Source organism: Devosia nitrariae (assembly GCF_030160115.1).
Classification (GTDB): Bacteria; Pseudomonadota; Alphaproteobacteria; order Rhizobiales; family Devosiaceae; genus Devosia; species Devosia nitrariae.
In genome coordinates this window covers 169,755-222,806 of record NZ_BSNS01000004.1, presented here as the reverse complement: position 1 = coordinate 222,806, position 53,052 = coordinate 169,755, and the positions used below count along the sequence as shown (strand labels likewise).

The following is a 53,052-nucleotide window of genomic DNA, read 5'->3' as shown; positions in this document are numbered from 1 at the left end:
GCCTGTCCCATCCGCCTTACGGGCGAGAGGCAGGACGTGCGGGCTCGTGATATCCGTCAGCTCACCGAGACGCGGCTCTCAACGAACCCGGTCGCCAGCAAACCCGGCTTTGCTTAGCCGGCACAACCGCGGGAGCACAATCGATTGACGAGGAGGAGTCCTTCATCAGGCTGACTACGACATGCTCGCTGCAGGCTCGCTTGAATTGACCTGCTCCTCAGGGCGTGTCACGGTGCTCGTCGACGGTTTTGAGCTAAACAGGCGCCTCTCACGCTCGGCATCGATACGTGCAAGCTGACGCAATCTGAGTTCGTGGTAGCGCGAAGGCCGCAATTCAAGGCCATCAAGGGGCGAAACGTCGAGGTACTTGCGCGGCCCGGCCGGGGCGCGGGGAGCGACCGCAGCCGTAACGGCATGCCACCTTCTGCCGAGCCAGTGGTAAATTCTAAAGGCGGTGAGCAGTGGATCATTTCTGAACGCGGTCATTTTGTGTGCCAGGGACAGTGCGGCTCCTCCCTCCCGCCACAAATTGAACCCACCCGCCCAATTATGGGTTGTCGCCAAGGCATAGCGACCTGCAGCTTTTGGAAGATCGGGATTGGCCGCCAGGCACCGCCTGACGGTCTCCACGACCGCCCGGCTCATGCGCAACTGGCTGCTGGACATGTTGCCGACGTAACGACGATATCCGACCAGGAACTGCGGTACGGCCGCGATGCGGTAGCGGGCCGCAAGCCTCAGTTCGAAATCGAGATCCTCGCTCCCGCCGATCCCAGCGTCGGCATAGGAAGGATCGAAGCCGCCCACCGCAAGGGCCGCCGACCGGCGCACCAGAAGGCTCGAGCCGTTGCCGACAAATTTAGCAAACAGCAGCTGGGCCAGGATATAACCGCTGCGGTAGCGGCTCGGCCCTGGTCGTTGGGTAAAGTCGTCAGTGTCGATCGATCTGAAGAGAGTGTAGCAAGCTGCCCAGGACGGGTCGTCCGCTGCTTCGAGCGTGGCGACCTGCAGCGCGATCTTGGTCGGGTGCCAGAGGTCGTCCGCATCGAGAAACGCAACATAATCACCCCTCGACCGCTCGATGCCGATGTTGCGCGCGCGGGCCACGCCGCCATTGGCAACGTTGATCACTTTTACGCGCGCATCGGCCTCGGCGAACCTCAAGGCAATATCGCGCGTCGTATCCGTCGACCCATCGTCAATGACGATTATTTCAATGGGCGAATAGGTTTGCGCGGCAGCTGAGCGCAAAGTCCGTTCCAGAAAGCGTTCAGCGTTGTAAGCGGGAATAACAACCGAGATAAGTTTCTCGCGGCTTTTCACTTCTTGATCTACTCCAACTTGAACGGAACACTCACTTAACGTAAAGTTCTAAACTTTTACTGCTGCAAGCTGCATGCAACGATATGCATTCTGATCTAAAGCAAAGAAAACCTGCATATAAACCAATATAAGGTATTCCGCCTCGCCAGCAAGCAAAGACACTAATATAAGACGACAAGCGTTTCCGGAAGGAGGAAACCTTGAGTAAAAATGCAAAAAGGGTGCTGGTAGCCGGTGGGTGTGGCTTCATCGGCTCCCACTTGGTCGATCGGGTACTGAAACGGTCCGACGTCGAGACGTGCGTGGTGGCGGACAACCTCTGGACCGGCCTCGACGAGAATCTGGCCCATGTCCGGGACCCGAGGCTCCATATCGTGCACTGCGATGCAGAGGCCTTCAGGAGTGATATCGGCTTTGACGAGATCTACCATCTAGCCTCGCCTGCCTCGCCGCCCTGGTATATGGGCGACCCGCGCCGGACGATCTCCGCCAATGTGATCGGCGCCCTCCGACTGCTGGAGTCGCTGAAACCAGGTGGTCGCATTGCCTATACGTCGACTTCGGAAGTCTATGGGGATCCACTGGTCTCACCGCAGCCCGAGAGCTATCGCGGGTCCGTCGATTGCACAGGTCCGCGATCGTCCTACGACGAGGGCAAACGCTGCACGGAGGCATTGCTGTTCGAGATGCGTCGGGCTCATGGTCTCGACATCCGCGTCGTGCGTCTTTTCAACGTTTATGGACCGCGTACGCGTCCTGATGACGGGCGCGCCGTTTCTAACTTTATCACCCAAGGCCTGGCTGGAAGGCCGATCACCATCTTCGGCGATGGTCTGCAGTCGCGAAGCTGGGGCTACATCGATGACATCGTCGACGGACTCGAACGCTACTTCTGGCTCGATCAGATCGATTATCCCGGCCCCCTCAATATCGGCAACGACCGCGAGATATCCGTGCTCGAGGTTGCCGAGTATGTCGCGCGCCTGACCGGCGTCGGCAAGGTGGTGCATATGCCACCCGTGCCGCAAGATCCGACGAATCGGCGCCCCGACCTGACCTTGGCAAGAAGCCTTATGCCGGGCTGGGAATGCAGGGTGCCTTACGAGCAGGGCGTCGAGATGACTCTGGAGTGGTTTCGAGCGCGCCTGACCGCCGGTACCGCGGTGGCGCAGTAGGGAGGGTAAAACCAGAAGTGTGCCTAGACGGCTCGATCGAGGCTCCGCTCATCCACGTCGATGAACGTCAGCTACGCGGTTGCAAGCAGACGGGGTCTCACGTTCGAGGAAGTGATCCTCGGACATGAGACTACCCGGAGCTCAGCAGTCGGCCAATCTTCGCTGTGACGCGCCGCGGCAAGCTGGCCACCGATTTGGCTCTGTTGACGGTTCTATGCAAGATAGGGTGGCGGTAGGGGCGCAACGCACGGTGCAGGCTTTTGAAAACCGCTGGGTCAACCTTTGGCTGTTTCGACAGATAGTCTTCGAACCAGTTGAGGAAATAGCGACGTACCTCGTCGTAGCGGCCGGTTGCCGTCACTTCAGCGACACACGAGTCGTCGTGCTGGCGATAATCGAGCCAGACGCGGTCAGAAAAGAAGACCGGGGCGGCAAGATAGAGCTTGGCCAGAAAACCCTGGTCCTCATACATCTGGCGCGGGCCCGTGAAGTGCTCTTCGAACCCACCTAGCGAAGCAACGAGGTCAGCACGCAGCATGATGTCGGATGGACATGGTGCAGCTGCGGTGCCCAATGGATAAAGTGCGAGCGACGCCTCGGGCGCCGGCACTACCACGTTCCACACATGGCCGGTCCGGATGATGACATCTTGGCCGGCATTCCACGACAGCCAGTACCGCACCGCGCCGCACAGCATGCCGACTTCAGTATGGGCATCCATGATAGCCACCTGCTCGCTCAGCTTGTTGGCGCTCCAGACGTCATCGGCGTCGATGAAGGCGATGTATTCGCCGCGGGCCGCATCAAGGCCACGATTTCGCGACGCACTCATGCCGTGATTGGCATGGTTCGGGTGATCCAGATAGCGCACACGATCGGGGTATCGTGCGGCATAGCCTTTGGCGATGGCCGTACTGCCGTCAGTGGATCCGTCATCGACCAGGATGAGCTCAAAGGAGTCGAAGTCCTGGGTCAGCACGCTTTCGACTGCTTCTTCGATGAAGCGTTCGCCATTGAGAAAGATCGTGATGACCGAGACGCGCGGTTCGTCATAGCGGGCGCCGGGCTTGGGATGGGGAGACGATCGGGTCATGCATCGATCCATTGCTTGTGCAGGACGCGGGCGAGCTGCGCGCCCGACCAATCCTTAACCTGAATGCGAGGTAGGTCGAAGAAATCGACGCGAGCGGTATTGACCGCGGCCGCCCGCGTCGAGCAGGCCCAATGGGCACCGCAATCCATGACGATGCTCTTGGTCGCGTCGTCGCGGTCGCCATAGGGGTAGGCGAACCCTGCGATCTTGGTGCCGGCAATCTGCTCGCAGGTCTGTAAGCTGGCACTGACCTCAAGACGTTTCACATCGTCCGGCAGGGCGGGAAGGGACGGGTGGGTCATCGTGTGAGCGCCAATGTTTATGGTGCCATCGCTGGTCAGCCGCACGAGGTCGTCGACGGACATCGCGCAATCGTCAGGGTTCGCCGGGGCACCGCCAAGAGCAGACCTGAGGGAAGTCATCGCCGCCATACGTGTGTCGTTATCGAGCAGGCGCAGCTGCCGCCAGATCGAAAGATAGAGGCGCTGTCGCTCACTTGCCGACGGCTCGCTGCCGCGCCAGGTGTCAGTATGTCCGGCATCCCTGTCGACGGGGGGTAGCACGACCTGAACGCGATCTGCACCGATCGAGACCTCGCAGTCGGCGGCTGCGGTTCGCGCCAATATGAGCTCGGCCAGTTCATCCCACCAGAATGCCCTGGTTGAGCCGATGCTGCCCGTCGTGATGAACACAGTCGCGGAGATGCCCAGCGACGCCAGGATCGGGGCTGCGACAGTTAGATTGTCACGATAACCGTCATCGAAGGTGACTGCCACAGCATTGGTGGGGAGCGTGCCGGCCGCGATGCGGTCGACGAACTCGCCCATGGCAAGCGGTGTCCGGGTTTGGCGAAGCATACGCATTTGATCAGAAAACCGTTCGGGCGCCACGGCGATCTCCCACGGGTCGTGCGTCGGGCGTGCCACGCGATGGTACATCAGTATTGCTGGACCTGTCTGCCTCGGTCGCAACCGACGAGCAATGCGAGCAAGGAGGCCAAGCACCTGGATTCACTCCTGCTTCTGAGCGCGCACGGTGACGATGACGGGATAGGCCGGATCGTCGATATTGAGCTTGCCGCGGTCGACTTCCTCGAGAGCCAGGCCCTGCAGGAAAGTGGTCGCGGCGTAGACGTTGCCGTGGCTTTCAACCTGGATGTTCTCGGGACCGAAAACTTCTCCGAAGAGGCGCATCGCGGCGACGGGAGTGATCGCCCAATACCACGTGCTGCCCCATTCGCCGCGGTCGATCTGGCTAATGCCCGGCACCGTCAAGAGGACCACGCCGCCCGGTTTCAGTGCCCTATGCATTTCAGCGACCGCCGCACGCATGTCATAGATCAGGTGAAGGGTCTGTGTCAGCACTAGGCAGTCAAACGCAGCCTGTGGCAGCGTGTCGGGGACCGACAGGTCACCCACGATTGTCGCGTGCGGATTATCGGCGTTGACATGCAGCACATCGGACTGCAGCACCCCCGAGCCGCCGAATTGGCGCGTGTAGCTATCGTCCCCGATTTCGAGCGTGCGTCCCCTGATGTCGGCGCGCTGGCGGGTGAGGAACGTCTCGATATAGTGGCGGTCAATGGGCGTGCCCCGATCAAAGCCGAACTGGCCACTTACCGGTTGGGTACGCCCGAAGTCGCCGAAGTTGAAGCGACCGAAAGGAACGACGCCTCTAAGGCGTCTAAGGAATTGGATTGCAGAAGACGGCAACCGCTTTCGGGCGAAATTGCGAGCACTGGATAACATGGAAACAGCTACCTCGATGGGTGCCAGTCTGAGCGCTGCGGCAGCAGCTTTGGGGTAGCGAAGGGGGCCGCTCGTGCCCGTCTCAAGACCCAACACAAAAGCCTGACGGGCGAAATATCGCTTCCAACGCCGCCGCCCTTGAATGAGTGCCTCTCTCTCGCCCGAGGCGGGACGGATATGCGGTTTCTGACGATCGAGGACCAGGAGAACGGCCGCCAGCATTCCACGATGATCGTGAGACATGTTAGCGTCGTGTCGGCGGTACTCCGCAATTGTATCGGAATGGGAGGCGATCTTCTCGTTCCGGGCAATCTTGAGATAGAGATCATAGTCCTCGCAGCGACGAAGCCTGGCGTCGAACCCTCCATGCCGAATGAGCGCTTCGCGTCGGTACATCACGGCCGCGTGCATGCCGATAGTGTTGCCGCCAAGCAAGTCGAGGTAGGGGTGTTCACCGGCCTCGATATACAGGGCCGGGCTCAGAAACTGGCCATTGTTCGCGATGTTGCGATAGGAACCGTAAGCAAATCCACAGCCCGGCGTCTGCTGGTGGCAGGCGAGCCCGGTTGCGAGTGCCGCAGGTAGCAAACGATCGTCCGCATCCAGGAATACGATCATCTCGGCAGTTGTCGCAGCCAGCCCAGTGTTCCGGGATGCCGCAAGCCCCTGGTTCTGCTGCCGAATATAACGGATGTCGGGATAGGCCTGGAGAACATGCTCTGGGTCGTCGCTGGAACCATCATCGATGACCAGGATCTCGTCAGCAGGACGCGACTGGTCCAATACACTTTGGATTGCATCACCCAGGTAGTGAGCCTGATTGTAAGTATTGACTACAACCGCGACGCTGGTTCGAACCTCTCTCACCTGCTCCGCGCTGGGCTGCATGGCGGCCGACACCTCAGTTGCGACGGTCGTCGACGGCACGGTCGAGATGCTTGCGAGAGTTTGCGAGCGCGCTCAGAGCAGGTAAAAAATACTTGCCATTGCGGGCGAAACCACCAGCGGGCAACGATACTCCGAACTCGGTCCGTGGCACTGTTTGGGCTTCTCTATGGTGTTGTCGAGCGAACTGCACTATCCTTTCCGTGTCATACCGCAAGCGTACGCAAAGATCATCAATGTCGTTTCTGCGTCGTGCCATTTCTGCATTCTTGGTTGACGCGTCCAGCCCGCTGTTTCCCCTCGCCAAGCGGTATGCCTGGAGCATTCCGGTCGTGACGCTATTCGGCTTTCTTGCCAGCGGCCTCGAGGGTTTGGGCATCGGGCTGCTTGTGCCGCTCCTATCCGTCGGCCTGCCCGGATCGGGGCCGGCAGAAACATCGGGTGGGCTGGGCTTCCTCATGCGGTTGCCATTGCTGCTCGATGAGAACATGCGCTTGCCGGCAATTGCCGCCGCGATCTTGTCCCTGGCATTGCTCAAGGCCGGCGTGCAGGGGGCAAGCGCGGTATTCATCGCCTGGCTTGACGGTAAGTTGAGCCATGAAATTCGCGCCGCGCTCGCTCATCGGCTTCTGACCGTCGGTTATCCGTTCTATCACGAAAATAACCCCGCACGTCTGCTGGCTATCCTGGGGACGGATTCCTGGCGCGCGTCCGACACCATTCGATTGTTTTTCGGGATGATCGCAGCGATAGGCGCGGTCACCGTTTTTTCCATTCTGTTGCTCCTGGTGAGCTGGCAGCTGTTTCTCGTAGTCGCGATCGGCTCCACGATCATCCGCGTCCTGCATGGCTCTACGAGCGGGCGACTAAAGAAAGGAAGCTGGCGGTTTGTAGGAGCAAACCAGGTTCTTGAAAATAGGATGATACGCGTCAGCAACGAAGTCGTCCGGTCCGTCAGGATTTTTGGTCAGGAGGGCCGGGAGCAGCGACTGTTCGATGAGGCCTCCGAAGAAGTTCGACGGTCATCGGTCGTGGTCGCTCGACTGTCGGCGATATTTTCATCGTTACTGGAAGTCTCTTTGGCGTTTCTGTTCCTTGCAGCGCTGCTCGCTGCCATCGCACTCGAGATGAGCGTGCCGCTGCTGATCGCGTTCCTGGCATTGCTCTACCGAATGCAGCCGCATGCAAGTGCCATCGGGCGAGCGCGACTGGAGATCGCGTCTTTGTGGGCGTCGGTCGAGGAAGTCGAGTGGCTGCTCGATCCGGCAGGCAAACCCGAGGCCCCCAAGGGTGCCTTGGGCTTTGGCAAACTGGAAAAAGGTATTCGTTTTTCCGGTGTGAGCTTCCGGTTCGCCAACCGCGAATCTGCGGCACCGGCCATCAATGATGCCGACTTCGAAATCCGTCCCAATGTCGCAACTGCACTCCTGGGTCGATCCGGGGCGGGTAAATCGACGATCGTCAACCTGTTGTGCAGGCTGATCGAACCCACGCAAGGGCGCATTCTGGTCGATGGTGTAGATTTATCCCAAATCGATCCCGTTCAATGGCGGGCCGGCCTTGCCATCGCGGGACAGGACATTGGACTGGTTGACGGCACTGTGGCGGAGAATATCGCCTATGGTGCGCCCGATGCCACGATGGCCGATATCGTGGAGGCCGCGCGCCGGGCCGATGCCCACGACTTCATCAGCGCCCTTCCTCAAAGCTATGAGTGCCTGGTCGGCAATCGGGGGCTCGGACTTTCCGGCGGCCAGCGGCAGCGGATCGGCATTGCACGGGCGCTCGTTCGTCGCCCACGGCTGCTGATCCTTGATGAGGCAACCAATGCGGTAGATGCGGTGTCCGAAGCGGCGATCATGTCGCTTCTCGACGAGCCAATGACCATCATCCTGATCAGTCACCGCGAGTCTCTCCTTGCGCTGTGTGAAGATGCCATCGTCCTCGAGCAGGGGCGCGTCGTGGAGTGGGGACCTTTACGCACTCTCAGGGACAAGCCGGCCGTTCGCGGAGCGCTCGAGAAGCAGGTCTTGGAACCAGCCACTTAGAGCTGGAGGAGAGAGGCAGAAGCGTCGGCTATTCCCATTGTCGACCAATTCTGATTCAACGATGTCGGTTGTCGTTAATTGTACGAAGCCGCTGTCCGGAGATTTGTCTTGTGAAAGCCGAAACATGGCATGAGGCGAGACAAGACAATATACTTGTCTCGATCGTTATTCCTGCTCACAACGCCGACCGATTCCTGGAGCGGACGTTACGCGCGGCCGTCGCTCAGACCCATGCGGCTTTAGAGATTATCATTGTGGACGACGGCTCGACGGACTCTACGCGCGAGATCGCCTTGCGGGCCGCTGAAGCCGATGCGCGCATAAAAGTTGTCAGCACCGCCAATGGCGGCGTCGCCCGGGCTCGCAACACCGGCATCGAGCACTCGAGCGCAGACTATGTCGCATTTCTAGACGCGGATGACCTTTGGCATCCGACCAAGATCGCGCTGCAGCTGGCCATGCTCGAGGCCGCCGATCCGTCGTGGGCGGCATGCTACTCCCTCTTTCGCCAGATCGATGCCGATGACTTTATCATCAGGCTTGGGTCGAGCCGCTACCGCGGCGGCTATATTTTTTCACGGCACTTGTTTGCCAAGTTCGTCGGCAACGGCTCCAACCTTCTGGTGCGCAAAGAGGCGGCACTTGCCGTTGGCGGCTTCGATCCGTCCTATGCCGATGCCGGCATAGGCGGGTCTGAGGACTTGGATTTCGAGTTGAAGCTCGCTGCTCGATACCACATAGCCGCTGTGCCACAGTTTTTGGTCGGGTACCGCTGTTATCCGGGCAACATGTCCAGCAACCAGGTTCGCATGAGCCGCGCGATCGTCGAAACGGTCAGGCGATGCCTTTCGGCCAACCCGGGCCTGCCGGAAACCGCCGTGCGCTATGCCTGGGCTGCGACCCACGATCAGGCCGGCGGGCTCAGTTTGTGGCACGAAGGGCACGTGGGGCTGTTGCTGAGGCACAAGATGACGGCGATCGCAAACGATCCCGTGCTGGCGGTATTCGGCGCTTTGGGCTTGCTGAGGAGAATTTTGCGCCCCATCAAGGCTGCATTGGTTCGCGAAGCCCCGGCGCATACGCGCCCTTATCTGGAAATCTCACCCCTGGAGGGCCTCGCACAACGACCTTCCCGTTACCATGAACTCAGGCTGCGTCAGCTCGCCAGGATCGACGCTGAACGCGAGGAAGCAATGTTCCACCGCGAAACTCCTGGAGATGGCGTTTCAGAGCCCGCCAAGCGGTTCTTGCTGAGCGAACCGTAGCAGCTTAAGGTCATCCATCCTCGTGGGAAAGCCTGGGGAGCTCCGCGAGGCACTGCACCTCGCAAGGATTTGGGGGATAGTCATCACGGCGTCGGCAAAGTGGCTCCGGTAGAATTACAACCCGCTGAGCAACTGCAGGTAGGCGAGAGGCACTGTAATTTGTTGCGCGCTGGACGCTCCCAAGCAACTAGGAAGCGGAAGGCCGCTGAGCATTGGCTGCAGGCCCCAATTTAAGCTGGAGATAATTCGCCCACCGCTAAAAATAGCGGCGGTTGGCGCTGCCGCAGCCGAACTGCGGTAAGGCGTCCGGTGGCAAATGCTCCGGTGTCGATATTAATTCGACCATCGGTTTCAGTGGCCTTATCGACAGGCGTATGGCCATGCACAATGAGTCCATTGGCCGCGCTTTGGGTTCGTGCTTCAGGACGCATCCAGAGCAGGTCGTGGTCGTTCTGGCTCTCAAGCGGGATTCCGGGACGTAGGCCTGCATGAACGAAAGTTACTCCTGGTAAGCTCAAGAGCACGGGAAGCCGCTGCATGAAATCTATGTGGTTGGTGGGTATGTGGTGCCGAAGGATCGTGATCCTGTCGCGCGGAGTCGCTGCGAGGTAACTTGAGATATTCACTCCATAAGACATCAAAGTCTCAATGCCACCGAGCGCCAGCCAGGTATCGTCAGACCGAGGATCAGCTAGATGATCGAGCATCATGACTTCATGATTGCCAGCGATACAGATCATCTTGAAGGACTCGGGCAGTGGCGTCATTAGCCGGTCGAGTACGCCTGAAGCGTTGGCGCCGCGATCCACATAGTCGCCCACTAAAACGACAAGCTTTTCTCCGGCAACTGAACGGCCATCAGTGACAATGGCGCTTAGCATGCGCTCTAGTAGAGCAAGGCAGCCGTGGACATCACCTATTGCGTAGACCGCCTCAGGCCAACTGGCAAGCATAATACGGCTGCGCCTGGGCGAAGGGCGATGAGCAGAATGGCGACGGAACAGTCTCTCGAAACCCAAAGCCGTTCATCCTTCCTTGCATCGTCAAGAGCATCATGTGCGCACGGCCCCTGCCAAATGCCGTAACGCTAATCTGCGAAGGAACGATAGCAATTCAACCCTTCGCGACGCGATTGAGCGGATCGCCTGCCGAACTGACTTTGGGGACCGCGCCTTCCAGGATTATCGGATTCCACCGTCTGGTTACTGTATGCCAGTCACTGTCTCTCTTACGTTAAGATGTGTTTTCGATGGCTTTCCACCGGCTTCCTCGATCCGACAGCCGCGCCTCGCGCTTGGCATCGATCGCGTAAGCTGGCGCAATCTGAGTTCGTGGTAGCACGAAGGACGTTGCCCGCCACCTAGGGGCGAGATCTCGAGATATCGCTCGGTTCCGCCGGGGCGCCACGAAACGAGCGCTTTCCCAATGCTCGGCGAGAAGTCTGCCAGGCTGGCATGCGTCCGCTGGACAAGCCATGCAAATTTGAACAGTTCCTCGGTACGCTCCGAGTGCCTGCGGGTAAAGGGGACATCAGCCTGACCGGCTTAGTTCCGTTGGTTCATATTCTGCTGGTAGGTGACCACATACCTCTGTTGGCTGACCACCTTCGGCTTGAACGGAACGTCGAAATGCTCCAGGTGCTCGCGACTGCGCAGTGCAAGTGCGACACCAACATTTGGGCAACATTCGAAAAGGGATGCCGGCTTTTAGCGAGAACGTTGCGTCAACAAGAACCAGAACCTACGCTCTGACTCCGTGTGAGCGCGTAAGGCTCCTTCAGGTCGAGTATACGGTATTGGACCCGTCGTGCCGCACTTGCCCCAGTGGCGCGTCGGCAGGCCTCAGCAGGGTAAGCACCTCTGCCCGCAAGGTTTCCCTCTCGATCGTCATCTGCTGCCGGGCCAAGGCGAAATTGTGCTCGGCGGCGTCCTGTGACCATGTGAGCGCCGACAGGGGCTCGCTCATCAGTTGATATATGTACCCCTCATAGGCCGGGCAGGGGTCCTCGACGACCGGAATCGTGCCGCAGAGGGCGCCTTCGAAGAAGCGGTAGGTCCAGCCGACGCCTTGCCCCTTGTAATCGCCGCTTGGGCACAGGACGAACTTCGAGTTCAACATCAGTTCGTAGTAGGCCGTGTTCCAGGATTTGAGCGGAAAATGGCGCCCCTGGTCGGAGGTGCGAATGATGACCTGGGTCTTGCCGATCCGTTCCTCCCTCGGTAGTTGCAGTCTATCTGTCCATTTGGCCAGGTACTTTTCGAGACGGTTCGGCTCGCGCAACGTCACTCCCTCGAGCTGAGAGAGCGAAAGCCATTTATTGATGGCGGCACGCCGTGTCGGAGTGCTGAGACCATCAAAGGATGCATCGAACCTGCGGGTCGCCGGCCATCGTTCACGGCAATGGGCTACGATCGCGTGGGGCATGACGAGGTGCCGCTCAATGCTTCCGATGCGGGTCACCGGCCCCAGGTGGTCAAGATGGAGCCCGGTCACGCGACTGGCTCCTTGCTTGCCCACCTTATAGTCGAAGCCGAACACCTCGCCGAGCCTGACGACAGCTTCAGTGTCCTGACTATCGACGCATATTTTGAAACCGGCCTCGCCGATGGCCTGAGCCAATCTTAACGTTTGCAGGAGCTGCATCGGTAAGCCGATGACGACATCGATATCGTTCGTATCTGGAACGCTCATTCGAGGTCCCCCGTTTGCCATGATGAAGAGTGCCACCAATATTGTTGAACTGCTAGATGCGTACGACAAATCGACCGCAGAATTATACGTCGGGCTGAAACAACAATTGCAGGTCCGCCGTCACCGTATCTTCGTCAGTACGCTTCAGGCCAGCCTACCGATGGCCAGGAGCAAGATCTCCACGACCCTCAACGCACGCAGTCCGCACTCGCGCATGAAGCTCAATCGCTCTCGTGATAGTAGGGGTGCTGACCGCCGTAATAGGGAGACGCGCCATCGGCGTCGTATAGCTTGAGCTTCTTTATATCGACCTTGTTGAGTACTACGCCGACGCACTTGTCCGCAATCAAATGCTCGAATCGCAGCGTGCTGCGGACCAGGCGGCGCGGTGTCTTACCCCATTCAACGACCAGTACGAAGGCGTCCATCTTGTCCGCGATGGCGCGCGCATCGACCACCGGGCCAAGGGGCGGCAGGTCAATGACGACGTAGTCGAAGCTGTTTCCTGCGGCCGCCAGGAGATCGGCCATGGTGTGCGACGCCAGCAGTTCGGCCGAGTACGGCACGCTGCGCTTGGCCGACGTTGGCAGAAACATCATGTCGGAGTCGTGATCCCGGTAGATCGCACGGGCAACCGGGGCCGTCCCGAGCAGCACTTCCGCCAGCCCGCAGTCAGCGTCGGGCGCCAAAGCGCGTGAGCACGCACCGCTGCGAAGGTCGCCATCAATCAACAGCGTACGCGCACCCTGCTTGGCCAGATATTCGGCCAGGTTCATAGAGACGGTTGACTTGCCCTCACCTGACATCACCGAAACCAGGCCAATCACCCTGGGCGCTTTGTGCTCGACCATCAGATCCACCGCCAGCTTTGCACTGCGCATCGTTTCGGCGAACAGCGAAGAAGGCCGGTCGACGACATGAGTGGTGATCGACTGGGTCTTCACGAGCGATTTGCCGTTTCCATGGCCGCTCCTGACCGCGAGGTTCTGCCTGCCGCGCAAAGTATTCTGCAGCACGGGCACGAAGCCCAGGAACTCCACGCCCAGCTCATCGCGAACCTGGTCGGCCGTGCGAAAGAAGCGGTCGCGGAATTCGCGCAAGGCGCCCAACCCGCCGCCCAGGATCATTCCTAACCCAGCCGAGATTGCCAAGGATATCGGCAGACGAGGGGAACTCGGCTTTTTGGGGGTTTCCGCGCGCGAGATGATGCGTGCCGCGGTCACGGGGAACGACTGCTGTTGGACCGCCACCTGATACCGCTCCAGGAAAGTCTGGTAGAGGCTGTTGTAGGTTTCCGCCTCGCGCTCCAGTTCCCGCAACTGAACAAGGTCGTCGTTTGCAGTCGTGCTAATGCCAGTTGCCTCGGCAACCTGTTGCTCGAGGTTCGTCTGCCTGGTCCTGGCCATCTCGAGCGTGCTGCGATAGCTCTCCGCAATGCGGCTGAGTTCCCCGAACATCTGCCGGCGATATTCCTGCATCTCGCCGCGCAGCCGGACGGCTGTCGCGTGGTCGGCACCGAGCCTCGCCGAGATGTCTGCTTCCTGTCTTGACGCTTCGAGGTAGCGTTCGCGCATTCCGCTGATGACAGGCATGCTCAGGGCATCGGACACCACCGCGTCCATTTCGCCCGACTCGATGATGGCCTGGATGCTGCGTAGCTGGGCATCGGCGCTGGCTGTCTCGGCCCGGGCCTCGACGAGCTGCCTGGCAATCTGCGACAACTCCTGTTCGCTCAGCAACTCGCCGCCGGTCGTAATCAGACCCTTCTCGGCACGATAATTCTGAACCGCAAGGTCGGACTCGAGCGCCTGCTGTCGAAGTTCGGCGATGCGATCCTGCATCCAGGAGCTGGCGCGTCTCGTCGCCTCGTATTTGGCGTCGAGCTGGTCTCCAAGATAAGCTTCGGCGTATGCGTTTACGATCTCGGCCGCGAACTGGGGACGGGGTGACGCATAGCTGATCTCCAGCACGTATGTGCGTCCGACCCGAACAACGAACAGATTGGAGGCAAGATGTTCCGCGGCTTCGGATCGGTGATCCGCTTCGCCTTCGCCCTGGATCGCCGCTTCCGCCATGAAAAGTGACGTGAGGGAGACGATGAAGTTACGCAGGTCCGACAGGAGCGAGCCACTTCCCATCCAGAGGCGCGGATCTGTCGTTAGATCGAGATCATCGACCACGGCCAGTGCGAGCTCCTCGGACTTGAGCAATTCGACCTGGCTGAGGATCGATGCTTCGTCGTCTGTCACGCCGCCAACCGCGGAGAGCTCCTCGATGATCCGGCTGTCCGCGGAGTCGATAAGCACTCTGGACGACGCGGTGTAGATGGGCACGGAGGTCAGGAAGTGGATCACACCCAGCACCAGCACCGCCAGCACTGCCGATACCGTCACCCATAGCTGGCGGCGCGCGGCCGCCAGAAGAGCATCAAGATCGAGGGGTTTGTCGCCGATCTCGTCTGGCGGTGAAAATGAAGCTCCATATGTGGCCCGGAAAGTCTTCTGCACGGAACTTCCTCACAACAACAGCGCAAAGGCGCCGGTGCAACGGACCGATCACGTTCTGGCCGGCATAAAATAGGTCATGTTCGCAGTCGACAGAACATCGGCAACGAGCTGCACGCGCCCTCCCCGAGAGTGCTTAACCAAATATTACCGGCGTCAGTAAAGCCAATCAAGCGAATGCGTGCACAGCCGTTCAGCGAGGTTAATTCATAGTCCTTCGAAGGCGTCGCGCGATTGCACGACGTTCGCCGGCACGTTGGAGCTGGTGTTCGAAATGCCGTTGATGAGGCTGAGGAACTTCGAAATCTCCGTGGATTGGGAATTGCCTACGTAGATAATGTCCTTGTCCTCCATCAAGAATTGCTGCACCGCAAAAAATGTAGCGGGATTCTGAAGATCAGCGCGGAATATTACCGGGACTTTGCCCGGCGCGTGGGAGGCGGTTATTCCAAGTTGCTGCAGTGTATGGCCATCGACTTCGCGATAGAGGAAAACATCTTTTGGATCAGCGCGGCTGTCAAGTAACCCGCCCACCTTTGCCAAAGCTTCGCCGAACGTCAGGTTGGAGTCGTCGAAGTCCACCCGACCGCTGGCACCGGTAGCGCCAAAGGCCAGATATGTGCGTCGCTCGCGAGCGACGTGGATTGTGTCACCGGGCCTCACGAAGATGTTTTCGCTGGGGTCCTCGACCAGGGTCTGGAAGAGGGCAGTCGCCGTCACGCCGCTGCGTTCGATCGTGACGTAAGTCTCTGCGTCGGGAGCAGTGAGACCGCCGGCGCGTGAAATCACGTCCAGGACGCGCTCCCCACGAGGGCTGAGATCCAATTCAGAAGGGGACCTCACTGCCCCGAGGATGGACAGGCGGTTGGACCGGCTCAATGCAGTGGTGATGATGACCTGTGGTTCGATCGCCCGAGTGGCGAGACGGTCTTCGATATCCGCCTGCACTTCCGAGATCGGGCGACCCGCCACTCGTATCTCACCCGCATAAGGGATGTCGATGTTCCCGTTGGCGTCAATCGTCTGCTCCGGCAAGGTGACATAGTTCCCCGCGCTCGCGGCTCCGTCCTGCGGCAGGAACAAGCCTCCGGCCTGGGACTCGAAAATTGCCACCTGCACGACATCGCCAACGCCCAGATTTGCTGAAACGGGCCTCCCCGGACCGCCCGTACCAAATCCGTCGCGCAGAGACGTGCGCACCGAAGCGTTGAAGTAGGGCAGGATCGATTTGGAGATCTCCAACAGGACATAGTTGGAAGCGCCGGTTTGCGTATCGGGTGCCCTGTAGCTTGCCACGGCGTTGTACTCTATGGCTCGCGGGTCCGGCCCCGAGTTCGACAACCCCACACATCCGGCGAGCAGGCCGGTAAGCACAACGGCGAATATCCCACGCATGACCAAGCGTCCCCCAAGGTCGGTACAAGCCCCTTACAATATCCAAGTAACGTAGCTACCGCACCACGAATCTTTCAAAGACGATTAATGTATTCCGGATTGATGCGCGGTGTGGCAGTTTAGGCACGCTGCCGGCAAGAGATTAGTGCGCGATGACATATCGTCCGACAAGCGGAAGGTCTGCTGCGGCCGCTGGCCTTATGACTGTTTACTTCCTCATTTCATGGGCCAGTGGCGCTGACGCGCAGGAGCGTACCGGAGTTTTATTTAGATCGGATGTGCCCGCCGAACAGCTCAGTCTTCCTTTGACCCCACCACGTCCGAGCAATGCGCAATTTGAGCCAAATCCTGCACTGTCCCGGCCGGAACTGCAAGTGTTTACCAGAACCTATCCATTCGCGCCGGAACACGCCTGTGCTGTTGCAATCAGCGTCGTTGAACCCGACGAGTATGTCTCTACTGCACAGGGGGCCGTGCAGACCTGCTATTGGATTGCTACAGTGCCCAATACCAATGTCGCCAGGTGCGCAGCTGCCGAGGCGTCTGCACGGCTCGAACCGGAGTGCCCGCCGCCGTTATATGGGTCGCCGGGAAGCCTATTTTTCATCGCGCGCGGAGACGCTGCCACCACGCAATCCTTGCGGATCAAGCTGAACTCCGGGGTTGACAGGCTGCGCGCCGACCTGCCGTTTCTACTGGAAGTGGTCACCTGGCTTCACCAGGAGCGCTCATGGTCCGTTCCGAGCGAACTCGCGCGCGCAGTCGCCGAAGGTAAGGACGTAGCCTTGGAGCATGCTGGCGTTCGCTATGAGCTTTGGCGCGAGGTCGGGGACGTGCCTCGGTACAATCTGACGCTCACCTTCGCCGTCTGGCAGGTGACGAATTTCGACTAGAGCGAATGCAGCCTGTTGTGAAACCGATCAATTCTGGTTCACAAAGGGCCTGGGCTCATCATAGCATCAGGAACGGGTATGGGTCGGAGGTACAATGCCTAACCGCAAGAAGATTGTGCCGGTGGTATTGGCTGGCGGGCAGGGGACCCGGCTCTGGCCTTTGTCCAGGTCGGTCAGGCCGAAACAGTTCCTGAACCTCAACGGGGACGTGAGCCTGTTCCAGCAAGCGCTCCTGCGAGTGTTGGACGACCGCTATGCGGCGCCGATCGTCATCACCAACAGCGAATATCGGTTTCTTGTTGCCGAACAGGCCCAGGAAATGGGCATCGCGCTTGCTGCCATCATGCTCGAGCCAGTGGTACGCAACACGGCCCCGGCGATTGCCGCGGCGAGCGTTCTGGCCGAAAGCAAGTTCGGTGGCGATCCGATCCTTCATATCCTCGCGTCCGACCACGCGATTGACGTCGATGACGAATACTGGCACTCGATCGATACGGCCCGGACGGCGGCCGAAGGGGGTATGCTGGTTACGTTCGGCGTCGTCCCGACTGTCCCCGAGACCGGCTATGGGTACATAGAGGCCGGTGAGCCCACCGAGGCAGGTGCTCTACAGGTGGTACAATTCATCGAAAAACCGGATGCTGTTCGCGCGCAAGACATGCTCGAGCGGGGCGGATATTTTTGGAATTCGGGGATGTTCGTCTTCTCGGCGAGGACTTTCCTTGATGAGGCAGAGGCTCTGGCCCCCGATGTCGTCGAGCATGCCGGCACGGCCGTTGTCAAGGGCGTCCCCGACCTCGACTTTTTCCGTCTCGAGGAAGAGAGCTTCGCCCAGGCTCCGAACATTTCGATCGACTATGCCGTTCTCGAAAAGTCCGACAAGGTTGCCGTCGTCGCGGTCGGCTATCGCTGGTCGGACCTGGGGAGTTGGGATGCCGTTTGGAAGATCGCGGACAAGGACGAGGCAGGAAATGTCGCGCACCAGAACGTATCGCTGACCAATACGCAGCGCTCTTTGGTCCTAAGCGACCACGCCCATGTGGTCGTGGACGGGCTCGAGGACGTGGCGGTCATTGTGAGTGAAGATGCCGTCTATGTCGGCAGGCTCTCCAACGCCCAGCAAGTGGGCAGCATCGTCAAGCGGCTACGCGCCAACCCAGCTACCGCAGCCCTGACCGAAACCCACCAGACCGCCTATCGACCATGGGGTGGCTACTCCTCGGTGTTGATGGGGGGGCGTTTCCAGGTAAAACGGCTGTTCGTCAAGCCCGGCAAGAAGCTCTCCCTGCAAAAGCACCATCACCGAGCCGAACACTGGGTCGTTGTCTCGGGCACGGCGGAAGTTACGGTGGATGGTGAAATGAAAACGCTAACCGAGAACCAATCGATATACCTTCCTCTGGGATGCGTTCACCGCCTGGCCAATCCCGGTAAAATACTGCTGGAGCTCATAGAAGTGCAAACCGGCTCGTACCTCGGCGAAGATGACATCGTACGCATAGACGACGATTTCGGCAGGGCGTAACCGTGCCTGACTTTGTCGGGCTGGTCGCTTCATCGCATTAGGCCCGTTTCGACGACACACGGCGAACAGCAGACCTGTTCCCGCGGTAGAGAGAAACGATAATGCCGAGAAACAGGTATACCGATTCAGCCTGATGCAGCGGATTGAGAAGTGAGAGTGCAGCTATAGGCAACAGGGCAGCCATGGCGCCTGTTCCCAAACCGAGAAAAAGCACCATCCAGAACACCAGGCCGCCAAAGCCCGCGATGATCATGAGGTCGAGCGGAACGGCGAAGACGGAGTTGACGCCCTCTCCAAGACCGCGGATGACAAGCCAGGTACGCGAAAAGTGGCTTTCTACGAAACCCAGGCCATACCCCAACGGATTCTGCAATATCAGCTCCAGCGAAGCCTGCAGGGCCAATCCGCGTTCCTCTTCGAGCCTCACGGCAATCATGTCCCCGGTGAAGTCCGCCGAGAAAACCGTCATGTAGGCTATAGCGCCGATCGCGGCAGGGATCAGTTTGAGGATGAGGGGAGTTTTCGCGTGGATAAGGTAGATTAGCCCGCAGGCAACAAAGGCTGTCTTGGATCCTGAGAGCAGCATGACCATGCCGTTGAGAGCGAAGAACGGAATGAACCTTCGATCCCCCCGCTGCGTCAGCAAGATTGTGTAGGAGTAGAGAAGAAAATAGAGCGCCAACCAGTTTCGCTCGATGAACGTACCATGCAGCGCTCCCTGGCCGAAACTGTTCGCACGGTAGATGACGGGTAGTGCCAAGGTCTGCACCAGGTACTCGAAGGCGAGCAACCCGAATAGGAAGATGTATCCCAGTGGCAGTGGCCGGTCGCGAAAGGACCAGCCGAGCCACCGGCCAACCAGGTAGAAGCCTGGGTAAATGAAGGCGAACTTCAGGATCTGTTCCTGGTACTTGATCCGATCGAAATCCTGGAGAAAGGTCATGACCAGGGCGAAGTAGATGAACACCAGGTAACCGATGATCTCGGCTGGCGTCAGGATGCGCAGGTCGCCTCTGACTGCAAAGATGGCCAAAGCCGCGAGCAGCCAGAGGTGAATGGGCTGAGCGATCGAGACCTGTATGACTTGAAAGGGCAGCAGCAGCAGTGCCGACAACAACAGCACGTAAGGCAGATCAAGCTGCTGCACGATCCTGATTGGCGCGACCTGGACGATGCCGGAACTGAGCACGCGCATTCGCACGCTCATGGGCATCCCCCGCTCGACTGACCGATGCGCGCGCCAGGCACAGGCCTGTCCACCGCGGCGGCTCGATCGAGGAGCACCGCCTGCCCCGAGGGCCCCGACATGGGCTGAGCGTAGAGGCTCAAAGCATGGTCGGTGGAATAGGCAAAAGGCCCTCCGGGGACCTCGACCCAGGTGTAACCCGTGTCAGGGATGTCCGAGCTTGTCACGGTGACATAACACCCCATTGGAGGAGCTGAACCAATCCGCGCTACCGCGCCGCCTTCCATGACAGCGCTCGTTCGAACCGCGAGATAAACCCACCAACGACCCTCGCGCGGCAGACTGTCGAACTTGAGTTGAGCATTCCATCCCGCTGAGGAGCGATCAAGGGCAATGGCCGCACCGTCCGACGCCATGGGATCGGCAACGATATCGCTGTTCGGGCCCGAGTAGCGATTGAAGCGAAGGTCCTGGATGTCCTTCCATTGGATACCTTCCGCCACAAATCCCGGTATTCCGGAAGGGTGGCGCTCAATCGCGAGCAGGCGCCGCAGGGAGTCCAAGTCGTGTCCTTGCATATATTGCCTGATGCCTGCCGCATCAATCGTTTGCCAGAAGCGCTGCACCCTGTCATCGAGGGTGGCAGCCAGGCGTTGACCGAGGGTGGCATCCGTCAGGTATTCATGCCGACGCATCAGCATCACGTAGTCGACCGGAACCCGCGCCTCTCGTACACGTGCAAGAATGGTGGGGTCGTCCGCCAGGGCCTCCGCCTCGTCGAACAACGCATCGGCAAGGACGATGAAGTCGGCATCGAACATCGCCATCTCGACAGTCGTCTTCTCCGCCAGCACGTCTCCGGATCCATCCAGCCGCTCATGCATAAGCGCGATGTATTCGACGATCGGTCCAGCAGCACTCCCGTAGTAATGTCGGCTGAAATCCTCGATGAGGGCCTGGGGGTCCCGTTGCGGATCCCAAAGCAGGCGCGAGATCATCCAGGCCCGCAGCGCGGCAAATTCGGCCCCGGCTGTGTTGAAGCTGCCTTCACCCATGTAGCCATCGACGGCGTCGAGCTCATCCAGCCATTGGATGGATCGGCCGATCGGCAGCAGATTGGGCGTCGGCTGGATAAAGCCGCCGAAATTGGTGATGTGGTCCCACACCAGCACATGTTCGGCGATCGCGTTCCAGCCGGCCAGGTCGCGCCCAAGCTCTGCGTTTGCGGGCTCGTTCAAGCCTTGCGAATAGTCGACATGGATCGTCATCGGATAGACCAGGATGTAATCCGGAACGGTCATGCCCTCCGGCGGGGTGAAGCTCCAGTGGTAGGCGTTGAACGCGAGGCGCGCATCAGGCAGGACCGCTCGTACCTGGTCGGCCACGTCGATCATCATGTCCAGCCGAGGCGCCGAGGCATGACCGCCGTGTCGGTCCGCGAAGGCTCGGCTGTCGGGGTCCATGTCCCATCCCCAGTCCATGTCATGGATGGCGAACCAAACAGAGCGGTAGTCTGGGAGTGCGCGCAGCCGCTCGATGACCGCGCGCGCCATTTCCGCGCGCATGGCGTTATCCATCATTGCCAGCTGTCCGCCCTGATACCACTCGGGGTGCTCAGCCCGGTAAGTGTTCGGCGGCAGCAGCTGATAGAAGTTGGCAATAAGATCCTTCGCCGCCCAACTGGCGTTCCAGCTGTCGATCTCGGGCGGCGTGGGCCGATAGGAAGGGCCGTGGCTTTCGCCATTGAGCAGGTTGCGCTGGCGCCAGGCCTTGTCCTCGCCTTCAATGCTCAGCACCTCGCGGAAGGCAAAGCGCGGCACTTGGCGCTCGTCCTGTGCCGGCAGGGCGATGTCGGTTGTGGCGGGCCAGTAGGTCACGTCGGGAGCCAGCCATCGGACACCCAGCCGACGGTCGAGGAACCAGTTGACGCCGTACATGGTGCCGCGCGGATTGGCGCCGGCGATCAGTATGTGCGGGCCCAAGGAGCGGATGAGGAACCCGTCCTCGCCAAGGCTTCCGAAGTCCTCGCTGGAAAAGGCGCGCGCCGCCAGGGCGTTGTCGCGACCGATAACGAGCAGCGGTTCCTCCGCCACGGCTTCGTCAGTCGAAAGGTGCGCCGCGGGCTCGGCGCCCGCTACGCGCGCTGCGAAATCCGACAGGTCGGCTGCCGCCTGCAGTGTAATGATGTCTTCGCCTGACCCGACATGCACGCGCATACGCATCGTGCCGCCTTCGGCGAGGTGGTGGACGTCGTCGGACGGTGCGGACAGGCCGAGTTGCCGCTCGAGGCGGGCGGCATTTTCGGCGGTGGCGGCGAGCGCGGGCAGCCGCTCGGCGGCAAGTGCAACGCGCGCCAGATCGGCGGCCGATGTGGCGGGCTCATCGCTCGGGCTGATCGAGACATTGGTGTAGGCGGCGACGCCAGGGCTGCAATTGCCTTTGCGCAGATAAAGGACCATCTCACTGGCGCCGTTTGGCGCGGTAAAGACGAGAGAATGCGTCCTCCACTCCGGCGCGCCACCACCGGTGACGAGGACTGCCTTTTCCTCTCGTGTCGCGCCGGGCGGCTGGCCGCACTCAGAGGTAGAACGCTTGTCGACAGCAACGAGCGAGGGGCCTCGCCACTCTTCGGAAACGCCGGATCCGCGAAAACTCATCTGCACATAAACAGTGCCGGACCGGGTCGCCTCGCTGCGGATGTCCATGGTGATGCGGTAGTTGTGTCCGCCGGTGACAGGGATGTGCTCCTGTACAACCATGCCGGATGGCACCAGCACCGCCTGACGGCCTTCTACCTGTTGAACGCGTATCGCCTGTCCTTGCTGCCACCACGGCGAGAGTTCGGCTTCAAAACCGCCGTTGACGATGCCGTCAGCGGCAGCGACGTTGGACAATGTGCAGCCCATCGCAAGCGCCAGATAGAAAGCCACGATACGGGGGAGGGACTTCATCATCGACTCCCGGCATAGGCCGCGCAGTTAGAGGACGTTGACGATGTGAAGCGCTCCAGTCCGCCTTCACACCAGGGAGCATGGGCGGCAAGGGGGTTCAGCACATTGCTCTCCACATCTTGGGCCTCGATGATATTTCGGTCGCCGTTTGCTGTCGGCCGCGCGAGCTGGCGACGGTTCCCGCCCGATCGTCCCGTTAACTCACATCCTATCTCGGGTGCTCATACCTGCGAAGACGAATTCCGCGGTTACAGTTGATCGCTGCGCCCGCTCGCGAATCAGACCGCCAAAGTACAGGGGGGCGACGACTGGGCGCGCCGCCCCCTGTTTGGCGCTGTGCCCCTGCCGCAACGGCACGCTTGCGGTATTTCCAGCAAGGGCGGTCAGCTTCAGGAACCTTGCAAGGTACCGACACGCCGAACAGGTTGCTTTGGTGCACGGCGTACTTTATCTCTCGGACGACACCAACGTATGGCAGGTGCGATAGTGATCTCACACCAGCACAGGTGCATATTCGTCCACATTCCGAAATGTGCCGGCACAAGCATAGAAATTGCTTTGGGTCACTTTGACCCGGATGGCTCGCATAGAGGGATGCAAGACCACAGGACTTACCGCCAGTTCCAACGACCGGTTCCTGCCGCTGCGTTCACGAGTTTGGAAAACCTGCGGCATTTACGGGCCATTTTTTACATGCGCCCAACCCCCAATCCCAAAAACCATGAATGGGCTACAAGCGAGCAATTCAAGAGCTACTTCAAGTTCGCTTTCATCAGGAACCCCTGGGACCGGGTATATTCTGCTTATCTCAACCTCACGCGCGATCCCATGCATCGCAGCGTATTGGGTATTCGTGAACAGGACAGTATCAGTCTTGAAGATTTCGTGGTCCGCTTCTCAGGCAACGGGATGTTGGCTCCGCAGACATATTGGCTGAAGTCGCACAACGGGCGCATGGAATTTGACTTTATCGGTCGGTTCGAACGCCTTGCCGAGGATTTCCGGACGGTTGCGCGAGAAATAGGCAGGCCAGACATAGCACTGCCCCATGCCACCAAGGCCAATACCCGCGCGACTTACCAGGACGCGTATAGCAGGTCGGCGCGAGAATATGTTGCCGACTTTTACAGCAAAGAGATCAGCTATTTTGGCTATCGGTTTGATGGGCATAGGCACACCAACGCTCTGTAACGCCCGCCAACTCCCGAGTGATTGCGGGGCGTTGGAGTTCTTGGGCCGTTATGCTACGCAGGAATCCGTTCACGACAATATCACGGTCGAACGAATACGCTTGAGATTAGCTTGCACCCGACTTTGGCGAGGCGTCGGGTGTCACCGGAAGACGTCTGTGAACACGGTGAGTCTGCGCCGGCCTTGGAACGCCACCAAGCGTATGTTCCGTCTGCGCACTCTTGCTATACTTTGCGAAAGTTCTGAGCCTGCGGGGGTGGGCGGTTTATGCACGGGAACTATAAGATCGAACTGCCTGCACCGCCAGTTCGCGATCCCTTTCCAATAAGGCTACGAGAGAGATTATTGCGTCGGGTCCGGGGCCCCGAACCTTTGCCCGTGGCAACGGGATGGCCCTCAATGCCGTATCCGACCGTCGAGCTGATTTATTGGCGACCAGGCATAGGAGTCAATTTCGGTGACGAGCTCTCTCGCGTCATCGTCGAGCTCATGCTGAGCCGTCGTGGGATCACGGTATTTGATGAAATACCGGCAACACGCCGCCTGCTCGCAATAGGTTCGATCATTCACTTCGCCCAAGATGGCAGCGTTGTCTGGGGGAGCGGCTTGAATGGCAGCGTCACCGCTGACAAGCACAAATATACGACACTTGATGTTAGAGCCGTCAGGGGGCCAGTCACGAGACAATTCCTCATATCGAGGGGAATTGAAGTCCCGGAGGTCTACGGAGATCCCGCGCTGCTGATAAATATCCTGACCAATGGTCGCTACGGTGCTTCCAAGCCCCGAAAAGTCGGCCTCGTTCCACATATGTTTGATGTCGGCACACCCGAGGTGACCCGCTTCGCCTCCTCCAGCGAAGTCTCGATTATCAATCCAGCCCGAAGCTGGAACAGAGTTGTCGAGGAGATCGCGAGTTGCGAGTTTGTAATTTCCAGTTCCTTGCACGGGCTGGTGGTGGCGGACGCCTACGGCATCCCGTCGATCTACGTGCGGGTGGGCGAACGTGAAGGCCTCCTGAAATACGAAGACTACTACGCCGGTACAGGGCGCTCACTTCATTTCGCCAATTCAATCGACGAAGCGCTCTCGCAGGGCCCGTGTGCGCCGGCTCGGTTTGATCCAAAGCCTCTGATCGATGCGTTTCCTTACGATATTTGGCGGACTTAGGTTGAGGATGAGAGTCCGGCTTGAAGCCGCCGTCGACGACACCGTCGTCACCCGGGGGCGGCCGTCACCGCGGGTGGCAGGCCAACGAGCAGAAAGGGAAGCGCGAGGCCCGGCGGCGCGCCCTACGCCCGAGGGCTATGTCGGATGTGACGGGCGGCGGATTCATGTCAGGAGTCTCGATCTTCAGCCAGCAGTCGCAAATGCAAAGTTAAGCTCCGCTAGACGATGCACTTCGGGAAGTCTTTGGGTGATTTGTGCTTTCAGCTGAGGAAGGCTGGTGATGAAGTCATCCAAATCGTCGTCCAGCGCAGCTTGGTCAGCCATAAGTCTTCTGGGCGCCAAGAGAAACTCTTTGGGAAGTCCGAAGTGTCGATACAGGCCTTCGAATTTGTCTTGGTAAGTTATGCAAAGAGTCGGGATACCCATTCCAAGACTCGCGATCGCAAGATGCATTCGGCCCGTAACGACGCCGTCCATATGGCCTGCTAACGCCTTCAATGTAGCAGCTCGATGGGTTCCGCCAAAATGCATGACGTCAATGTTAGTGTGGACCTTCAATTGCTCATATATTGGTTTTAGGCAGACGTCGTCACCTACAATGTCTCTGTAGTCGTGCGGTATCAGCACCCAAGATACATCGTGCTTTTTCGAAGCGACTTCGATTGCGTGAATACTCTTGTTGATTATTCTTTGAATCTCGTCGGGACCCGCATCCTTTATCAGCATGGGGTGAACGTTGAATCCTATAACCATGCGCTCCAGGCTTTTTTGCTGGACGATCCATGAGCGCGCGCGCTGGCCGACGGTCGCTGGTTTGAGCAAGAACGCCGTGTCCGCAACCAGCCTCTTCGTGGCAGAGGTGAAAGTGTTGAACCTCTTTAAGGAAACTTCGTCTCTCACATTGAGCGTTACACCGGGATGCAGTGTATCATAGAGGTGCTTTAACTCAGGCTCCGGCATATTGTTAAAACTGAACCCAAGAAAGTTGGTTGCGATGCCCGCGCGAGCCGCCAAATCAGCGGCCATGAGCATGTTCTCGGCTGGTTCCGGGCTGTAGTATCCGTCCATAATGTCGGCGCCGACAAGCAGCAGCATGTCGTACCCACCGTTCTCAAAAATTCGTCGCATATCAGAGGCAAACGATGTGTTGGGGGGCAGAGGGACCGGCACGAATCCCTTTTCGCGGGCCAGTTGGCCGGCTAGGTTTTCCATACAAAGGATATGAACTTCTAGATCCCGATGCTGACTTCCCAAGTACGCTAGTGCTGCCGTCATCATTGCGTCATCACCTAGGGAGCCAGTGAGGGTCCAGGGATCGCCCGGGTATACGAGCAGCCGTTGAGCAGGACTGCGAACTTTACGGTGCTTTATGGCCGACTTTGCAGCCCGAAAATCCGAGAGCTTCCTAAAGCGCGAGTATTTGCCCTTGAGGCGCGACAGTCTCACCAGGATTGGCTTTGGCACCATTGCTTTCGCGCTTGACAACATGTTGTCACCTCATAGCGTTCGTTTTCTGAAGGGAAATTTGCTGCGAGCTATCCGTATGGCGTCAAGAAAGGCGTCTCGGTTCAATATGAACAATACTGAAACATATGTCGTAATAAAGACAACTCCCACGGCAAGTCCATATGCAAAGTCCGTTGTGGTATTCATCGCGTACTCTCGAAAGATCACGGTTGATCCGAGAGCTGAGGCGCACGCGATAGTGCCACCTCTAACGTGATATACAATATCAAGGAAAGTGACCCTCAACATGTGGCACAAAGAGTATACAACGATAGGTGTTGAGGATAGCTGGCAAGCGGCAAAATATATTACAAGTTCGGCCGCGTTGCTGGAGTTAATCGATAGAAGCACAATTATAGTGATTGAAGATTTTGCGGTACCTGCCAACAGAATTAGATCGGGCCGGCCCATCGCGGATAAGAATGGACCATTTATGAACTGGACACACTGAAGAGCGCCTAACAGAAGAAGGGGCGCAATGACCCCTTCGACACCCACCCATTTGTCGCCGAGAAGCACATGGGATACCTCGGGGGCAACAGCGGCCACGAGGACGAAGATTGGCGAGATATATGTCGCCGCCAGGCCAATCGTCTTGAGGTACGTCTCCGCCATACGTTGGCGGTCATGGGCGATTGTGGACAGAACCGTCAGGGAGACATCGTAAAAGGCGCCCTGCAGTAACTGCATCATTGTAAGATAAATGCGCGAGCCGATGGCGTAGAGGCCGTAGGCGGCAAGGCCGAGCTGGCTGATGATGATGATGTCGATGACCCTGGTGCCCGCGAAATCCACCAGCCGCTGGGCGACGACCGGAATGCCGAAGCGCGTCATCTGCAGGAAGGCTTTGCCGTCGATGCTGAGGCCTGGCACCCATTGCGGGCGCCACCACAGCCAGACGACGCTGATCAAACCGGCGACATAGCTTTGCACGACGAAGCTCCAGATTCCGAACCCCATCCACGCGCAAATGACCGCCGCGGTGCCGCCGACGATGTTGGCGAGGAAAGTCCTGAGCGCCAGCGACTTGAACTTGAGATGTCGCTTGTACATGGCCTGCTGGAACATCGATGGCGCGGTCATCAGCAGCACGCCCGATGCGACGATCACATAGACGGACTGACCGGGGATCCTGAGATAAGCGCTAATGGAGTCCGCCGTCAGGATCACGGCAACGAACAAGACCGACACGGTCGCCGCAGATATCATGAAGGGGAGGTTGAGGTCCGAGGGCTTCAGGTCGCGCCGCTGCATGATTGCATCGCCAAACCCGAGTTCGGAAATCATTGGCACGATCAGTATGATCAGTGCGACGGCTGAAGCCGTTCCGAAGTCTGCGGGCGCCAGCAACCTGGCAAGGATGATCGTCAGCAGAAAGGTAAATACCTTGCCGCCCCAGTTCTGGATGATCGACCATTTCACGCCATGGGACGCCAGGGTTCGTAGCGAGACTTCCCCGTCCATTGACTCTCTACTCGCCCCTGACAACAAACCTAGCGCAAATTGCCGCAGACTCGAATTCGAGTCGCCCGTTCCTATGGGCATCAACATCAACGCGCTATGGCGGCACGCCCTGGAACACTATTGCTAAAGGGGCGGGTTGGCTAGTAGCCATGCGCTCAGCGGCAAACTTGGGGCAAATTAGAATTTCTCGGATTCAGCCTCTAGCCTGTGACAACTTTTGCCGAAAGAGTGTGCGGCAAGCATAGCGCACACACATCTGCTTTCGCTCCCCGAGGCGTTCTCATGAAAGTCGCCATTCTATCGACGGTTCCGGCCACTCCGCCGACGGCTGGCAATCGCAGCCGCATTCTGGCGCTTAGTCGGGCGCTGAGGGCTTTGGGGCATGGGGTGCATTTCGTCTACCTGCCATCGACGATGACGAGCGAGCCGGATGACGATGCGCACCTGGCAGAATTTGGTCGCGAGAACTATATCCGGTTGCCGTCCTCCGTACTGTCGAGCCCGGAGTTTCTTCTCAAACGCCTTGCCTGGAGGGTGCGCCGCAAGCTACTGAGCCCTTTGCGGGTTGGCGGCGCATACTACCTCGGTCTCGATGAATGCTATCCGTCCCGATTGACCGACATGCTGCGCGCGCTGCAGCAGGTTCACGGCTTCGACACTGTCATATGCGAATATATTTCACAGTCGGCGGCGCTTGAGGCCTTTCCCTCGAACGTCCTGAAAGTTCTCGACACCCACGATTCCTTCTCCGACCGACACAAGCTGGTCCCAGGTCGTACCTACTGGTTTTCGGTGCCGCCTTCCGAGCAGGTCCGCGCTTTCCACCGCGCCGACGTCGTGCTGGCCATCCAGGAAGAGGAGGGGGATCTGTTTCGCCGCCAACTGGCCGGAAACGGTCCGGCAATGGAGGTCGTCAGCCACCTCCTCGATGTCTCCCGGCCCGTGACGGATTTCCGCTCCAGCGATGCCATCTTTGTCGGATCCGACAATCAGGCCAATCTTGCGGCTGTCCAGTACTTCACGCAATCTGTTTTGCCGCTGATCCGGGAGAGGCTGCCGCAGTTCAATCTCATGCTCGTTGGCAGCATCTGTCGGCGAGTGTCGGACGTGGGGGGCGTTGTGAAGCTCGGTATGGTCGATGATCTGTCAGCCGCCTATTCGCGCGCGCCGATCTCGGTCAATCCCATGCTGGCGGGGACGGGGATCAACATCAAGCTGCTGGAGGCCCTCGCAGCCGGTGTGCCGGCCATATCCACCCAGACCGGTGCCCGCGGCCTGGGGAAGAATTACAGCAATGGGGTCTTTGTGATTCCCGATGGCGACGCGCAGGCCTTTGCAGATCAAGTTGTTGAACTGGCGAATTGCCCGAGTGCGCGGCGCGAGAAGGGCAGGGCGGCCCATGAGGACGCACTGGCCTGGAATGACGCGCAGATGCATGTGTTGAAGCGGGTGTTCGAGCGCGCATGAGTGTGACCGCAAACTTCTTTTGGCAAGGTCCCAGTCTGCGCCTGTATGAGCGCGCCTGTCTCACATCCTTCGTGCAGGCCGGCCTGACCGTGCATCTTCATACCTTCAACGATCGCCTGGCAGTGCCGGAGGGCGTCGTGCGCTGCGATGCCCGGCACTTTGCTCGCGAAGACGAGGTCTTCTCGCTTACCCAGGGGGGGAAGCTTCACTCGGTTGCAGCATTCACCGATCTTTTTCGCTACCGGCTCTTCAAGAAAGAGCCAGGGTGGTGGTTCGACACCGACGTCTACTGCCTGTCGGGAGTCGAGGCCTTCAGGTCGCTCGAGGATCGCTCGAAAGGTCTCCTCGTCGGCGAGCAAGCCCCGGGTCAACTGAATGGCGCGGTACTCTTTGTTTCGGATCCGTCAATCGCCATTGAGCTCGAATTGCGGGCCACGGCCAAGGGCCAGGTCTTTTCATGGGGCGCCATCGGTCCCGCGCTCATTACTGACTACGTTCGCGACACGCCGCACCGTTGTACGGTCGTACCACCGCAAGTGTTCTATCCGATCCACTACCAGGAGGCGGACATGTTGCTCCGGGCGGCCGACAAGGCGGAGTGTGAGCGGCGCGGCCAGAATGCTGTTGCAGTGCATCTCTGGAACGAGATCCTGACCACCTGGAAGATTCCGGTCGAGTTCATGCCCAGTCGCGGCAGCTATCTCTCGGATCTCTTCTTGAAGAGCGGGGTCACAGTCGATCCGGCCGCTGCCCTTCCGGAAGCGACCATGGAAGAATTGCAGTATTTCGGTCGCATCGGGCCAAGAGGGAGGAGACTCGTGCACTTGATCAGTCTGCTGCGTGCCGTGAAACAGCGGCTCATTGACGCTCGTTTGCAAAAAAGGCCTGCCTTTGCTGCCGACGGCGACTTGCTCGAAAGCAACGTTCACCGCATGGACGACGAGGAAGAGAATATTTGACCGTTTGATCAAGTCTCAATAGGGTCGAGACCTGTGGGCGGCATGGGGACGCGTGCCGCATCCAGGCGCAGCCATTCCAGGGACACTACAAGTGGATCAGCCGCCGAAAATCACTCGGCGCACCCTACTAGCCGGTACAGCCTGCATTGGGGCCGTCGCGGTCTTACATCCGTTTACGCTGAGCGCCGAGACGGCTGGCGGCGCGTTGCCAGCGTTCGCCTTCCAACCGGAAACAGACGCTCTGGTCGCGACATTCTCATCCGCGCCCTCCACACGCCGCAAGAAGACCATCGATGAGTTCTTCCGCACGGTGAAGAACTATCCTGCCAGCGATCCGGTATGGGACCGGGTCATTGGCTTCGGCAAGTTCATGGCCGATCCCAGCGGGCGGCTTGCGAATTGGAAGGACCTCTCCAAGCCGTGCACTGTCGACGGGTCGATAACCTCAACCGATACGCAATCCGGCGGCGACGGTGCAATCCGGACCGCCTACTTTTGCGACGACCTGGCGGTCAACGATTTCGAGGCCGGTATCTTCATCCTGGATACGCATGCTGGCGCGCCGTCAGGTGATGCCGATTTCGGTCTCGGGACGCGACCAAGGGCGTTACCATCACGGCCTGGCATTCGGCAGCCAACAAGATGGCAGCGAGTTGCGGAGGGACGGTCGTTACTGACATCGGCAACACAAACGACTGGAACGGCGTCGGCTTACACTCCGTCTGTCGCAAGAACGCCGATGAGTTCGAGGCTTACAAGGGGCCGGTCAAAAAGGCGACCATCGCCAATGCTGCCGCTCCGCTGCCGCATGTGCACCTTTGCGCCATAGGGCAAAACCAGAACGGTACGGTCGTTCCATCGACATCACAGCATAGCGCCTGGTTTCTCAGCCACGCTTTGACAGATGCGCAGCGACTTGTGTTGCACGCGGCGATGATGCGCTTGCACCAGAAGATGTCCGGGGGAGACATCGACGAGCACCTGCCGGGCTACCAGCCACAGAATGTCACGGAATATGACTATCTCGTCTGGGGTACCACGCTCAACGGCGCGGTCGCGGTCTACGAACTCAAGCGCCAGGGCAAGACTGTCTGCCCGATCGGTGACCGATTTGATCGCAGATGGGGGGGCATGACCACCGGCGGCCTTGGTCACATGGACAGCCATGCTCTGACCAGCAACCAGGGGCTCGTCCGTTGGATGCTGCGCCAGTGTCAGGAACTCGAGGGCAAGCCGACCATCAAGCTCGACATCCAGCCGAGGACGATGGAGAGCGTCATCCAGGCCATGTTCGACCCGACGAAAACCAACGGCCTTGATGTTCCGGTCTTCTGGTCCGATGGAATTTTGTCAGCGTCAGAGGACGCGACGGGCATCACCATTGTTACCGTGGACGGTCGCACTTTCCGCGGCAAACGCTGGCTCGACTGTAGCGACGAGAACACGCTCGTGCGCGCGCTGGGGATTACCACTTCCACCGCGCGCGAGGCGGCTGGCAGCGGCATCGACGCCAACAATGGCGTCCGGGCGCCGGTCAACGAGTTCTTTGACCATGCCGGCGCTACGATGGTCATCGACCCGTTTGTCACTCCCGGTGTACCGGCGTCGGGGCTCGTCGCAGGCGTGCATGGCTTTGCCAGCGATCTGACAGTTGGCGCGGCTTCCCCTGATGTTCAGGGGTTCAACGAACGCATCCCCGTAACCAACGATCCGTCGATCCGCATTCCGTTTCCGACGACGCCGCCAACCGGTTACAGCGCCGCGACCTGTGAACTGCTTGGGCGCCAGCTTGCGCTCGATCCGCTTATCGACATGCGCGATCTGTTCAACCTCTACGGACCGATTGCCACGACCAGGCATGGTCATATCTACGATCTCAACAACGGTCCCAACGCCTTCTCCACCGACTATCTCGGTGAGGCCTCGGCGAACTACATCGTTGGCACCTATGCGCAGAAGGCCGCGATCCGTCTGGAGATCAGGAACTACATGCTGGGGCTCTTTTATTACCTGCAGCATGATCCGGACCCGCGCGTTCCTGCCGCCCTTCGCGCCGAGGCGCGCGCCTACGGGATGGTCAGCGACCACTTCTGCGATCCCGACTGGGCAGCAGGTGAAATGCCACACTGGCCCAACCGCACCTATGTGCGCGAGCCGGCAAGGCTGGCCAGCGAGTTCATCCTCACGGGCGAGGACTGCAACACCTTTGACGGCACGGTACCACGCTCGATCAAGACGATCTCGACCATCACATACCCCCTCGATAGCCACTACGTGAAGCGGTACGCGTACGACAACAACGGTACCTGGGAGACGCGCGTCGAGGGTGGGTTCTTTCTCAAGTCTGGAGGCGTGGACAAGACCACGCCGCTTCCCTACGAGGTTTGCGTTCCCACGCGTTCCGAAAGCACCCGCGGCCTCGTTGGCGGTATCGGTCTGTCAGTCAACCATGTTGCAATGGGCGGGGCCCGCATGGAGCTGACGGCTGGGCAGACCTCACAGTCTTGCGCCTGCGCGCTCATGATCGCGGAAGAGCAGGGTATCGACGTTCAGGACGTCGACTACGCCACTCTGCGCGCCCGCATCCTGGCAACGCCGACGCTGACGAACGAGACAGCGCCCTACCTGCCGCAGCTGGGACCAATCATCTACGCTAACCACACAACCAAAAAAGGCCGGTATGGCGAGGGGCAGGACGATAGCGCCGATGGTTTCGAGAATGACGCCGCGCATCTCAACGCCCGGTAAAGTGCGCGTCTCCGCCGCAAGCCTTCCGCGGCACTTGTACCGTTGGTCGCATGGCAAGTAAGACTGCTCCGCTCCCTGTGGTCCGAACCGGTTGGCTCATCGCTTCCTAAGATACAGGCCGGCCCCTGCCCCGTACGGACCTCGAAACGAGGGGGACGCCGCAAGCACTTTTTCCCGATACAGTTGGTACATCATGTCATTGAACATCAGGATGCTGTAGGCGTCGTTATGCATCAGAAACGCTCGTAGCAGATAAAGTTCGTTCCACGAACGGTTCTCCCGAACCCACTCCACGGGGTACTCCCATCCCCAGAACACGTCATGGAAGTGGATGATCACTCCGGACTTAAGTCTAGGTAGAATCTGGAAAAGCTCGTGGTTCACGTCCGATCCGGTTTTCGACACGTGCGTCGTATCCAGGAACAAGAGATCTCCGCTCTCTAGTTCATCAAACACCGATAGATCGATGTCTTGAACGCCTTTCGCGTGTATTGTCACGTGTGGGTGGTCTTTTGTCCGGAGAAGACCGTGAAGCCGAGCCTCCGGATAGGGCTCGATGAAGGTGAAGGATGTCGCCACGTTGAGATCATCGACTGTGTCAAGGGCGCATGCCGACGAGAAACCACTTCCCACCTCTATGATCCTTCGTGGGCGAAGTTCTCTAATCACGGCCGAGAGGATTGCCGCATCCCCCCTGCCGTACATGTTGTCCTCGTAGTATCGCGATGTCGAAACCGGAGCGGTGGGAAGGTCGATCTCCGCCAGATGCGGCGCCAGCCTGTCGAAAAACGACATTATTCCGGCTTCATCAATCGCGGGGGCGTCCTGCCTCGGCCGGACTGTCTCGATATATCTAAGCGCCTCGGGGATGCTGACGATCGGGGAATAGTAATGTCCCGGAAAGTCTCGCAGAAAGCTCTCCGGCAGAGCTATTCGCGAAAGTTTCGTGACGGCGCGGCGGCGATACCTGTCGAGCATCCTTGCTCCTCCCTTGGCAGTGTGCTGGCGCTGGGCCGCTAGAAGTTAAATCTATCTAAGGTCTTTCAGCCTTCTCACGCGTAAGCGTCACCTTAAGGATCGCTATCCTCAGACCAATGTCTTTATACGCGAAGGCGACCCATCTTGGCGTAGAATTACCCTCGGAGCGCGACATCCGGGCCATATCGCTGCAGAATCATGGGGCTGGCCGTTGGACGCACATGTGAAGCGCTCATGATCGCGGAAGAGTAGGGTATCGACGTTCAGGACGTCGACTACGCCAATCTGCGCGCCCGCATCCTGGCCACACCAGTCCTGCACAACGAAACCGCGCCATATCTGCCGCAGCTGGGACGGATCTTCTACGCTAACCACAAGGAAGGCCCGGTACAGAAAGGGTCAAGACGATAGCGCCGATGGTTTCGAGGATGGCGCCGCGCGTCTCAACCTCGCGTGAGGTGCGATATGCTACGGTCCAGAAGCCGGAGTGCGGTCCTGGTACAAGTCCAAGCGTTGGCAGTGAGCTCGAATTTCAGGTGAAGGAAAGGGCGCAGGTTTTCCCTGCGGTGCGATCGGTCCGGCGATTACCGAGTACGTGCGAAAGGCTCCGGAACACTGCGCGGTCGTCTTTCTATCCGATCCGTTGCCAAGAGGCGGACATGTTGCTTCGGGCCGCTGACAAGACGGAATGCGTACGACGCTGTCATAATGCTGTCGCATTGCAATTATGGGTTGAGAACCTGAATACTTGGAATATACCGTGGACATGCCGGTTCGCGGCAGATATCTATCGGATTTGTTCTTGAAGAGCGGCGTCACGGTCGATCCCTACGCCGCCCTCCGGAAGAGACCATGGAAGAATTGCAATATTTCGGTCGCATCGGGCCGAGAGGGAGGCGGCTGGTGCACTTTGTCAATCGGTTGCGTGCGCTCAAACAACGGCTCGTTGATGCTCGGCGCTGACAGTGGTGTTGCCAACCGCAGCAAGGACGAAGGATATGCGGATCTCCCTGGTCACATCCACCTTGAACCGCGCGCGACAGATCGGCGAATTGCTGGGTTGCCTTGAACGACAAACGCTGAAGGCGGCCGAGATTGTAATCGTCGACCAGAGCAACGACGGCGCCACCGAAATGGTTGTCGGGACCTATAGTGAGCGGTTGCCTGTTACTTATCTGCGAGATACGCGCAGGGGACTGTCGCGCGGCCGAAATCTTGGGCTCCAACATATTTCGGGCAATATTGTCGCCTTTCCTGACGACGATTGCATCTATCCGGAAGATACGCTGGAGCGGGTTGATTCGGCGTTCAGCAAAGATCCCGCCCTTGGTTTCTATACGGGCATGAGCATTACGCCCGCAGGTGTTCCCTCACAGGGACGATGGAATGCTAGGCCCCATGTCATCGACCGCTTCAACATTTGGACCAGTCAAACATCGTATACTACGTTCTACCGGGCAACCGCGCTTGAAAATGCCGGTCCCTTCAATGAGGACCTTGGCGTGGGGTCCGGGACGAGGTGGGGCGCCGGTGAAGAGACCGAGCTCATGTTGCGGGCGTTACGCAGCGGCGCGAAAGGCAGTTACGACCCCGCGCTCAAGATCATGCATCCTGAGCCATTGGAGGCGTTTGACCAGGCAACGCTTGATCGGGGGCGGCGCTACAATCGTGGTTTTGGACGTGTGATGCGGATGGAAAAATATCCTTTGTGGTTCGTCGTCTATATGTCCGGTCGACCGCTGGTTGGGGCCGCAGCTGCACTGCTCAAGGGGCGCCGCGACCAGGCGCGATACCGCTTTATTGCTTTTGAGCAACGCTTGCGGGGTTGGGGCGATGCATGATGTCAATGCATGATGTCTTCGTCCCAATGGCTGCGGGACGGGCGAGTGTTGCCTCGTCCCTGACGGTTTATGCTGATCGGCGCTGGCCGCCAGAGACCGGCATAGGGCGGGTTCAGACAGAGCTCGAATTGCGCCTGCCGATTGATATGCAAGTCGTTGATCTCGCCGTCGCCGGCAAAATCGGCTCACCGCTCTCGGTGCTTTCCGTCAGTAAAGCGTTGTGGCGCGTGCAGCCGGAACGGGGCAGGGTATTCTTCAGCGCCGGTTTCGTGCCACCTCTGAACTTGAGTCTACCAAGTGTTGTAATGGTCCACGACCTTACGCATCGTCACTTCTATGGCGCTGCCAAGCGTGCCTACTACGACTTGATCTTTAGACCGCTCTATCACCGGTGCGGGGCGATCGTGTGCGTCTCGGAGTTCGTCCGGCAGGAATTCCTCGATTGGTCGGGCATGGAAGACGACAGGGTGCACGTCGTCTATAACGGTGTCAGCGCCGGTTTCGCGCGCCATGGGGCAAGGCATGCGCCGGGATATGACTACGTCTTTTATTGCGGCAATCACCGGGGCTACAAGAACGTTGCGAGCCTCATACGCGCCCATGCTGCCTCCGAACTGCCGCGGCGCGGAATTCGACTGGTCATCACGGGCCGGCCCGACCCGGGTTTGGCGGCAGTGGCCGAAGAGGTCGGCATCGCGGACCTTGTGGTGTTCGCAGGGCGCGTGTCGGACGCCGACCTGCCGGCCTACTACCGTGGCGCGCGAGCGATTGCCTACGTGTCGCTGTTCGAGGGCTTCGGCCTGCCGATCATAGAAGGCTTCGCCTCGGGTGTGCCGGTTCTCACCTCCAATGTGTCGTCTATGCCAGAGATTGCAGGCGGAGCGGCTGTAATCGTCGACCCGACACAAATTGCGTCGATCGCCGAGGGGCTTAACCGAATTGTCAGCGATACGGATCTGCGCCGGCGCCTGGTGGCGGACGGCCTAAGTCGGCTCGAACATTTCGATTGGGACCGGTCCGCCGACCGGCTGTGGAGCATCGTACGCGACGTTGCGCGGACATACGCCAGGGAAAACTACGGATCATGACGGCAAGGGCCAGATTGCGTGTGGTCTTCGTCAACTTCCGCACCCCGGCGTTGACGGTCAGAAGCGTCAATTCCCTCCTGGCGCACGGCATAGCGCAGCTGGACGGGATTACCGTCGTCGACAACTGCTCGGGAGACGAGTCGCTGGCTTTGATGCAGGCTGCACTGCCGCAGGTGACGATCAAACCGGCGCCCCGCAACGACGGCTACGGTGCTGGCATCAATTTCGGCGTATCCGGCGTTGACAGCGAATACCTGCTGATCCTCAACCCCGACACCTACTTTGAACGCGATAGCGTGACCGAAGTGCTCGACTACATGGACGAGCACCCGGACGTCGGAATGGGTGGCCTCGGCCTCGTCAATCCCGACGGCAGTCGGCAATATAGCGCTCGTCGCTTCTATTCGACGCTCGACATCGTCGGCCGCCGGGTGCCCCAGACCGAACAGCTGCTGCGGCGTCGCATCGACCGCCACCTGATGATCGAGGAAACCAACGCGGGCCAGCCCTTTGAAGCCGAATGGGTCATGGGAACGGGCTTTATCATTCGCCGGGATCTGTTTCTTCAGTTGGGGGGCATGGACGAAGCCTACTTCCTCTATATGGAGGACGTCGACCTCTGTGCACGTATCTGGGTGAGCGGCCACAAGGTTGTCTGCTTTCCCGCCTCACAGCTCGTCCACGACCATCAGCGCACCAGTGCCACGGGTCTTACCAGCCGCGCCGGACGGGCGCACCTGAAGAGCCTCATGCACTTCGCGCGTAAGTTCTGCCTGCCATTGCTGTCGCCGCCGGGGGTCGACCGTATCGTTCGCAGCGCCGCGAAGAGGGCCTGACCGGCAGGAGTGACTACTCCGGCCACAGATAATCCAACGCCATCATTGTATCGTGAGTGGAGAGGCAAGATGCGCCCGTATCGCTGCTCCGACGTTCTCATGCGCCCTCCGCAGCCCTGACCTGCGCCCATGAAAACGCGTTGGACGACCGTTATCTCCACGCGTGACAGAACGGTCCTAACTCCATGCATTGATTGATAATTCGCCCGAAGCATATGGTGCGTCGGAGGTCCTTGGCACCCGCGCCAAGTACAAGTCCGTAGTTTTTGGGGTTGGCGAGTATTAAATATTTGGTAACCTTATGTTGAATTAGGCCTCGGTTTTTCATTTGATCGGCTCAGGCGGGGGGCCAATGAGGGACTTCGATTGCATTGAGGAGCTAGCGTTCGGCACAGGGCGCTCGGCACGGATTCCGCCACACCCACCGGTCCGCCGCCAGCTACTGCCGAGGCGTATGCCTGCTGCAGACAGTCGCCGGAAAACCGGCGCCCGTATCGATTTCAACGTCAACGATACCCAGATCTCCACCTTCTGGCTTGATCTGAAAATTCTCTTCACGACCCTGCGGCACGAGTTCGTCGCTGCCGACTAAGTTGCGTTTGTGACGTCGTCGAAGCTGCGGTGTGAGAAGGCAGCTCGAGGACAGAGACGTTTTAGTTCACCGGAGTCTGCGTGATGAAGTTGTACCGTCTAGAGATTGCGGACGTCGCCGAGATAACGCCGTCGCGCCATGGCGATGACCGAGGATACTTCTCGGAAACCTTTCGAAATGACTGGTTCGTTGCCAATGTTGCGAACGTGACATTCGTGCAGGAGAACCAGTCGCTCAGCAGGAGCCCTGGTGTCGTTCGAGGGTTACACTTTCAGAGCGAGCCATCAGCGCAGGGCAAGCTGGTTCGCTGCGTGGCAGGCGCCATTTTCGACGTGGCGGTCGACATCCGCACAGGGTCGCCGACTTTTGGCAAATGGGTCTCGGCTATGCTTACAGCGGATGAAGGGAACCAGCTCTGGGTTCCGGTGGGGTTCCTGCATGGGTTCTGCACGCTGACGCCCGATACGCTCGTCGCCTACAAGGTGACCAACTACTATGACCGCGAACGCGACAAGGGCGTGCTCTGGGACGATCCCGATATTGGCGTGACTTGGCCCGCGGAAGCTGACCCCCGACACCTTTCGGCCAGGGATGGCCAGCAGCCACGCCTGCGAGACCTGCCCCACTATTTTCGCCACTCTACCGTGGAGGCCTGAATGCGCGTCCTCGTCACTGGCGGCGCCGGGTTCATTGGTTCCGAACTGGTTCGCCAACTTGTCGTGGCCAAGGGCTATGACGTGCTTACTGTCGACAAGCTGACCTATGCCGGAAGCCTGGCGTCACTGCGTCAGGTCGAGGGGCGGAGCAACTACCGCTTCCTGAGGGCCGACATATGTGACCGGCGGGCCATGACCGCTGCGTTTGAAAGCTTTCGGCCGGATCGGGTCATGCATCTGGCCGCGGAAAGCCATGTCGACCGGTCCATTGCTGATGCCGATGCCTTCATTCACACCAACGTCATTGGCACCTATACACTGCTCGAAACCACTCGCGGCTATCTGGATGGCCTCAGTCTAGCGGCACGAGACGGGTTTCGCTTCCTGCATGTTTCTACTGACGAGGTCTACGGCTCGCTCGGCAGTACAGGTTTTTTCTCCGAGACGAGTCCTTATGATCCAAGCTCCCCCTATGCCGCATCCAAGGCGGCGGCGGATCATCTCGCCAAAGCTTGGGCGAGGACTTATGACTTGCCCATCCTGGTATCGAACTGCTCAAACAACTACGGGCCCTATCATTTCCCGGAAAAACTCATTCCGCTCACAATCCTGAATGCGCTCGAGGAGCAAACGTTGCCAGTGTACGGCACCGGCGAGAATGTTCGCGACTGGTTGTATGTCGGCGATCACGCCCGGGCCCTCGACGTCATCATCGACCGCGGTCGCATCGGCGAAACCTACAATGTCGGCGGCCGCGACGAACGCCGCAACATCGACGTGGTCCGGCGCATCTGCGCGTTGCTGGATGAACGTCGACCCGAGAGGGCGCCGCGCGAAAGGCTGATCAGTTTCGTGGCCGACCGACCGGGGCATGACGCGCGCTATGCGATCGATTCAACCAAGCTGGAACTGGAACTTGGCTGGCGGGCGAAGGAGACGTTTGAGACCGGAATCGAGAAAACCGTCGACTGGTACCTCGATAACAACTGGTGGTGGCAGCCACTGCGCCGGCACTACGGTGGTGAACGGCTCGGCGTGATCGCGCCGAACTCGCAAGAGGCCGTTGAATGCGTGTCCTAGTGACTGGCAAGACCGGGCAGATCGTGACGGCGCTGCTCGAGCGAGCGGGCGACACGAACATTCTGCCGGTAGGTCGACCTGAACTTGATCTCGCCCGTGCCGAAGGCGCCGGTGGCCTTCTCGCGGCGATGGAACCCGACGTGATCGTTTCGGCGGCCGCCTACACGTCGGTCGACAAAGCTGAAACGGAACCGGAGCTGGCGCAGACGGTCAACGGAGAAGCGCCGGGGCACTTAGCCACTGTCGCTGCTGAGCTCGGTATACCTATCATCCACATCTCGACCGACTATGTGTTCGACGGCCAGAAATCGGTGCCCTATGTCGAGACCGACGCGACTCGGCCGTTGGGCGCGTACGGCAGAAGTAAGCTTGCGGGCGAGCGAGCCGTGATCGCCGGAACCGCGAACCACGTCATTCTGCGCACCGCATGGGTCTATTCGCCCTTCGGCGGCAACTTTCTCAAAACAATGCTCCGCCTGGCGTCGGACCGTCCCGAAGTGCGAGTGGTCAGAGACCAACTGGGCAGTCCAACGTCGGCATTGGACATTGCCGACGCCGTCCTCGCCGTGGGGCGGAACCTGGTGAACATGCCAGACGAAGCTGCGCTCCGTGGCACCTTTCATATGACCGCAGGAGGCGAAGCCAGTTGGGCGGATTTCGCCTGCGCAATCATGACTGTTTCCGGCGACATGGGGGGACCGAACGCGAGCATTACCGCCATTGATACAGTCGACTATCCGACCCCGGCTCGTCGCCCGGCGAATTCGAGACTTTCATCAGCAAAACTGGCCGAAGTGCATGGCGTGGAACTGCCCGTTTGGCAGGACTCGCTCTGTGAGGTGGTGAGCCGGTTGGTCCGTCCATAGTCTGCAGCGTGTTGGAGTGGTTTGGTTCAAATGAGGGGTATCATTCTCGCCGGCGGCAGCGGAACCCGCCTTCACCCTATCACCACAGCCACTTCGAAGCAGCTTACGCCTATCTACGACAAGCCGATGATCTACTATCCGCTGACCACATTGATGCTGGCGGGGGTCACCGAGATATTGGTTATCACGACTCCGAACGATGCAGAAAATTTCAAGCGGTTGCTGGGCGACGGCTCGCAATGGGGGCTTGCCATTGACTACGCAGTGCAGCCGTCGCCAAACGGGCTGGCGGAAGCGTTCGTCATCGGGGCAGACTTCGTCGCCGGTGGTCCGTCTGCACTGGTCCTTGGAGACAACATCTTCTATGGCCATGGACTGCAGCAATTGCTGCGCACCGGCACCCAACGCACCAACGGCGCCAGCATCTTTGCCTATCATGTCTCTGATCCCAAACGGTACGGCGTCGTCGAGTTCGACAGCCAGATGCGCGCCGTCAGCATCGAGGAAAAACCGGCGGCCCCGCGTTCGAACTGGGCGGTGACTGGTCTCTACTTCTATGACGAGCAGGTGGTCGATATCGCTGCCGGTCTCAAGCCGTCGGCCCGCGGCGAGCTTGAGATCACCGATGTGAACCGGGTTTATCTCGAGCGCGGGCAGCTTTCCGTTGAACTGATGGGGCGCGGCTACGCCTGGCTCGATACCGGCACGCCAGACAGTCTGCTTGATGCGGCTCAGTTTGTGGCGACCTTGGAGAAACGACAGGGGTTCAAGATCGCCTGCCCAGAGGAGATTGCGTTCCGGATGGGTTATATCGGGGAGCGACAGCTCGAGGAACTGGCAAGCAAGGTCGGCAAGAGCGCGTATGGCCAGTACCTGTTCACAATCTTAGCCAGTCGATAAAGCGGGATGCCCTATGCGGGGACATGGATGGCGGCGGAGAGCCTCAAATTCGGCACAAGCGGCCTGCGCGGTCTGGTCTCGGACCTAGAGGGAGAGGCCGCCCGACGTTATATGGCCGCCTTCCTCAGGCATCTGGAAAGCAAGGGCGAGGTCGGCTCAGGGCGCGTCTTCATAGGGCGTGATCTGCGGCCGAGCAGTCCTGCAATCACCGCAGACTGCGCCGCTTCTGTCGCGGCAGCGGGGCTGGAGCCCGTCGATTGCGGCGTGTTGCCAACCCCTGCATTGGCATTATACGCGACGGCGGGCGGGGGACCTGCGGTCATGGTCACCGGCAGCCACATTCCGATCGACCGGAACGGGCTGAAGTTCTATCTGCCGACTGGAGAGATCGGCAAGGCTGACGAGGTCGGCATCGTCGCTGCGCTCTCGGGCGCCAAGGCGGTCGAGACCGGCGCGGTGGCAGTTGATGAAGCAGATGCGGCGGCGGCCCACTATCTACGCTGCGCTGTTGCCGGCTTGCGCGGCGTGCTCGCACGTATCCTGGACGCGTTCGGGGCAGAAGTGGTGCCGCTCGGGCACGTCGACCATTTCATTGCGGTCGACACGGAGGCCCTCAACGACGCGATCTTTGCCCCGCTATCCGGCTGGCTGCGGGAGTTTGGGCTGGACGCTATCGTCTCGGCGGATGGCGATGGTGATCGCCCGCTGGTAATGGACGGGGAGGGCGAGTTCGTGCGTGGGGACGTCTTGGGTCTCCTAGCAGCACAGTTTCTCGGAGCGGACGCAGTCGTTACGCCCGTGACCTCCAACTCGGCCATCGAGCGTACCGGCTTTTTCAGCAAAGTGTGGCGTACGCGAGTCGGTTCGCCATATGTCATAGCGGGAATGGAGGAGGCGCTCGCCTCGGGTGCCCACAGGGTGGTCGGGTTCGAGGCAAACGGCGGGACGCTTCTCGGCGGTGACGTAAATCTCGCCGGCACCGAGCAGCTCTCTGCCCTGCGGACGCGCGATGCAGTTTTGCCAATCCTCGCCGTGTTGGCGCTCACTTCAACGAAGGGCACGTCCGTCGCCGAGCTCATCTCTACCCTGCCGCTGCAGTCGGCGCTCAGCGATCGGCTGGAGCATGTTCCGCAGCACAGGGCGGCGTTTTTCCTCAAGCGCATGCGCGAAGACCCGGGTTTTGCAGATGGACTGTTCGCCGTGCAGGGGCGAATTAAGCGCGTCTCCGAAATCGATGGCCTGCAGTTCATGCTCGACGGTGGTGATATCGTGCATTATCGCCCCTCGGGCAATGCACTGGAACTGCGTTGCTACGTGGAGGGCCATACGCGTGGGCGAGCGGAGGAGATGTTGGCATGGGGGCTAAAAATGGCCGAGGAAATGGTGCGGGAATAATCCGAGCGACAAGAGAGGCGCAGGGTGGCTTCCGAACGATTAATCGCTCAGCAATCCAACGCGTGCGGGTGGTGTTCCGTTGCCATGAGGGCTGGCTGCGTGGGAGCCGACCATCGGCTCCTTCAGTAGCCGTTCCCGGTTATGAATTCCGCCTTTAGCGTGCGGAAAATGATGACGATGTCCAGCCAAAGCGAAAAGTTCTGAACATAGGCGACATCATGGTCGATGCGCGCCTTTGACAGGATCCGGTCGATGGTGGGACCACGATATCCGTTGGCTTGCGCCCAGCCCGTCAAGCCAGGGCGCATCATGTGGCGCATCTCGTAGTATGGGACGAGTTCGCGGTAGGCAAGGCCTGCGGCCTGCTGTCCTTTGACGTGAGGCCTGGGTCCGACGATAGACATGTCACCCTTTACCACGTTGAGGAGTTGGGGAAGCTCATCAATGCTCGTTCGGCGCAGAAAATTGCCGACCTGAGTCACGCGTGAATCGGCTTGCGTTGTTTGCCTGACACCGGAAGGATCGCAGTCATTCACATACATCGTCCTGAACTTTAGAATAGAGAAGGTTTTCCCTAAAGTGCCTTCCCGCTCCTGCTTAAACAGTACTGGTCCAGAACTATTGATCTTGATAACTGCCGCAACGATCAGCATAAGTGGAGCCAAAAACGCTAATACTGCCAACGATAGCAGAATATCGAGAAATCGCTTGGCGGCCAGTTGAACAGTGCGGCTTAGGTTCTGTGGTGGCTTCTCAGGGAGTTTTCCAAAGAAGTTCGCAGCCAGCCCGCTGCAATCCAAAGAAAAAATGGATCCTTGATATGTCGATTCGCTGGAAGCTATCGTTTTGACGTGATTTATTACGTCAGATTCTCTCGGCAGAGAATAAGCGGCGCGATCACTCATCTCGTTTTCCCCAAAACCTTCGCATTTCATTTGGACGCGCCGCATTCGCCAAACTACTAACGTTGGTTAAGCTCTCTCTTCGATGTTATTAACTCACTATTAAGTATTGCACGGGGTCAGTCATCAGGCAAGTGGCATTGCTGGGCACGCCGAGCGCGTAGAGGATGGTTGCACCATTGTTGCAACCGGCTGGTCAGAGCGCAAGTGGATGGGGGAATTGTGGTTCTGGCCACCGAACCGCCGCATCAACCATGCCGCGGCAACTGCCTTTCTTTCGTCAACCCTCATGCGAGGGTTTGTGATCCCTTGGTGAGCGGCCTTTCGATAAGCGTCCTGCCGGTGATCGTCAGCAGATAGACGTCGCCCGCCTGGTCTATCCAGCCCTTTGCTTGAAGGCTTCCCGCCAGATCCGGCGACGGCATGTAACCTGGTTGATTGCCCAGACGGCTCAACGCCGCAATCTCGTTTGGGTTTGCCCCTTCCAACACGGCATCACGCGACTGCATCGGTCCTCTCCCCTTATGAAGCACTGACAATGCGGGAGACGGCTGCGAATTCCAATCCCGAAGTTAAGAAATGCTTAAGTGGTTTCGAGGGGGCCTGACCTGCGACGCCATTGTCGCTCCGAGCTCCGCCACAGCCTGAACGCCGGTGGCATGGTACCGTATCGGTGTCTGTCTCACAGCCTGTTTGACTGGATCAGGGAGGTCTCCCTCCCGTCACTGCTTTTTTAGTGGGTTTTCAAAAATTGTTGTACCCGATCGTCGCGAATCAAGTTTTTAATTGTTCCTGCGGGTTACAGTGGAGCAATAATGCCCCGATTTTACGTCTTATTTCATTGGCTCTTCTGTCCTGGATTCTAGTAATCGGCGTAGGTTGGCTAATGTGGTGTCTTATTTTTCGTTGCCACTTACTCTTTAGAAGTCGATAGCGACTCGAGTCGCGGTGGCATCGATATGCGCTAGGTAGGTCAAACTCCGTGCGCGATCTGCGCTGATCCACAGTGGCAGGGCTGCTGTGGATCGATTGCAGCAGAGCCGCCACACCACCTGCACGAGCCCGCTGCGGGCGCCACGGCTGGGCACAGCAGACCGGCGAAAAGGGAGCCGCAAGAGCCAGCGAGATCAGCGGCCGCTCGCTGGACACGGCGGATCAGGTTGCCGTCCACTGGCGCAACGAAGAACAGCGTCGCCGTCCATGGCAGAACGCGCAACCGGCGTCGAAAGGCGAGTAGCCCTGTCCGACCTGAAGGAACTGGGCGATGAAGAACAACGTGCCGAAATGGCCCCATATTGCAAAAGGCCGCCCAGGCCGCCAGTGAAGGCGGAACGGTAAAGAGCCCTGGCGGACGCATCGGTCCTGCCGCCGTGCCCTGCCGGACGATGAATCCAGAGAACCTCGATTGTATCTGGTGGGCCCACCAGGACTCGAACCTGGAACCAGACCGTTATGAGCGGTCGGCTCTAACCATTGAGCTATGGGCCCATGCGCCCGAGACGCCAGTTTTCCTAGGGTCTCAGTAGGGGAGGGGTCAAGGGGCAATCTGTCCCCGTGTCGGCGAAATCCGGCTTTGTTCCGCCCATTCTGTCCCCATCCTGTCCCCGTAACCCGATTTGTTCTAGGGGACTATCTCCTCGTGCCGTAGAGTTCGAGTAGCTGCAGGCAGCGAGGGTCTGACGGTGCCATTATGCCGAGCCTAAAACCACCGTTCTCAGGTCTACTTGGAATGTGTTTCTCCATATCGTCAGCGGTAACATCGGAGCATGGCTTCGTTGAGAACGCGAACTGCCCCCTCGAAGGCGTGTAGGACGCTAGGATTTCGCTTGAGAGCTTGACGACGGTATAGGGACCTTCGTTAGTCCAGCTGAAATCGTCCGCATCGGCATAGATCTCGACTTCCACACCGTGTCGCCGCTCGCATTCTGTCCGAGCAATGGAGTACATTGCCTGAGCCTGACCGCGCATCTCAGCGAGCATGCATTCGTCGAAGGTCTTGGGCGAGACTAGGTACTGCACACCGAATGCTCCGCCGACTAAGACCACCGCAATCGCTGCTGCTATGCCCGCCGCCACAGTCCGTTTCATGTTCACCCCCCGATAGTGACGCTACTTTCGACGCTTGGCGGTCACCGCGTCAATCGCGCTCTGCTGGTGGTCCGGGTGGTGATGCCCATAGGTTCGCTCGAGCATCTGCACGCTCATGCCGAGGTAGCCCGCTGCGTCCCACAAATCCGCGCCGTGTTGCATCATCCAGGTGGCGGCAGTGTGCCGAAGCACGTGTGGTGTCACGTCGGGACCCAGGCCGGCAGCGGCCACCGCAAGAGCGAACGCCTTGTTGGTCTCTCTGATGGGCACGCCTTGGTACTCGACGACATGAGTTTTCGAGATCGTGTCATCGCCGCGATGCTGCGCCCAACGTCGAATATGGGAGAGTAGGCGCGGTGGCAACCTGGCAGGCGGCTGCCTCTTCTTCGTCTCCGCACGGCCGTGCGGCCTCCGATAAAGCACGCCCTGGTCGAGGTCAACGTAGCCGGATCCCGGCGTCACTTTGAGAGCGGCGCCACAGATCGCTGCCGCGCGTGTCCCGGTATAGAGGCCGACGAGGATGAACCTGGCGAGATGCCTCCATCGGTAGCGGTCGCTTACGACGAGCTGGCCGCGCCGCGGTCCCTTTGGAATGGTACGCATCTCCCGCGTGCGCCAGCACGTCCAAAGCAGGCGCGCTGCCTCTGTCCTCGTCAGCCACCGCTCTTTAGCAACTGATTTCGCGGGCAAGGTTACCTCGACAACCTCTCGGCAATAGCCCTCTTTGCGGTGGTAATTGATGGCCGCCCGAAGGTCTTCGAGCTCACGGCGGACACCCGCTTCCGTCACCATTCTCGGGGGCTTGCCCGTCTTTTCCGGCTTCGCGCTCTTCCACGGCTGGCCGACGCGCCATGCGGTGTACTCGCGACATGTTTTGCCAGCGACCTCCGCGAGCGTTTTCCCCTGCCACCATTCTCCCAGTTGAACCAAACGCTCCGACGTCTTGCCGGGCCTGGCGTGACCGGGTGCGACCTCTTCAGCGTAGAGTTGCAGGACGTCGGTGACGAGGATCTGTGCCGCGGGCCGATCTTTCTCGCGGTCGGGCTTGTATTTAGTGGCTATGTAATCGGCGAGCTGCTTTTCAGCTTCCTCGCGCTCAGCCGGAGCGCAGCCAGTGACGAGTGAAATCTCGCCGTCTCGGATAAGCCAGACGGACCGCTTGCGGAGCTTGCCCGTTTTCCGATCGTATTCCGCGGGCTTGAGCCAGAGGCGTGCCCCTTTGCTGTTACGCGACAACTCTCTCTCCAAGCCCTCACCGCCGAGGCAGTGAGGATAATGCGGCGCCCGTGCCGCTCGACAGCGATCCTTCCGGAAGCGATCGCCTGGCGCAATTGATACTTCGATATCGCCCCCGCGAACTCGGGAAGGCCCAGCACGTCGTCGATCGCGAGCGGCGCCTCATCGTGCACAGCGAGCCCACGCGCCCTCGATCGCACAGCCACCTCGCTGCGCTGGATCGCAATGGACGGTACCGGCACCGGAAATGAATCGAATTCGGACATCATGCAAAAACGGTCGCCCGGATCCATAACTCCGTCAATGACCGCAGCGAAGACATCGTAAATTCTAGAAAATGCGCGGAACTTCACCCCGATTTGCCGGCACTTCACCCTCAAGATTACCTGCGGTGGGGTGAAGTTCAGGGGGAAGATTCGATCAGGCGCTCGAGTCTATCGATGCGGGCCGCGTCCTTCGCTCGTCCGAGTATACGGGTGATGGCGAGCTGTTCTTGGACGCTCGGGACGTAGACAGTGCCGACCGGGCTGTTGAGGGGCATCGGCATTGGTAGGATCGGCAACCATCCTCCGGCCGTGTTGATCTCAAAATCGGCAAAGATGTCGATCGGGACAGATCCCTCCCGGGTCGCATAGATGGCGGACCGGTACCGATCCCTGCCGCCGTCAGTGCGATCGACGAAGCCGGCGGACAGCAGCCTGCGGGCATCGCCGACTGACACAACGACATCGATGTCCTGGACGTCCGACCAGTCGCCCGTGTACAGGGCGGTCGCGGCGCCGGTGATTATGCACCACGGGTCTCTGGTGATCCTCAAAACTCCGACGAGAGCACGGAGACCCTCAATATGCGTGTCGGTCATTTATCCTCCATTGCCTCCTCATTTCCCTTAACCCTGATGACACCGCCGGCGTTAGCACTGCCCTAAAGATCATCGTGATCGCGAGCCATCTGGACTCCCAACCGATCTCAGGAGTAGAACATAACGAGAACATGCAACGAGGAGCGAAGCCATGCTCTCACACACACTGCCCCTGCGGGACCGGACCGGCCGCTCTTTTGAGCCCACCGACGAAGAGGCCGTCGAGCTCTCCAAGGTGGGGTTCCGGTTCTCCATTTTTCGCCCGGGCCGAGAAGCCTGCCACCTCAGCATCCCATACGAGACCGTCATCGACACGGCCCGGGGCACGATCACAGTCCGGCAGCCGGAGGAGGGGGAAGCGCTCACCGTGCGCGTCCTCGACAGTCAGGAGGGATAGCGGTGCGACGTGAGCTATCGCCTTATTCCGCCGCAAACCCCGGTCTCCGCCTATACGACGCCGATCGTCCAGGTCGAGTGTCACCGCTGTCGACGCAACGCGCCGTCTTTGGAGATGGACAAGCTCACGAAGCGGTTCGGGCGCAATCTGACGGTCGGTCAGCTGGCGCTGCAGGTCGCGGGCTCCGGGCGCCGGCCATGCGGCCTGGCGGACAGCGGGCAGTGCAGTGCCATGGCATACGAGCCACCGCCGTGGATGTGGGCGAAAATCCGGGATGCGCTCGAGGGCAACTGGCTGGCCCGAATGAAGTGCGAGCGGCACATGGCGGCGATGCGGCGGACATCGCCGTGTCCGGAGGTCACCGTCCTCGACGTCCTGACCCTGGCGATCGCGCTCGGTCACGATTTCCCGCTTTCACGCCTGCCTGGAAGGCTGCGGTGTCCGAAATGCTGGGGCTCGCTCGTCAACATAGATTGGGTGGTGCCACCGACCACACCAGAGCCTTACGCGCCGGCCGCCGCCGACGTGACGCCACTGCGCCTGAAGCCGACTGGGGCGAACCTCGCCCGGAAGCGCCTCAAGGTCGTGAACGGAGGCAACGAGTAAATCCAACTGAAACCGGGAGACTCCAATGAGCTACTATCGTTTGGTTTTGAAGAATGGTGACCGCGTCGTCGTGCAGGATGACCGGCCCGCCCTCATGCTCGCTCTCGCCGCCGCATTGGGCGAAGTCACCTTCAAGGGCGACGTCGACTTCGAGGGTGACGACGCGGCTCACCGTGGCACTGTCACCTTCCCCAAGGGATCAATCCTCGGCATCTTCGAGCCGGATGACCAGGACGAGATGGTCATGGACGATGAGCCGGCCACCGCTGACATCGGCGGGAAATTGTATAACCTCCTCGATGGCGAGTTCGTGGGCACCACGACCATCACGCCGACGGTCTACGACGACGATGACGAGGTAGGGGATGTGCGGTCGCTTCACTCATAAGATGAGCTGGTCCGAGCTCGTGCGGCTCTATCAGCTTTCGCTCGACCTCAACCCACCGCGCAATACCGAAGCGCGCTACAATATCTGCCCGACCGACCAAATCCTCTACTGCCGCCTCAAGGACGGCCAACGCGTGGTACGCGAGGCTTCTTGGTGGCTGGTACCGCCATGGGCGAAGGAGCGGCCGAAATACGCGATGATCAACGCGCGCGTTGAGGAAGTAGCGACCAAACCGTCATGGAAGGACTCGTTCGCCGCCCGTCGCTGCCTCATCCCGGCCGATGGCTATTACGAATGGACGATCGCCGACGACAAGGGCAAGGACCCCTGGTATTTCCACATACCAGACGGGTCACCGTTCTCCTTCGCGGGGATCTATGCCTACAACCACAAGCTCAACGTCACGACCTGCGCGATCATCACGTCTCCACCCGTGCCGCCCGTCGAGATGATCCATGATCGCATGCCGGTTGCCCTGGCTGAAGAAGCCTATGACGCGTGGCTCGATCCGAAGTCCGATGTGGAGACTGCGCTCGACATCGTGCGGGAGCGCCATATCAACGGTCAGATGACGGTTCACCGTGTCGACCGCCAGGTAAATTCCAACAAGTGGCAGGGTGGCCCGGAGACGATCGCGCCGATCGACCTGTGAAGCCATGGTCTACCGAAAGGGCGAGCTATCCAAAAACCAGATCAATCTCCGGTGGCCGCACAAAATCGCCGTGTCCGATGTCTTGGTTCGCGCGAGATTCAGCGAAATCCTCGAGCGCGAGAGACAGCTCGGCGCGGCGCCTCGCCACTGGACGGTGCTTTTCCGGGGCCAAGTCTACTTCATCGTTTTCCACTTCCCTACACCAGAGGCCGCCGACGCCTTCCGAGTGGAATTCCAAGGCTGCCACTTTGACCCCAACGACATGGGCACGGGTAAAATGAAGCACATCTGGAACCCGCGGGACACCTATGACGTCAAACGCCCGGAGCTTCCGTCAACGGAGAAACTCGCCTATGCCCCGCATCGCGCCGCCTGACCTTGCGGCCAGTGATCTCGACTATCAGTTGCGCTGCGAGTTCGAGATGGAGGTCGCATTCATCGAGGTTGCAGAGGCAGCCGAGAGCGCGGGATGGGACCCGACGATCATTGCGCGCGCGATGAAGTCGCTGGCCAAGAACTATATGCTCAGTCGGGAGGCCAACGCCGAGACCGATCGGCAGATCGAGCTAGCCCTGACCGAGCGTCGTTAGGCGAGCGAGAGGCACTTCGGTGGCAATGTGACTTCGCAGATAACGGTCCCTTCACTCTGCGCGACTACCTTTCGACGGGGGTGAGGTCATGTCCGTTCTCGAATTCCGACGCCGTCCGAAGCCGAAAACCAGAAAGCTCGACTGGGTGACGATGGTAATGGCCGTACCGACGGTCTCGGCGCTTGGCGCCCTAGGTTACGTGGTGGTCGATCAATATGAGATCCCCATCAACGCTGCGCCACTGGTCTCGCTCGTATTACCCGCACCGAGCCCCGAGCGCCGTGTCCAATTCGAGATGTGCTCCGGCTCCCATCGGCACACCTGTGTCGTCGACGGTGATACGATTTGGTTGGACGGTGAGAACTTGCGCCTCGAGGGTTACGACACACCCGAGCCGTACACGGCCATTTGCGGCGGTCAGGCGGAAGTCGCTCTGGCAAAACGGGCAAGCGCAAGACTACTCGAGCTCCTCAACTCGAATGCGATTACCGTCGAAACCGGCGGTTTGGATGGCACAGGAAAGAGGACGCTGGCGACGATCAGGATAGACGGCCGCGATGTGGGCGATATCCTCATCGACGAGGGGCTGGCGAGACGCTGGCCTGATGGTAACGAGTGGTGGTGCCAGGCTGGGTAGGAGTTATGGCTGTCGGAGCGGGACGTCAGAAACCCACACTCGCTCGCGCGCGTCGGACATCCCCCTCTCTTCCAGCAAATAAATGAACGCCTCGAGCTGGGCAAATGGGTATTGGCTTGGGCCAATAATGACGCGGTTTACAAGCTTTGGGATCTCTATGCCGTTGAGCCCATCGTCAGGCGCATCAGAGAGGGGTATCTTACACACGGCTTGAGGCACGCCGCGTATGACCTCGATTGTTTTCTTGATCCTTGGCGAGAGTTCAAACGTAGGCGAATAGATGACCCGCCACTCTCGCTCTTCATGAAATCCGGGGTGCTTGGTACAGAGAACCGCATACCTAAACATTGAAAATACATTGTGGACTACGAGCTCTCGGTCGAGAGTTGCCAAGTACGAAGAGGCAGCTTCTGCTCTCTCGACTACTTTGCCAAACTCGACCTCAAATTGGTGCGGGTATAGGTAAGCGACCGGACTTGAATAGGCCTTCAGAGCATCCGTCTCGCTCATGAATATGTCTTTGTTCAGTACAATGGCGACGTTTCCGTATGCTCGCCACATCGAGAGCCGACCGGTACGATCTTCTTTGTCCTCGTGTTCAGAAATGCATGTGAGGTATGTCTCCAAGCGAAAATGAGGCAGCCAACTATCGAATATTTCTGCGATCTGGGAGACGATGTTCGGATGGGCGTTCTCGAGGGTTCTCTTCAGCCTTTCACCGAATGGGCCTTTGTATGCGTGGAAAAGGCACTCGATGCCATGCTCGATTTCGGAGAAGTCGTTCATCGTCGAGGACTTGCGCATCCAGACTTCGGCATTCTTGATCATGCTGAATGCAGCTTCGGCGCTCGTGTAGTGAACGAAGCGTTTGTTGTTCTGGACAATCCTGGCCCGCTCTCCAAGAGCTTGTCCGAAAAATATCTGCGTAATCGGCGGCGGGTTATCAATATCGGCCATAACCTAGGCGTACGCCTGGACCGCCATTCAGGGCAATGACGGCCATCAGGTTATCCCCATCGTCGGTCAGCCAATTGTGCCATTGGGGCCTTTAGGTCCCCTTCTAATGGCGTGTGAGCCCCTTCTGATACTCCTCCTCGAGCTCCTGGAGGTCATCCGTCTCAACGTCGCGCTCGAGCCCCGTCCCGTGAGCGAGGAAAGTCTCAAGCCAGTCGATCATCTCCTCGTCGTTGAGCGTATCGCCCCAACTGGCCTCTATGGCCGCGAGCTCGATTGATGGGCCATATTTCACCATCGCCTCGTCGAGGAGTTTTCGAA

Annotated in this window: 46 protein-coding genes and 1 tRNA gene (1 of these 47 cut by a window edge); 26 read left to right on the top strand and 21 right to left on the bottom strand. The window is 59.4% G+C overall.

Annotation, left to right across the window (positions count from 1 at the left end):
• Positions 1–174 precede the first annotated feature (174 nt).
• A complete protein-coding gene (locus tag QQK18_RS04620) occupies positions 175–1,323 on the bottom strand; it encodes a glycosyltransferase family 2 protein (protein ID WP_284339117.1) in 1,149 nt (382 codons plus the stop codon).
• A gap of 200 nt (positions 1,324–1,523) precedes the next feature.
• On the opposite strand from QQK18_RS04620, the gene QQK18_RS04615 reads away from it, so the two are divergent.
• The gene (locus QQK18_RS04615; RefSeq protein ID WP_284339116.1) at positions 1,524–2,498 is read left to right on the top strand and encodes an NAD-dependent epimerase/dehydratase family protein; all 975 of its coding nucleotides are present in this window, start codon (positions 1,524–1,526) and stop codon (positions 2,496–2,498) included.
• Between the two features lie 130 nt (positions 2,499–2,628).
• Here the strand turns inward: QQK18_RS04615 and QQK18_RS04610 are convergent, their stop codons facing one another.
• The 3 genes from QQK18_RS04610 to QQK18_RS04600 form a co-directional block, all read right to left on the bottom strand.
• Positions 2,629–3,591 carry a glycosyltransferase family 2 protein gene (locus QQK18_RS04610; RefSeq protein ID WP_284339115.1) on the bottom strand — a complete coding sequence of 321 codons (963 nt, stop codon included), beginning with the start codon at positions 3,589–3,591 and terminating at the stop codon, positions 2,629–2,631.
• Entirely contained in the window at positions 3,588–4,418 is an 831-nt protein-coding gene (locus QQK18_RS04605) for a polysaccharide deacetylase family protein (protein WP_284339114.1), read from the bottom strand. The genes QQK18_RS04610 and QQK18_RS04605 overlap by 4 nt, the downstream gene beginning before the upstream one ends.
• A 183-nt stretch (positions 4,419–4,601) precedes the next feature.
• Positions 4,602–6,266, bottom strand: a complete 1,665-nt coding sequence (locus QQK18_RS04600; protein ID WP_284339113.1) for a glycosyltransferase — start codon at positions 6,264–6,266, stop codon at positions 4,602–4,604.
• Positions 6,267–6,460: 194 nt separating this feature from the next.
• Here QQK18_RS04600 and QQK18_RS04595 point away from each other — a divergent pair, with 194 nt between their 5' ends.
• Both QQK18_RS04595 and QQK18_RS04590 read left to right on the top strand, forming a co-directional pair.
• A complete protein-coding gene (locus tag QQK18_RS04595; RefSeq protein ID WP_284339112.1) occupies positions 6,461–8,272 on the top strand; it encodes an ABC transporter ATP-binding protein in 1,812 nt (603 codons plus the stop codon).
• A gap of 110 nt (positions 8,273–8,382) precedes the next feature.
• Entirely contained in the window at positions 8,383–9,537 is a 1,155-nt protein-coding gene (locus tag QQK18_RS04590) for a glycosyltransferase family 2 protein (RefSeq protein WP_284339111.1), read from the top strand.
• A gap of 230 nt (positions 9,538–9,767) precedes the next feature.
• On the opposite strand, the gene QQK18_RS04585 is transcribed toward QQK18_RS04590, so the two are convergent.
• From QQK18_RS04585 to QQK18_RS04570, 4 genes are all read right to left on the bottom strand, one after another.
• Entirely contained in the window at positions 9,768–10,490 is a 723-nt protein-coding gene (locus QQK18_RS04585) for a metallophosphoesterase family protein (RefSeq protein WP_284339110.1), read from the bottom strand.
• Positions 10,491–11,313: 823 nt separating this feature from the next.
• On the bottom strand, positions 11,314–12,228 hold the full coding sequence (locus QQK18_RS04580) for a hypothetical protein (RefSeq protein ID WP_284339109.1): 915 nt from the start codon (positions 12,226–12,228) through the stop codon (positions 11,314–11,316).
• A gap of 221 nt (positions 12,229–12,449) precedes the next feature.
• Positions 12,450–14,735, bottom strand: coding sequence for a polysaccharide biosynthesis tyrosine autokinase (locus QQK18_RS04575; protein ID WP_284339108.1), 2,286 nt, complete (start codon positions 14,733–14,735; stop codon positions 12,450–12,452).
• A 204-nt stretch (positions 14,736–14,939) separates the two neighbouring features.
• Positions 14,940–16,127, bottom strand: coding sequence for a polysaccharide biosynthesis/export family protein (locus QQK18_RS04570; protein WP_284339107.1), 1,188 nt, complete (start codon positions 16,125–16,127; stop codon positions 14,940–14,942).
• Positions 16,128–16,327: 200 nt separating this feature from the next.
• On the opposite strand from QQK18_RS04570, the gene QQK18_RS04565 reads away from it, so the two are divergent.
• Positions 16,328–17,020: a DUF6030 family protein gene (locus QQK18_RS04565; RefSeq protein WP_284339106.1), complete on the top strand. Its 693-nt coding sequence runs from the start codon at positions 16,328–16,330 to the stop codon at positions 17,018–17,020.
• A 94-nt stretch (positions 17,021–17,114) separates the two neighbouring features.
• Positions 17,115–18,545 (top strand): mannose-1-phosphate guanylyltransferase/mannose-6-phosphate isomerase, encoded by a 1,431-nt coding sequence (locus QQK18_RS04560; RefSeq protein ID WP_284339105.1) that lies wholly within the window; start codon positions 17,115–17,117, stop codon positions 18,543–18,545.
• A 37-nt stretch (positions 18,546–18,582) separates the two neighbouring features.
• On the opposite strand, the gene QQK18_RS04555 is transcribed toward QQK18_RS04560, so the two are convergent.
• Together QQK18_RS04555 and QQK18_RS04550 are read right to left on the bottom strand one after the other, a co-directional pair.
• A complete protein-coding gene (locus tag QQK18_RS04555) occupies positions 18,583–19,752 on the bottom strand; it encodes a hypothetical protein (protein ID WP_284339104.1) in 1,170 nt (389 codons plus the stop codon).
• Positions 19,749–22,682: a DUF4838 domain-containing protein gene (locus tag QQK18_RS04550; protein WP_284339103.1), complete on the bottom strand. Its 2,934-nt coding sequence runs from the start codon at positions 22,680–22,682 to the stop codon at positions 19,749–19,751. The genes QQK18_RS04555 and QQK18_RS04550 overlap by 4 nt, the downstream gene beginning before the upstream one ends.
• A gap of 471 nt (positions 22,683–23,153) precedes the next feature.
• On the opposite strand from QQK18_RS04550, the gene QQK18_RS04545 reads away from it, so the two are divergent.
• The gene (locus QQK18_RS04545) at positions 23,154–23,873 is read left to right on the top strand and encodes a sulfotransferase family 2 domain-containing protein (protein ID WP_284339102.1); all 720 of its coding nucleotides are present in this window, start codon (positions 23,154–23,156) and stop codon (positions 23,871–23,873) included.
• Positions 23,874–24,272: 399 nt separating this feature from the next.
• The gene (locus QQK18_RS04540) at positions 24,273–25,043 is read left to right on the top strand and encodes a polysaccharide pyruvyl transferase family protein (RefSeq protein ID WP_284339101.1); all 771 of its coding nucleotides are present in this window, start codon (positions 24,273–24,275) and stop codon (positions 25,041–25,043) included.
• 183 nt (positions 25,044–25,226) lie between these two features.
• Here the strand turns inward: QQK18_RS04540 and QQK18_RS04535 are convergent, their stop codons facing one another.
• Both QQK18_RS04535 and QQK18_RS04530 read right to left on the bottom strand, forming a co-directional pair.
• Positions 25,227–26,510 carry a polysaccharide pyruvyl transferase family protein gene (locus QQK18_RS04535; protein WP_284339121.1) on the bottom strand — a complete coding sequence of 428 codons (1,284 nt, stop codon included), beginning with the start codon at positions 26,508–26,510 and terminating at the stop codon, positions 25,227–25,229.
• 30 nt (positions 26,511–26,540) lie between these two features.
• Complete coding sequence (locus QQK18_RS04530) at positions 26,541–28,013, bottom strand: lipopolysaccharide biosynthesis protein (RefSeq protein WP_284339100.1); 1,473 nt, start codon at positions 28,011–28,013, stop codon at positions 26,541–26,543.
• 282 nt (positions 28,014–28,295) lie between these two features.
• Between QQK18_RS04530 and QQK18_RS04525 the strand changes: the two genes are divergently transcribed.
• From QQK18_RS04525 to QQK18_RS04515, 3 genes are all read left to right on the top strand, one after another.
• Positions 28,296–29,480 carry a glycosyltransferase family 4 protein gene (locus QQK18_RS04525; RefSeq protein ID WP_284339099.1) on the top strand — a complete coding sequence of 395 codons (1,185 nt, stop codon included), beginning with the start codon at positions 28,296–28,298 and terminating at the stop codon, positions 29,478–29,480.
• Positions 29,477–30,439, top strand: coding sequence for a hypothetical protein (locus QQK18_RS04520; RefSeq protein ID WP_284339098.1), 963 nt, complete (start codon positions 29,477–29,479; stop codon positions 30,437–30,439). Before QQK18_RS04525 ends, QQK18_RS04520 begins: the two co-directional genes overlap by 4 nt.
• 642 nt (positions 30,440–31,081) lie before the next feature.
• Positions 31,082–33,187, top strand: a complete 2,106-nt coding sequence (locus QQK18_RS04515) for an FAD-dependent oxidoreductase (protein ID WP_284339097.1) — start codon at positions 31,082–31,084, stop codon at positions 33,185–33,187.
• 96 nt (positions 33,188–33,283) lie between these two features.
• Here QQK18_RS04515 and QQK18_RS04510 read toward each other — a convergent pair whose 3' ends face one another.
• Entirely contained in the window at positions 33,284–34,165 is an 882-nt protein-coding gene (locus QQK18_RS04510) for a class I SAM-dependent methyltransferase (protein WP_284339096.1), read from the bottom strand.
• Between the two features lie 998 nt (positions 34,166–35,163).
• Between QQK18_RS04510 and QQK18_RS04505 the strand changes: the two genes are divergently transcribed.
• The 9 genes from QQK18_RS04505 to QQK18_RS04465 all read left to right on the top strand — a co-directional run bounded on the left by QQK18_RS04505 (position 35,164) and on the right by QQK18_RS04465 (position 43,419).
• A complete protein-coding gene (locus tag QQK18_RS04505; protein WP_284339095.1) occupies positions 35,164–36,006 on the top strand; it encodes a glycosyltransferase family 2 protein in 843 nt (280 codons plus the stop codon).
• 5 nt (positions 36,007–36,011) lie between these two features.
• Positions 36,012–37,094 (top strand): glycosyltransferase family 4 protein, encoded by a 1,083-nt coding sequence (locus tag QQK18_RS04500; RefSeq protein WP_284339094.1) that lies wholly within the window; start codon positions 36,012–36,014, stop codon positions 37,092–37,094.
• The gene (locus tag QQK18_RS04495) at positions 37,091–37,930 is read left to right on the top strand and encodes a glycosyltransferase family 2 protein (RefSeq protein ID WP_284339093.1); all 840 of its coding nucleotides are present in this window, start codon (positions 37,091–37,093) and stop codon (positions 37,928–37,930) included. Before QQK18_RS04500 ends, QQK18_RS04495 begins: the two co-directional genes overlap by 4 nt.
• 352 nt (positions 37,931–38,282) lie before the next feature.
• Complete coding sequence (locus QQK18_RS04490) at positions 38,283–38,522, top strand: hypothetical protein (protein ID WP_284339092.1); 240 nt, start codon at positions 38,283–38,285, stop codon at positions 38,520–38,522.
• 83 nt (positions 38,523–38,605) lie between these two features.
• Positions 38,606–39,178 (top strand): dTDP-4-dehydrorhamnose 3,5-epimerase, encoded by a 573-nt coding sequence (rfbC, locus tag QQK18_RS04485; protein ID WP_284339091.1) that lies wholly within the window; start codon positions 38,606–38,608, stop codon positions 39,176–39,178.
• Positions 39,179–40,258, top strand: a complete 1,080-nt coding sequence (gene rfbB, locus QQK18_RS04480) for a dTDP-glucose 4,6-dehydratase (RefSeq protein ID WP_284339090.1) — start codon at positions 39,179–39,181, stop codon at positions 40,256–40,258.
• Entirely contained in the window at positions 40,246–41,124 is an 879-nt protein-coding gene (gene rfbD / locus QQK18_RS04475; RefSeq protein ID WP_284339089.1) for a dTDP-4-dehydrorhamnose reductase, read from the top strand. Before rfbB ends, rfbD begins: the two co-directional genes overlap by 13 nt.
• A 30-nt stretch (positions 41,125–41,154) precedes the next feature.
• Entirely contained in the window at positions 41,155–42,024 is an 870-nt protein-coding gene (gene rfbA / locus QQK18_RS04470; RefSeq protein WP_284339088.1) for a glucose-1-phosphate thymidylyltransferase RfbA, read from the top strand.
• A gap of 27 nt (positions 42,025–42,051) precedes the next feature.
• Complete coding sequence (locus QQK18_RS04465; RefSeq protein WP_284339087.1) at positions 42,052–43,419, top strand: phosphohexomutase domain-containing protein; 1,368 nt, start codon at positions 42,052–42,054, stop codon at positions 43,417–43,419.
• 122 nt (positions 43,420–43,541) lie between these two features.
• Here QQK18_RS04465 and QQK18_RS04460 read toward each other — a convergent pair whose 3' ends face one another.
• From QQK18_RS04460 to QQK18_RS04435, 6 genes are all read right to left on the bottom strand, one after another.
• The gene (locus tag QQK18_RS04460) at positions 43,542–44,324 is read right to left on the bottom strand and encodes a sugar transferase (protein WP_284339086.1); all 783 of its coding nucleotides are present in this window, start codon (positions 44,322–44,324) and stop codon (positions 43,542–43,544) included.
• A 284-nt stretch (positions 44,325–44,608) separates the two neighbouring features.
• Positions 44,609–44,830 (bottom strand): hypothetical protein, encoded by a 222-nt coding sequence (locus tag QQK18_RS04455; RefSeq protein ID WP_284339085.1) that lies wholly within the window; start codon positions 44,828–44,830, stop codon positions 44,609–44,611.
• A gap of 903 nt (positions 44,831–45,733) precedes the next feature.
• A tRNA-Ile gene (locus QQK18_RS04450) sits at positions 45,734–45,809 on the bottom strand.
• 141 nt (positions 45,810–45,950) lie between these two features.
• Entirely contained in the window at positions 45,951–46,409 is a 459-nt protein-coding gene (locus tag QQK18_RS04445) for a hypothetical protein (protein ID WP_284339084.1), read from the bottom strand.
• 21 nt (positions 46,410–46,430) lie between these two features.
• Positions 46,431–47,645, bottom strand: coding sequence for a tyrosine-type recombinase/integrase (locus QQK18_RS04440; RefSeq protein ID WP_284339083.1), 1,215 nt, complete (start codon positions 47,643–47,645; stop codon positions 46,431–46,433).
• Between the two features lie 403 nt (positions 47,646–48,048).
• The gene (locus tag QQK18_RS04435) at positions 48,049–48,507 is read right to left on the bottom strand and encodes a hypothetical protein (protein ID WP_284339082.1); all 459 of its coding nucleotides are present in this window, start codon (positions 48,505–48,507) and stop codon (positions 48,049–48,051) included.
• 151 nt (positions 48,508–48,658) lie between these two features.
• Between QQK18_RS04435 and QQK18_RS04430 the strand changes: the two genes are divergently transcribed.
• The 7 genes from QQK18_RS04430 to QQK18_RS04400 all read left to right on the top strand — a co-directional run bounded on the left by QQK18_RS04430 (position 48,659) and on the right by QQK18_RS04400 (position 51,777).
• On the top strand, positions 48,659–48,904 hold the full coding sequence (locus QQK18_RS04430) for a hypothetical protein (RefSeq protein ID WP_284339081.1): 246 nt from the start codon (positions 48,659–48,661) through the stop codon (positions 48,902–48,904).
• A gap of 9 nt (positions 48,905–48,913) precedes the next feature.
• Positions 48,914–49,510, top strand: a complete 597-nt coding sequence (locus tag QQK18_RS04425; protein WP_284339080.1) for a hypothetical protein — start codon at positions 48,914–48,916, stop codon at positions 49,508–49,510.
• Positions 49,511–49,535: 25 nt separating this feature from the next.
• Positions 49,536–49,898 (top strand): hypothetical protein, encoded by a 363-nt coding sequence (locus tag QQK18_RS04420; protein WP_284339079.1) that lies wholly within the window; start codon positions 49,536–49,538, stop codon positions 49,896–49,898.
• Entirely contained in the window at positions 49,876–50,550 is a 675-nt protein-coding gene (locus QQK18_RS04415) for an SOS response-associated peptidase (protein ID WP_284339078.1), read from the top strand. The genes QQK18_RS04420 and QQK18_RS04415 overlap by 23 nt, the downstream gene beginning before the upstream one ends.
• 4 nt (positions 50,551–50,554) lie before the next feature.
• Positions 50,555–50,926 (top strand): hypothetical protein, encoded by a 372-nt coding sequence (locus tag QQK18_RS04410; protein WP_284339077.1) that lies wholly within the window; start codon positions 50,555–50,557, stop codon positions 50,924–50,926.
• Positions 50,904–51,140, top strand: a complete 237-nt coding sequence (locus QQK18_RS04405; protein ID WP_284339076.1) for a hypothetical protein — start codon at positions 50,904–50,906, stop codon at positions 51,138–51,140. Before QQK18_RS04410 ends, QQK18_RS04405 begins: the two co-directional genes overlap by 23 nt.
• 88 nt (positions 51,141–51,228) lie before the next feature.
• The gene (locus tag QQK18_RS04400) at positions 51,229–51,777 is read left to right on the top strand and encodes a thermonuclease family protein (protein ID WP_284339075.1); all 549 of its coding nucleotides are present in this window, start codon (positions 51,229–51,231) and stop codon (positions 51,775–51,777) included.
• A 3-nt stretch (positions 51,778–51,780) separates the two neighbouring features.
• Here the strand turns inward: QQK18_RS04400 and QQK18_RS04395 are convergent, their stop codons facing one another.
• On the bottom strand, positions 51,781–52,734 hold the full coding sequence (locus QQK18_RS04395) for a DUF2971 domain-containing protein (protein ID WP_284339073.1): 954 nt from the start codon (positions 52,732–52,734) through the stop codon (positions 51,781–51,783).
• Between the two features lie 103 nt (positions 52,735–52,837).
• On the bottom strand, positions 52,838–53,052 hold the 3' portion of the coding sequence (locus QQK18_RS04390; protein ID WP_284339072.1) for a hypothetical protein. The gene runs 28 nt beyond the window's last position; 215 of the gene's 243 nt are visible here — the last part of the coding sequence; the start codon falls outside the window, past its right edge; the stop codon is at positions 52,838–52,840.

Bases quoted from the DNA above. Each gene is read 5' to 3' on its own strand.
- QQK18_RS04610 (WP_284339115.1), bottom strand. From the start codon at position 3,591: ATGACCCGATCGTCTCCCCATCCCAAGCCCGGCGCCCGCTATGACGAA.
- QQK18_RS04605 (WP_284339114.1), bottom strand. From the start codon at position 4,418: ATGGGCGAGTTCGTCGACCGCATCGCGGCCGGCACGCTCCCCACCAAT.
- QQK18_RS04595 (WP_284339112.1), top strand. From the start codon at position 6,461: ATGTCGTTTCTGCGTCGTGCCATTTCTGCATTCTTGGTTGACGCGTCC.
- QQK18_RS04585 (WP_284339110.1), bottom strand. From the start codon at position 10,490: ATGCTTGCCAGTTGGCCTGAGGCGGTCTACGCAATAGGTGATGTCCAC.
- QQK18_RS04580 (WP_284339109.1), bottom strand. From the start codon at position 12,228: ATGAGCGTTCCAGATACGAACGATATCGATGTCGTCATCGGCTTACCG.
- QQK18_RS04570 (WP_284339107.1), bottom strand. From the start codon at position 16,127: ATGCGTGGGATATTCGCCGTTGTGCTTACCGGCCTGCTCGCCGGATGT.
- QQK18_RS04565 (WP_284339106.1), top strand. From the start codon at position 16,328: ATGACTGTTTACTTCCTCATTTCATGGGCCAGTGGCGCTGACGCGCAG.
- QQK18_RS04560 (WP_284339105.1), top strand. From the start codon at position 17,115: ATGCCTAACCGCAAGAAGATTGTGCCGGTGGTATTGGCTGGCGGGCAG.
- QQK18_RS04555 (WP_284339104.1), bottom strand. From the start codon at position 19,752: ATGAGCGTGCGAATGCGCGTGCTCAGTTCCGGCATCGTCCAGGTCGCG.
- QQK18_RS04550 (WP_284339103.1), bottom strand. From the start codon at position 22,682: ATGAAGTCCCTCCCCCGTATCGTGGCTTTCTATCTGGCGCTTGCGATG.
- QQK18_RS04545 (WP_284339102.1), top strand. From the start codon at position 23,154: ATGGCAGGTGCGATAGTGATCTCACACCAGCACAGGTGCATATTCGTC.
- QQK18_RS04540 (WP_284339101.1), top strand. From the start codon at position 24,273: ATGCCGTATCCGACCGTCGAGCTGATTTATTGGCGACCAGGCATAGGA.
- QQK18_RS04535 (WP_284339121.1), bottom strand. From the start codon at position 26,510: ATGGTGCCAAAGCCAATCCTGGTGAGACTGTCGCGCCTCAAGGGCAAA.
- QQK18_RS04530 (WP_284339100.1), bottom strand. From the start codon at position 28,013: ATGGACGGGGAAGTCTCGCTACGAACCCTGGCGTCCCATGGCGTGAAA.
- QQK18_RS04525 (WP_284339099.1), top strand. From the start codon at position 28,296: ATGAAAGTCGCCATTCTATCGACGGTTCCGGCCACTCCGCCGACGGCT.
- QQK18_RS04520 (WP_284339098.1), top strand. From the start codon at position 29,477: ATGAGTGTGACCGCAAACTTCTTTTGGCAAGGTCCCAGTCTGCGCCTG.
- QQK18_RS04515 (WP_284339097.1), top strand. From the start codon at position 31,082: ATGGCAGCGAGTTGCGGAGGGACGGTCGTTACTGACATCGGCAACACA.
- QQK18_RS04510 (WP_284339096.1), bottom strand. From the start codon at position 34,165: ATGCTCGACAGGTATCGCCGCCGCGCCGTCACGAAACTTTCGCGAATA.
- QQK18_RS04505 (WP_284339095.1), top strand. From the start codon at position 35,164: ATGCGGATCTCCCTGGTCACATCCACCTTGAACCGCGCGCGACAGATC.
- QQK18_RS04500 (WP_284339094.1), top strand. From the start codon at position 36,012: ATGCATGATGTCTTCGTCCCAATGGCTGCGGGACGGGCGAGTGTTGCC.
- QQK18_RS04495 (WP_284339093.1), top strand. From the start codon at position 37,091: ATGACGGCAAGGGCCAGATTGCGTGTGGTCTTCGTCAACTTCCGCACC.
- QQK18_RS04490 (WP_284339092.1), top strand. From the start codon at position 38,283: ATGAGGGACTTCGATTGCATTGAGGAGCTAGCGTTCGGCACAGGGCGC.
- rfbC (WP_284339091.1), top strand. From the start codon at position 38,606: ATGAAGTTGTACCGTCTAGAGATTGCGGACGTCGCCGAGATAACGCCG.
- rfbB (WP_284339090.1), top strand. From the start codon at position 39,179: ATGCGCGTCCTCGTCACTGGCGGCGCCGGGTTCATTGGTTCCGAACTG.
- rfbD (WP_284339089.1), top strand. From the start codon at position 40,246: ATGCGTGTCCTAGTGACTGGCAAGACCGGGCAGATCGTGACGGCGCTG.
- rfbA (WP_284339088.1), top strand. From the start codon at position 41,155: ATGAGGGGTATCATTCTCGCCGGCGGCAGCGGAACCCGCCTTCACCCT.
- QQK18_RS04465 (WP_284339087.1), top strand. From the start codon at position 42,052: ATGGCGGCGGAGAGCCTCAAATTCGGCACAAGCGGCCTGCGCGGTCTG.
- QQK18_RS04460 (WP_284339086.1), bottom strand. From the start codon at position 44,324: ATGAGTGATCGCGCCGCTTATTCTCTGCCGAGAGAATCTGACGTAATA.
- QQK18_RS04455 (WP_284339085.1), bottom strand. From the start codon at position 44,830: ATGCAGTCGCGTGATGCCGTGTTGGAAGGGGCAAACCCAAACGAGATT.
- QQK18_RS04445 (WP_284339084.1), bottom strand. From the start codon at position 46,409: ATGAAACGGACTGTGGCGGCGGGCATAGCAGCAGCGATTGCGGTGGTC.
- QQK18_RS04435 (WP_284339082.1), bottom strand. From the start codon at position 48,507: ATGACCGACACGCATATTGAGGGTCTCCGTGCTCTCGTCGGAGTTTTG.
- QQK18_RS04430 (WP_284339081.1), top strand. From the start codon at position 48,659: ATGCTCTCACACACACTGCCCCTGCGGGACCGGACCGGCCGCTCTTTT.
- QQK18_RS04420 (WP_284339079.1), top strand. From the start codon at position 49,536: ATGAGCTACTATCGTTTGGTTTTGAAGAATGGTGACCGCGTCGTCGTG.
- QQK18_RS04415 (WP_284339078.1), top strand. From the start codon at position 49,876: ATGTGCGGTCGCTTCACTCATAAGATGAGCTGGTCCGAGCTCGTGCGG.
- QQK18_RS04410 (WP_284339077.1), top strand. From the start codon at position 50,555: ATGGTCTACCGAAAGGGCGAGCTATCCAAAAACCAGATCAATCTCCGG.
- QQK18_RS04405 (WP_284339076.1), top strand. From the start codon at position 50,904: ATGCCCCGCATCGCGCCGCCTGACCTTGCGGCCAGTGATCTCGACTAT.
- QQK18_RS04400 (WP_284339075.1), top strand. From the start codon at position 51,229: ATGTCCGTTCTCGAATTCCGACGCCGTCCGAAGCCGAAAACCAGAAAG.
- QQK18_RS04395 (WP_284339073.1), bottom strand. From the start codon at position 52,734: ATGGCCGATATTGATAACCCGCCGCCGATTACGCAGATATTTTTCGGA.